Source organism: Amycolatopsis sp. TRM77291, assembly GCF_054166285.1.
Window position 1 is genome coordinate 4,166,883 of record NZ_JBSZHF010000001.1, and the last position, 56,471, is coordinate 4,223,353.

Here is a 56,471-nt window from a genome sequence, read left to right on the forward strand (position 1 = left end):
CGGACGACCTGGACCGTCCCTGGGTCCAGGTCAACTTCGTCAGCTCCGCCGACGGCGCGGCGGCGGTCGACGAGCTGTCCGAGGGGCTTTCCCACCCCGCCGACAAGCGGATCTTCCTGATGGGACGGCTGCTGTCCGACGTGGTCCTGGTCGGCGCGGGCACGGCGCGCGCCGAGGGCTACCGCGGCGCGCGCGTCTCTCCCGGACGCGCCGCCCGTCGGGCCGCGCTCGGACTTTCCGAGGTCCCGCCGATCGCGGTGGTGACCCGTTCCGGTGAACTCGATCCCGAGGGCCCGTTGTTCACCGACACCAAGGTCCCGCCGATCGTCATCACCACCGGGAAGGCGCCGCGCGCCGAGTTGGAGCGCGCGGGTGCCGAGGTGCTCGTCGCGGGGACCGACGACGTCGACCTCCACCGGGCGCTCGCGCTGCTGGACGAGCGCGGGCTGCGCCGGGTCGACTGCGAAGGCGGGCCGGCGCTCTTCGCCGACCTGATCGCCGCCGACCTCGTCGACCAGCTGTGCCTCACCGTCGCCCCGCTGCTGGCGGGAGCGGGCGAGAGCCGGATCGCCCGCGGCCACCCTGCCCCGCAACCGCGGCGGATGGAGCTCGCGTCCGTGCTCGTCGAAGACGGCTTCACCATGCTGCGCTACCGCCGCCGGGAGGGCGGGTGAGCGAGGCGGCCCCGGTTCCGGACGAGGAACTGGTGGCCAGGGCCGCCGCCGGGGACCACGGTGCCTTCGACACCCTGGTCCGGCGGCATACGGCCCGGATGTACCGGGTCGCCCTGCGGATCACCGGCAGCTCGTCCGAGGCCGAGGACGTCGTCCAGGAGGCCTGGCTCTCCGCGTGGCGCGCGCTGCCCGCCTTCCGGTTCGAAGCGGCGGTGTCGACCTGGCTCTACCGGGTGACGACGAACGGCGCGCTCGGCGTGGTCCGGCGCCGGAAACCGACCGTGCCCCTCGACGAGGGCGACGCGGGTGTCGTGCCTGGTCCGGAGGGTCATGTCGAGAGCGCCGAGCGGGTCGGCACGGTGCTGCGCGCGATCGCCGAACTGGACGTCGGCCAGCGGATCCCGCTGATTCTGCGAGAATTCGAAGGGTTGACCTACGACGAGGTGGCCGAGGTGCTCGAAGTCAGCGTGCCCGCTCTGCGTGCCCGCCTGCACCGCGCGAGGGTGGCGCTGCTGGCGAAGCTCGGCGACAACTTCCGACCCGGGGAACGGTGATGAGCGAGGATCCGCGCGACGACCCCCGGTGGCAGCAGGTGCGCGCCGCCGCGAGCCGTCCGGTGCCGACGCCGCCGGGACTGGTCGAGCGGGTGCTCCGCTCGGTCGGCGGCGTCCGCGGCGGGCATACCACCGCACCGCTCGACCTGCCCTCCTCGGGCGGCAAGACCCAGGTGTCGGAACGGGCGCTGGTCCTGATGACCAGGAGCCTCGCCGCCGAGATCGGCCGCGAGCTCGGCGGAGTGCACGTCGCCGCCGTCGCGCTCGAAGAGGACGTGCTCCAGGTGCTGGTGACGATCCGGTTCGGCGTCGAAGCGGCCGTCGCGGACCTGTTGCGCCACCGGGTCAGCGCGGCCCTGACCGGGCAGCTCGGCTCCGCCCCGCCCGCGATCAACATCCACGTCGTCGACGTCCATCCGGACTGATCGGCGGCAAGGTGTCGTGTCGCGAAAGCCACTTTCGGGACATCTGACGTCCCGAAAGTGGCTTTCGCGACACGACACCTTGCCGCCGATCAGTCCGGATGGACGTCGACGACGTGGATGTTGATCGCGGGCGGGGCGGAGCCGAGCTGCCCGGTCAGGGCCGCGCTGACCCGNGCCACTTTCGGGACATCTGACGTCCCGAAAGTGGCTTTCGCGACGTTGGCGCCACTGGATCCCGCCTCGACGGAGAACGCCGATCACGTCCGCCGGGACGCGGCCTCGCCCGACCTCCCGGACCGAATCCCGGAACTGATTACCCCATCCGGGGGACATCGCGTGACGGCTCGGCATGCGCGCGTGTCCTGGTCGGTGAGAGCGTAGGGAGCGTCGCGCGCGCAGGTCGCGCGGCACCGGCCGAGAAGGAGCGAACTTCATGGCGCAGCCGAGCGCGAGCAAGCCCGACACCCCCGTGGCGGGGGCGTCCCTCAACGAGGAAGGAGCCGCCGGCAAGACCACGATCTCGTCGGTGGTGGTGCAGAAGGTGGCCGGTCTCGCCACCCGCGAGGTGACCGGGATCCACGCGCTGGGCGGCGGGGTGTCCCGGGCCTTCGGCGCGATCCGCGAGCGCATCCCCGGTTCCGGCACGGTCACCACGTCCGGCGTCTCGGTGGAGGTCGGTGAGAAGCAGGCCGCCATCGACCTCGACGTGGTCGTCGAGTACGGCGCCCGCATCGTCGACGTCGCCCGCGCGGTGCGCCGCAACGTGATCGGCCAGGTCGAGCAGATCACCGGCCTCGAGGTGATCGAGGTCAACATCGCGGTCAACGACATCCACCTGCCCGACGAGAACGGCGGCGAGACCGAATCCTCGCGGGTCGAGTGATGAACGGGACCCAGACCGGCCTGCTCGCCGGCCTCATCCTCGGCCTCGCCGCGACCCAGGGCTTCACCGCGTTCCTGGTGACGCTGGCCGTCGGCGTCATCGGCCTCGTCCTCGGCCGCGTGCTCGACGGCGAACTCGACCTCGGCGACCTGTTCGGCCGGGGCCGCGACAAATGACCGTCCCGCCCGGTCCCGCCGACGCCGCCGATCGCGGCACCCTCACCATCTCGCCGTCCGTGGTCCGCAAGATCGCGCAGCACGCGGCGGACCAGGTCGACGGGACCACACGCGCCGAGCGGCGGATCGCCGGGCTCGGGCTCGGGACGCACGGCACGAGCGCGAAGGTCGGCGGCGAGGGCAACGACGTCGACCTCGTGCTCGACGTGGCGCTGCACTATCCGGCGCCGGTGCGGCGGATCGTCGGCGACCTGCGCGCCAGGGTCACCGAGGAGGTCGAACGGATCACGTCGTACCAGGTCCGGGACATCTCGGTGAAGGTCTCCGCGCTCCTGCCCGACATCGCGCCCCGCGTCCGCTAGAAGGAGCAAACGGCTATGCGTTTGATCGTCCGCCTGCTGTCGGCCCTGATCGGGCTGGCGCTGGCCGCCGCCGGGGTCCTGCTGGCGCTGGAGGTCGGCTGGGGCTGGTGGCGGCCGGGCCGGGGACCGCTGTTCCTGCCGTGGGACGACTGGCGTGACAGGCTCGCGGAGGAGTCCTGGAACGCTTCCACGGTCCGGTATCTCGCGATCGCCGTCGCGGTCCTGGGGCTGCTGCTGATCATCGCGGCGGCCTCGGCCGGGCGGCGCGCCATCCGGCTGACCGATCCGGCGAACGAGGTCAGCGTGACCACGTCGCCGCGTTCACTGGCGAGGCTCGTCGGGGTGACCGTGCGCGCGCAGGACAACGTCGCGGGCGCGAACGTCACGGCCACCGCCAAGAAGATCCGTGTCCGCGCGACGAGCAGGCTGGAAACCGAAGGCGAGCTGCGGCCGCGGCTGCTGGAGACGGTCTCCGGCCTGCTCGACGACGTCCCGTTGGCACGGCGGCCGAAGGTGTCGGTCGTCGTCGACTCCCCGAAGGACCGCCGATGACCCGTTCGGTCTCCGCCAAGGCACTCGGCCGGTCCACCGGCACGGAACGGGCCTTGACCGTCCTCATCGGACTCCTCGCGCTGCTCGGCGGGGCGGCGGTGGTCGTGGTCGGCGCGGGCTGGCTCGGCACGCACCGCGCCGGCCGTCCGCTCGTGGACCCGATCGCCCTCGACTGGCTGTCGCGGCACGCGCTCGCCTCCCGGATCGGCGCCATCGTGCTGGGCGTTCTCCTGCTGTGGCTGGGACTGTGGTGGTTCTTCCGGTCGCTGCGGCCGGAAGGCCGTCCGGACCTCGATCTCGGCGACGACCTCGTGGTGACCTCCTCGGCCATCTCCGAGGCCGTCCGCGCCGACGCCGAAACGGTCGACGGGGTCGGGCGCGCCCGGGTCCGCGCGGTCGGCGACAAGGAGAACCCCGCGCTGCGGATCACGCTGTGGCTCGTCGAGGGCACCGATCTGAAACGGGTCTGGGAGCAGCTCGACCACACCGTGCTGGCCCGCGCGCGGGAGTCGCTCGGGGTGGACGTCCTGCCGACCGCCGTCCGGATCGAGCTCGACACGAGCGCACCGCAACGGGTGCGCTGACCGCGCCGGTGCGGCAAGAATGGCCGTCATGTCGCTTCCCTTGACGCCGCCGATCAAACCGATGCTCGCCAAACCGGCGAAGGCGATCCCCGATTCCGGCGGGCTGCTGTTCGAGCCGAAATGGGACGGGTACCGCTGCCTGGTGTTCCGCGACGGCGACGAGCTGACCTTGCAGTCGCGGTCGGAGAAGCCGCTCAACCGGTACTTCCCCGAGGTCGTCGAGCGGTTGAAGGCGGCACTGCCAGAACGGATCGTGCTGGACGGCGAACTGGTGGTCGCCCGGGACGGCAAGCTGGACTTCGACGCGCTCACCGACCGGGTCCACCCGGCCGAAAGCCGTATCAAGCTGCTGGCGGAGCAGACGCCCGCGGAGTTCGTCGCCTTCGATCTGCTGGCGCTGGGCGACGAGTCCTTTCTGAACGAACCGACCTCGAAGCGGCGGGAGCGGCTGGAAGAACTGGCCTCCGACGGCGTCCATCTGACTCCGGCCACTTCGGATCCGGCGCTCGCGCGGCACTGGTTCGATCTGTTCGAGGGCGCGGGGCTCGACGGCGTCATCGGCAAACCGCTCGACGAGCCGTACACCCCCGGCAAACGTGTGCTGCTGAAGTACAAGCACTCGCGCACCGCCGACTGCGTGCTCGCCGGGCTGCGCTGGCACGTCGACGGCGAACCGGGCGAGATGGTCGGCTCGTTCCTGCTCGGGCTTTACGGCGAGGACGGCGTCTTGCACCATCCCGGCGTCGTCGGGTCGTTCCCGGTCACCCGGCGGCGTGAGCTGGCCGAGGAGCTGGCGCCGTTGATCACCGACGGGACCGATCACCCCTGGCTGGGTGACAACGTGCGGGAGAACCAGCGGATCCCCGGCGGGATCACCCGATGGAAGTCCAAGGAAGCCCCGTGGGTGCCGCTGAAGCTGGAAAAGGTGGTCGAGGTCGGCTACGAGCACACGGAGGCCGGATATCCGTCGCGCTTCCGGCACACCGCGCAGTTCAAACGCTGGCGCCCCGATCGCGAGCCGTCCTCCTGCACCTATGCCCAGCTCGAGGAGGTCGCCCGCTACGACCTGGACGCGGTGTTCCGCGGCGAGGTGAAACGCACCCGCTAACCGTGTCCTGAGCGCACGCTATCGGATCCTCGCTGCCGGGCCGTGGCGCCATGGAACACGCTTGCACGACAGGCGGCCCGCCATCGAGGATCCGAGCCTCCGGCGAAAAGACGCGTGCGTGCCGTTACCAACTCGATCAGCGTGCCAGACCGCACCTCCTAACTGCGGCCTGACATCCGACCTGCGAAGCTCTGTTCCGAGCTTTGTCATGCCTTGGAAGTGAGGACCAGCCCGTGAGCACCGCCCGCCGCACGCCACGGCTGTTCCTGACGACCACCGTGGTGACGGCCGTGCTCGCGGGCTGCACGGCCGGGCCGTCGGCGAGGCCGGCGGTGATCGACAACGACGGCAAACCGGATCCCGGCGGCCAGACGACGGCGCAGCAGGTCCCGCTGCCGCCGCTCGCCGAACCACGGTCGCCGTCGATCAAATGGGAAGACTGCGACGAAGCGACCCGCCAACGGCTGGGGCAGCCGTCCGTGCCGGACACGCTGAAGTTCTCCTGCGCCAGGGTGCCCACGACGCTCGACGCGCCGGATCTGCCCGGTCGCGGGCTCTCGCGGCTTTCGGTGGTCAAGACCGAGGGCGGGCCGATCCCGCTCGTCGTGGTCAACGACGTCGACGGGGAGCCGGGGTCGCTGTACGCCGCGCGGCTGGCCGCGACGCTGCCGCCCGAGTTCCTGCGGAAGTTCTCGCTGATCGGCGTCGACCGGCGCGGGACGGGGACGTCCATGCCGGTGCAGTGCATCCCGGCGGAGATCCGCACCGACCTGCTCGGCGCCGATCCGGCCGCCGCCGACCTCGAAGGCGTCGTCGACGCGGCGCGCCGGGCCGGCCAGCAGTGCGCCATCGAACTGGACGACGCGCAGGTCGCGATGGACAGCTGGCGGGCGGCGGGCGACCTCGAAGAACTCCGGGAGCAACTGGGGCTGGACAAGCTGCACGCGCTGGGCCGCGGCGACGGTTCGAAGGTGCTCGCCGAGTACGCCGTGCGGTTCCCTGCCCAGGTCGGCCGGGTCATGCTCGACGGGCTGCCCGACCCCGCCCCCGACGCGGCCGCCACCCAGGAAGCCGTCGCCGCGAGCGCGCAGGCGACCCTCGACGCGTTCGGCGCCGACTGCATCGCGAGGGGCTGCCCGATCGGCGACGCCCGCTCGGCCGTGACCGCCGTCGCGGACCGGCTCCGGTCGGCGTCCGCGACGACCACCGACGGCGAGGAGATCACTCCGGGGATCGCCCTGTACGCCATCTACTCCGGGCTCGCGCAGCGCTCACGCTGGGTGGAACTCGCCGAGGCGCTCAAGGCCGCGCAGGCAGGCGACGTCACGCCGCTGGCCGCGTTCGCCGAGCCGGTACTGAAGGACACCAAGGCACGGCCGTCGCGGCTGGACGGCACGCTGGCGACCAAATGCAACGACAGCGCGACCCGGCTCTCGGCCGAGGAACTCACGCGCGCGACCACGGCCCTGCGCGACAAGTACCCGCAGTTCGGTGTCTTCGCCGCGCAGCAGCTGGCCTGGTGCAGCCCGTGGCCCGTGCGGCGTGAACCGCTTCCGCCCGCGGGAGCGCCGGGCGCCCCGCCGATGCTGGTCGCGGGCACCGCGACCGACCCGGTCACGCCGGAGCAGGGCACCGGCCGGGCGGCCGACCAGATGCCGAGCGCGGTGACGATCACCTGGCAGGGCGCCGGGCACGGCGCGCTGAGCCTCTCGCCGTGTGTCACGGACGCGACGCGGGCCTTCCTGATCGACGGGAAGGTGCCCGTCGATGGGACCCTCTGCCCGGCCTGATCACTCACGTGAGCGAATCGGCCTACTGCCGGTAAGACTCCACCTCGGAGATCGGCCGAGCCGTGGCCTGGTCCGGGTCGTCGTCGAACTCCACCCGCGCCCGCCGCTGCCGTAGGAGGTCCCAGCACTGGTCAAGCTGCTGTTCCACACTCGCGAGCCGGGACCGGTCATCCGAGCTCAGCCCGGTACCGATCGCCCGCGAACGGAGCTCGTGCTCCTCGCTGACCAGCTCGTCGATCCGGCTGAGGATGTCTCCGTCGGCCATCTGCGCCTCCTGAGAAACGTGGGTTGCTCCATCCGAGACGCTACGCGCACTCGCGGGAATGCGCGTCCCGCCCGATTCGTTACGCCGGGCATGAGCACTGTGGAGCTGACCGCCGCCAACTTCGATCAGGTCGTGTCGGAGAACGACTTCGTGATCATCGACTTCTGGGCGGGCTGGTGCATGCCGTGCCGCCAGTTCGCGCCGACCTACGAGAAGGTGTCGGGCAACCACGAGGACATCGTCTTCGCGAGCGTCGACACCGAGGCCGAGCAGCAGCTGGCCGCGGCCTTCGACGTGCGTTCGATCCCCACCCTCGCGGTGATCCGCGACAAGACGGTCATCTACGCGCAGCCGGGCGCGCTCCCGGAGAAGACGCTGGAGGACCTCATCCAGCAGGCGCGCGACATCGACATGGACAAGCTCAAGGAAGAGGCGGCCAAGGAGGCCTGACGAGCATGGAGAAGGGGCCCTACCCGGCGGGTTTCGCCGGGTAGGGCCCCTTTGTCTTTCAGCGGAACGACGCCACCGGGGAGCGGGTCAGCCCCGGGTGGCGAGTCCGCGCAGGAAGAACGCCAGGTTCGCCGGGCGTTCCGCCAGCCTGCGCATGAAATAGCCGTACCATTCGTCGCCGTAGGGGACGTAGACGCGCATCGTCTTGCCGTCGCCCGCGATCCGGCGCTGCTCTTCGGGACGGATCCCGTACAGCATCTGGAATTCGTGGTCGTCCGCCTTGCGGCCCGCGTCGGCCGCGAGCTTCTCGGCGATCGCGATCATCCGCGGGTCGTGCGAGGCGACCATCGGATACCCCTTGCCCTGCATGAGGATCTTCAGGCAGCGCACGTAGGACCTGTCCACTTCGGACTTGTCCTGGAACGCGACCTCCTCGGGTTCGGCGTACGCGCCCTTGCACAGCCGGACGCGGGAACCCTCGGCCGCCAGGTCGCGGCAATCCTGCTCGGTACGCCGCAGGTAGGCCTGCAGCACCGCGCCGACCCACGGGTACTCGGTGCGCAGTTCCTTGAGGATGCCGAGCGTCGAGTCGGTGGTGGTGTGGTCCTCCATGTCGAGGGTCACCGTGGCACCGACCGCTTCGGCCGCCGCGCAGATCTTGCGGGCGTTCTCCAGCGCGACCTTCTCGCCGTCGACGGGGAGGAACTGCCCGACGGCGGACAGCTTCACCGAGACGTCCGCGCCGAACGCGAGGCCGTCGGCCGCCAGCGCGGTCAGCAGTTCCTCGTAGGCGCGGACCGTGGTCGCGGCCTGCTCGGCATCGGTGGTGTCCTCGCCGAGGTGGTCGAGGGTGACCCGGAGGCCCTGGTCGGCCAGTTCGCGGACCACCCGGGCGGCGTCGGGCGTCTTCGCGCCGGCGACGAACCGGCTGACCACCGATCGGGTGGCGGGGACGACCTCGACCAGCTTGCGCATCCGCTGGGATCGAGCGGCGGCGAGCAACGGGGCACGCAACATCACGGACTCCTGGAGAACTCAGCCCTGGTGGGGGTAGCGGACGCTGGTGGGCGGAACGAAGGTCTCCTTGACCGAGCGCGGGCTCGTCCAGCGGAGCAGGTTGAACACCGAACCGGCCTTGTCGTTGGTGCCGGACGCGCGGGCGCCGCCGAAGGGCTGCTGGCCGACGACCGCGCCGGTCGGCTTGTCGTTGACGTAGAAGTTGCCGGCGGCGAAGCGCAGCGCCTCGGACGCCTTGGCCACGGCCGTGCGGTCGTTCGCGATGACCGCGCCGGTGAGCGCGTAGTCGGCGGTCTCGTCGACCAGCTTCAGAACCTCGTCGAAGCCCGCGTCGGTGCTGTCGTCGTAGACGTGCAGCGCGAGGATCGGGCCGAAGTACTCGGTGCGGAAGATCTCGTGCTTCGGGTTGTCCGAAACCAGGATCGTCGGGCGCACGAAGTAGCCGACGCTGTCGTCGGCGGTACCACCGGCGATGACGTCGATCTCGGGGTCTTCGGCCGCGCTCTTCAGCACGGCGGCGTGCTTGTCGAAGGCGCGGCGGTCGATCACGGCGCCACCGAAGTTGTCCAGGTCGGTGACGTCGCCGTAGGTGATGGCCTCGGTCTCGGAGACCAGTTCGTCCTTCAGGCTCGCCCAGAGCGAACGCGGGACGTAGGCGCGGGACGCGGCCGAGCACTTCTGGCCCTGGTACTCGAAGGCGCCGCGGATCAGCGCGGTGCGCAGGATGTCGACGTCGGCGGAGGCATGCGCGAGCACGAAGTCCTTGCCGCCGGTCTCGCCGACCAGCCGCGGGTACGTGCGGTAGCCGGAGATGTTGGCGCCGACGGTGGCCCACAGGTGCTGGAAGGTCGCGGTGGAACCGGTGAAGTGGATGCCGGCCAGGTCGCGGTGGGTCAGGGCGACCTCGGAGACGGCCTTGCCGTCACCCGGGACCAGGTTGATGACGCCCGGCGGCATGCCCGCCTCTTCGAGCAGCCGCATCAGCATGTGCGCGGCGTAGCTCTGCGTCGGCGACGGCTTCCACAGCACGACGTTGCCCATCAGCGCGGGCGCGGTCGGCAGGTTGCCGGAGATCGCGGTGAAGTTGAACGGGGTGATGGCGTAGACGAAGCCCTCGAGCGGACGGTGCTCCATCCGGTTCCAGATACCGGGCGAGCTGACCGGCTGCTCGGCGAGGATCTGACGGCCGAACGCGACGTTGAAGCGCCAGAAGTCGATCAGCTCGCAGGCGGAGTCGATCTCGGCCTGGAACGCGGTCTTCGACTGGCCGAGCATGGTGGCGGCGTTCAGCTTGGCGCGCCACGGGCCGGCCAGCAGGTCGGCGGCGCGCAGGATGATCGCGGCGCGATCGTCGAAGGAGAGCGCGCGCCAGCCGGGGGCGGCGGCCTTGGCGGCGGCGATCGCGTCGTGGGTGTCCTGCGCGGTCGCGCTGTGGATGACGCCCAGCACGGCCTTGTGGTTGTGCGGCTGGACGACCTCGATCTTCTCGCCGCCGCCCTTGCGCTGCTCACCACCGATCGTCGCGGTGATGTCGATGGGGTCGGCGTTGCCCAGCAACTTGAGCGCGCCCTCGAGTTCAGCGCGCTCAGCGCTGCCCGGTGCGTAGTTCAGCACCGGCTCGTTCTTCGGGGCGGGGGTCTGGGTCACGGCGTCCACTGACTGCTCCTGACTGCACTTCGCCGGGTAGAGGTCTCATCCCGAACGGTAGACCTGACGGCTCTCTGAAGGATTGTCCGACTGGCTAGAATCAGGGTGACCATCTTGTCCGATCGGCTTAATCGGTGATCGCAGTGTCCTCCCTGAGTACTCAGACGACCCCCGGCGCCTCCCTGCGGCATGTCCTCGCGACGCTCGGGGAACCGCTGGTCAGGGTGCTCGCGGCCCCGGGCGGGCTCGGCGTCGGCGTGGAGGACGTCGTCATCCACGATCCGGAGGATCCGCCCGACGCCCATCCGGGTGATCTCGTTCTGGTGATCGGGGCCCGTGGGCGGTCGGCCGCGGGCGCGATCCGGGCGGCGGCGCGGTCCGGCGCGGCCGCTGTCGCGGTGAAGAACGGCATGGCCGTCGTGAACGTCGCGACCGACGCGGGGGTCGCGCTGATCGAGGTCGGCCACGAGGCGCGGTGGGAGCAGGTCGAAGCGCTGGCCAGGGGCGTCGTCGACGCGGCCCGTGCCGGTGGCGAAGCGGATCACGGAGAGGTGCTGGGCGACCTGTTCTCGCTCGCGCAGACCGTCGCGACACTGACCGGCGGCCTGGTCAGCATCGAGGACACCGCGAGCCGCGTACTGGCCTATTCGCGGGCGGGCGACGAGGTGGACGAGCTGCGCAGGCTTTCGATCCTCGGCCGCGAAGGGCCGGAACGCTATCTCGCGATGCTGCGCGAATGGGGCGTCTACCAGCGTCTTCGCGCCGGCGAGGGCATCGTCCGCATCGACGAGCGGCCCGATCTCGGCATCCGGCGGCGGATCGCGGCCGGGATCCACGCCGGATCGCAGCCGCTGGGCACGATCTGGGTGCAGGAGGGCGCGCATCCGCTCACCGAAAGCGCGGAGGTCGCCTTGCTCGGCGCCAGCCGCGCGCTCGCGCCGCAGCTGATCCGGCACCGGACGCTGCCCAGCCCGGAGCTCCGGTTGCGCGAGGATCTGCTGGCCGGGCTGCTCGACGGCCGCCTCGACGCCGAATCCGTCGCCGACGACATCGGCGCGGACCCCGGGAAACCGGCCATGGTGCTGGCGTTCTCGCTCCCCCGCGACCGGGCCGCGACCGACCGGCAGCTCCGGCGCGCGGAGCTGGTGCACCTGATCACCGTGCACACGGCGGCGTACCGGCGGAGCGCGCTGGTGAGCGTGATCGGCGGCCGCGTCTACGCGCTGCTGCCCGACCTCCCCGAGCACGCCGAACCGCGGATCCTGGCGCTGGCCAAGGAAATCGCCGGCACGGCACAACGGCATCTCGACGTCCGGGTGCGCGCCGCGCTGGGCGGTGTGGTCCCCAGCCTGTCCGACGCGGCGGCCTCGCGCGGCGACGCGGACCGTGTGCTGGCGACGATGGCGCGCGGGCACGGGACCGCGGACGTCGCCTCGCTGGCCGACGTCCGTGCCGAGGTCCTGCTCTCGGAGGTGCTCGCGTTCCTCGGCGACCAGCCGAGGATCCGCGATCCTCGGCTGGCCGGACTGATCGCCCACGACGCCGAACACGGCGGCATCCTGGTGCCCGCCGTGCTCGCGTACCTCGACGCTTTCGGTGACGTCCGGAAGGCGGCGCGCGAGCTGAACATCCACCCGAACACGGTCCGCTACCGGGTGCGCCGCGCCGGCGAGGTGTCCGGGATCGACCTGGACGACCCCGCGCAACGCGTCCTCACCCAGCTCTTGTTGCGCCTCTAAGGTTTCCGCTCCCCCGCGTTTAGTCCTCTGGATGCGGTCGTTGCACACGCAAGGACCGCATCCAGAGGACTAAACGCGGGCAGGGCAGGGCAGGGCAGGGTCAGGAAGCCGCGGCCAGGCTCCGAAGTCCGGCGACCTCGGCCAGCGCGCGATAGGAATCGAGCCGCTCCGCCTGGTCGAAAGTACTGGTGGTCACCAGGATCTCGTCCGCGCCGGTCTTCGCGACGAGGTCGGCCAGCCGGTCGCCCACCTCGTCCGAGGCGCCGGCGATCTGACCGTCGAGCGCCCTGTCCAGCCGTTCCCGGTCTCGGTCCGACAGCGGCCCGGCGAGGATCTCGTCCACCGGCGACAACGGCGGGAAGACCCCGTGCGTCCGCGAGTAGACGGTCGACCAAGCTTCCGGAATCAGCAGCCGCCGGGCCCGTTCGGCCGTCTCGGCGACCGCGATCGCCGTCGACACCACGACATACGGCCGCGAAGCCGGTGCGGACGGGCGGAATCCGGAGCGATATCCCTCAATGGCTTCGAGCATCGGCTCCACACCACGGATCGGCGCGATCACCAGCGGCAGCCCCAGTTCCGCGGCCAGGCGCGCCCCGGCACCGGTCGCCAGCAGGAACGCGGGCACGCGCAGGCCTTCCGCGGGAATGGCGTGCACACCCGGATAGGTCGTCTGGTCACCCGCGAGGAAACCCAGCAGTTCGCGGACCTGGTCGCCGAAGCGATCGGCGTCGTCCTTCTCGTGCCCGAGCGCCTGCCGGACCCCGCCGGTGAACCCGACCGACCGGCCCAGCCCCATGTCGATCCGGCCGGGGAAAAGGGATTCGAGCACGCCGAACTGTTCCGCGACCACGAGCGGCCGGTGGTTCGGCAGCATCACGCCGCCGGTGCCGACCCGGATCCGCTCGGTCGCCGAAGCGACGGCGGCCGCCAGCACCGTGGGCGCCGAACCCGCGACACCGGGCACGCTGTGATGTTCCGACACCCAGAACCGGTGATAGCCGAGCGCTTCGATGTCCCGCGCGAAGGCGACCGTGTCCCGCAGGGCGCGGGGCGCGTCGCCACCGCGGCGGGTCGGGGACCGGTCCAGTACCGAAAGCGTGATCACCCCCGGGTCAACGCGTCCGGACCCGGCGGGCATTCCCCGCTCAGGGGCGCCAGCGCTCGCTGTAGTCCGGGTGGTCGGCGTGCGGCAGGGCCAGCAACCGGAGAGTCAGGCACCAGTTCGTCCCGGCCTCATCGGCGGGCACATGACAGGTCTCGCACCAGTACTCGTTGCCGTACAAGGGGAATCCGGGCACCTTCTCCGAGACCGTGGTGCGGTGCGCCTGCAGGAGCCGCCGGGTCGCCTCGATCTCGTTGATCATCTGATTGACCGTGTCGAGTTCGAGGTCGTTGAGCGAACGGATCTTCTTTTCGATGACGACCTTGGTCTCACCGCGGGTGAGCGATTCGTTGATCTCGGTTTTCTTGACCGCCTGCATGATCAACGCCTGGCGTTGCCCCACACGCGCGGCGAGAAAGGCGATCAGGTCGTCCACGGATACTCCTTCGTCCTCCCCCAGCCTAGTGTTCGGTGGGAAATGTCGCTGGCAGGAAGCCCGGCGTTACGGCCGGGTCCCGTGCGTCACACAGTCTCGTATCGATCCACCGCGCGACGGTGACTGGTTTCTGGATCGACACGAAAGCGCAATCACTCCGGGAGCAAGAACGAAGGAAAAACGGGAATTCGTCACCGACGCCGCACGCGTCGTCACTTGATGCGTGCTAAGTGTCGTCCCGCGCCTTGCTCGGCTGGACGCGCTTCGGCTCGCCGGGCATCTTCGGGTAGTCCGGCGGATACGGCATCTCGCCGAGGCCGTGGTCACGCTCGTCCCGCGCGTACCACTCCAGCAGCGTCTCGATGCCGAACGCCTCCTCGTCCATCGGCGCGTGGAGGTCACCGCGCTCGGCGAAGAACGCGCCGGCGGTGAGGACGTCGAAGTCGTCCGGGTCCACTTCGGTCAGCAGATCCCAGGTCAGCGGCGTCGACACGGTCGCCCGCGGGGTACCGCGGACCGACCAGGACGACGCCACCGTGCGGTCGCGGGCGGCCTGGTTGTAGTCGATGAAGACCCGGCCGCCGCGTTCTTCCTTCCACCACGCGATGGTCGCCTTGTCCGGGATCCGGCGCTCGACCTCGCGGCCCAGCGCGATCACCGCGTGCCGGACGTCGATGAAATCCCACTCGGGCCGGATCCGCACCAGGACGTGCACGCCGCGGCCGCCCGAGGTCTTCGGGTAGCCGACCAGCCCCGCCGAGTCGAGCACCTCACGCACCACGCCCGCGACCTCGACCGCGTCGGCGAAGCCCGCCTCGTCCGGCGGGTCCACGTCGATGCGGAGTTCGTCGGGGTGGTCGACGTCGGACCGCCGCACCGGCCACGGATGGAAGTCGAAGGTGCCCAGGTTCGCCGCCCAGGCGAACACGGCGGGCTCGGTCGGGCAGACCTCCTCGGCCGTCCGGCCGGACGGGAAGGTGATCTTCGCGGTCTCCACCCACTCCGGGGCGCCCTTCGGCACGCGCTTGGCGTAGAACCACTCGCCCTCGACGCCGTCGACGTACCGCTTCAGGGTCGTCGGCCGCTCCCCGATCGCACGCAGCAACGGCTCACCGACGGCGACGTAGTGCTCCACGACCTGGCGCTTCGTGATCCCCCTGGCCGGGAAGTACACCTTGTCCGGGCTGGACACGCGGACCTTGCGCCCGCCCGCTTCGACCTCGATCGGCTCACCGTTCTTGGGCATGCGGACACCGTATCGCCGATCAGGGCCGGGGATCGGTCTTCAGGATTGCCATCGTGACGACGTCATGCCACTCGCCGTCCCACCACAGCGCCTGTCGCTGAAGCCCCTCGCGGACGAACCCGGCCTTCTCGTAGGCGCGCTGGGCCCGCGGGTTGTGGTCGAAGACCTCCAGGGAGACGCGATGCAGGCCGACGGCGCCGAACGCGTAGTCCAGCAGCAGCCCGGTCGCCTCGGTGCCATAGCCCTTGCCGAAGAACTCCGGCCCGTTCAGCGCGATGCGGAACGACGCGGAACGGTTGTCCTTGTCGACGTCGGTGAGCGCGAGATCGCCGACGTGCGCGCGATCCTCTTTGCGCACGATCGCGTAGTCCGCCCTGTCGTCGAGCCCCGTCCGCCCGGCGAGCCAAGTCCGGATCTGCTCGAGGGTGAACCGGGTGTGCGTCCCGGTCAGCCGGATGGTTTCAGGCTCTTGCAGGGCCTTCCACGCGGTCTCGAAGTAGGTTTCGTCGAGCTGCGTGAGCACGACGTGCTCGCCGGGGAGTTCGGGCTGCGTCCGCAGCGCCTCGGTGTCGATCACAGCGGACACGGTACGGTTGAGGCGGTGTCCGGCCGTACCAAATTAATCCTCGCGCTCACCGTGCTCGCCGTCTTCGTGGCGGCCGCGGTCCTGCTGCCGATCCCGGGCCCGGCCGGGCTGCGGGCCTGGGCGGCCGAGACCGGCCCGGCCACTCCCCTGGTCTTCTTCCTGGCCTATTCGGTGCTGACGGTGGCGCCGATCCCGCGCACCGTGTTCAACCTGGCGGGCGGGCTGCTGCTCGGCGCCACGACGGGCATCCTCGTCGGCATCCTGGCGACCACGGTCGCGTCCGCGCTCTCGTTCGCTCTTTCGAGGGCACTCGGCCGCGATCTGGTCACCCGGCACCTGCACCGGGCGAAGGTCCGCGCGGTCAACGAGCGGCTTTCGGACGGCGGCGTCCTGGCGATCACCTCCCTACGGCTGATCCCGATGGTGCCGTTCGCTCCGTTCAGTTACCTGTGCGGAGTGTCATCGGTCCGTTTCGCCCCGTATCTGATCGGGACCGCGCTCGGCAGCCTGCCGGGGACGGTCGCGGTCGTCGTCCTCGGCGACGCGCTGACCGGGGAAACACCGCCCGCCCTGCTGATCTGTTACGCCGTGTTCGCCGCGGCGGGGGCCGTCGGGCTGGTCAAGGTCTTCCGGCGCAAAGCCCTGCCGGTGCCCGATCCGAGCGAGGAAGAAGAATCGCCCGCCTCCGCACCGGCGAGCTGACGGGGAGCCGAAACCGCCGCCCGCTACACTCGATCGGGTGCGCGGGACCTGTCAGGCCGCGTAGCGCCACCATCACCCGGAGAATGTGTCAGGAGCAGTCGCCATCGACACCGGTCAGCTGATCGCTGGGCACTATCGCCTGGTCGAGCAAATTGGTAGCGGTGCCATGGGGGTGGTCTGGCGTGCCATCGATGTCCGCCTCGAGCGCTCGGTGGCGGTCAAGCAGATCCTCCCGCAGCCGGGTGTCTCCGAGGCCGAACGCGACAACATGCGCCAGCGCGCCATGCGCGAGGCGAAGAACGCGGCCCGTTTCCAGCACCCGAACGCGATCGTGGTGTTCGACATCGCCGAGCACGGCGGCGACCCCTGCCTGGTGATGGAGTACCTGAACGGCCCGAGCCTCTCGGCGATCATCTCCGAGGAGGGCACGCTGCCGCTCGGGCGCGTCGCGAAGATCGGCGAGCAGGTCGCGTCGGCGCTGGTCGCCGCGCACCGCGCCGGGATCGTGCACCGCGACGTCAAACCGGGCAACATCCTGATCGACGAATCCGGTACCGCGAAGATCACCGACTTCGGTATCTCCCGCGCCGCCGGCGACATGACGCTCACCCAGACCGGCCTGATCGGCGGCACCCCGGCGTACCTCGCGCCCGAGCTGGCACGCGGCTCGGACCCGGTGCCCAGCTCCGACGTCTTCGCGCTCGGCGCGACGCTCTACCAGGCGATCGAGGGCCAGACCCCGTACGGGAACAGCTCGAACCAGCTTGCGCTGCTGTACGCCGCCGCGAACGGCCAGATCAACCCGCCGCAGCAGGCGGGCCCCGCGACGGCGCTGCTGATGAGCCTCCTGCGCACCGAGCCGACCGAGCGCCCCAGCATGGCCGAGGCCAGGGAACGCCTCGCCGCGCTGGCGGCGAACGAATCCGCCGCGGGCACGGCGGCGTCGCCCCGGCTCTTCGGGGCGGGTGGCGGCAGACAGCCGGCCGTGCCCGACACCCCGGGCCACGGCCTTCCCGGCGGAGACCGGCCACCGTGGCAGCGGACCGACAAGCCGGCCCAGTCCGCCGCGGCGGCTCCGCCGCAGCCCACCAAGACCCACTCGCCGACGGCCGCCTTCATCCCGATGCGCTCGCCGTCCGCCCCGCCGAACACGCCGCCGCGTCCGGTCGCCGCGATGAGCCCGCCGCCGTCCGCGGCCGCCCCGATGCGGCCGTCCCCGGCCAAGCCCGCCGACGCCAAGCGCAAGGCCGTCCTGTTCGCGGGCGCCGGTGCCGCCGTCGTGGTGATCGCCGTGATCGTGTTCCTGGTGCTGAATTCGGGCAACGGGGGCAACACCCAGGGCGGCAACAACGCCGGGGCGAACCCGCAGCCTAGTACCTCCGCGCCGCCGAAGAGCGGCTCGTCTTCGTCGCGTCCCGCGCCCGCGGGCCTGGGGAAGACCCCGAGCGAGAAGGTCACGAGCTACTCCAGCGTGGGCACCTTCCTCCTGGACTTCTTCGACACGGGCAAGATCGGCACGTCCGCGAGCTGGAACAAGCTCACTGACGCCGCGAAGGCCGTCTACGGTTCGGAGCAGGCCTTCGCCGATTACTGGGCCGCGCACAAAGTCACCGGCTCCGAAAAGGCGCGGGCCGACAGCGGCGGCGGAAACCCCGACGGGTCGATCGACATGAACATCACGATCAACGGCGGCCCGCGGCCGGCGCTGCGCGTGGTCCAGGTCGGCGGGCAGTACTACATCGACGCCGACACGCGAGTACTCGGCAACTGACGCAGCGTGGCGGTGGTGAGACCCGCCTCGCTGGTGGTAGGCCAATCGCCGCTCGTGGCTTACTGTTGCCGGTATGGCCGATAGCGGACCTTTCGGACCTGGCCAGAATCCTCGCTTCCAGGAGGATCTGGTAGGCCTCGACCCGTACGATCCCGAAGCCCGTGCCTTCGCCGAGCATCTGGACCGCATCGAACGCTGCGGCCCGAATTTCACCGTGGAGGCCTGCCTCGACGGTGTCTCCGATTTCGCCGACTCCAGCAACCGGATCGGCGGTCTGCGCTGGTGGGTTTCGGCACTCGTCGTGGTCCTCATCGTGCTCGGCGTGATGGTCACCGCATGGGACATCATCGGCCGGGCCATCGCGTGGCTCGCGGGGTAACGTGGAACCGGTGAAAGGCATGAAACCCGTTGTCGGAGCCACGCCGCGCGTGGTCAAGTCCGAGCAGGAATGGCGGGAGCAGCTCAGCCCCGACGAGTACGCCGTCCTTCGCCAGGCGGGCACCGAGCGTCCCTTCACCGGTGAGTACACCGATGAGAAGACCACCGGCGTCTACCAGTGCCGAGCCTGTGGTGCCGAACTGTTCCGCAGCGACACGAAATTCGAAAGCCATTGCGGCTGGCCGTCGTTCTACGACCCGGCCGACAGCGACGCCGTCCTCTTGCGCGAGGACACCACCATGGGGATGCGCCGGATCGAGGTGCTGTGCAAGTCGTGTCACAGCCACCTCGGGCACGTCTTCGAAGGCGAGGGTTACGCCACGCCGACGGATCAGCGGTACTGCATCAACTCGATCTCGCTGAAGCTCGTTCCCGAGTCGTAACCAACCGAAGCGAACCACCGCCCTCCCCGACGCGTTCATGGTGAACAACGTCAGGGAGGGCGGTGTCGTATGAACGAACCCTGGGGGATCTCGGGACCGGCTTTCGCGTGGCTGTACGGCTGCCTCGTCGTCCTGCCGTTCCTCTTCGCCGGAGTGTGGGCCCAGTCGCTGCGGCGTCGTCCCGCCGACGAGTTGACGCCGCCGGGCCCGTACCACCTCGCCGCGCTGGACGGTGGCACCGAACGGGTCGCCGATGTCGTGGTGGCCACCATGGTCGCCGGTGAGCAGCTACGGCTGGACAGCCGAGGGCGGATCAGCGTCCTCCGGGCCGCATCGGGGGATCCGCTCACGCGCGCCGCCACCGAACTCATCCCGCAAGCGGGTGCCGGCGGGCTCTACCGGTTGAAGAAGCTGCTGAGCCGGAGCGCCGCCGTTCAGGAAGTGCGCAACGAACTTCAGCTGAGCGGCCTGCAAGTGTACGAACGCCGCCGTCGCGCCGGGTGGCTGGCGGCCTTAATCCTCTACGTCCCCGTGCTCGCGCTCGGGCTGGCGAGGTTCGGCACCGCCATGCCGCTGGGTCGCCAGGCCGGGATACTGGCGGGGCTTCTCGCCGCAGTGGTCGCGGCCATCGCCGGGACCGTCCTTCTCCTGCGTCCGAGCCGCGCAGTCCTGCCGACCGCGGCAGGACTGCGCGTCCTCGGCGCGGCCCGGCGGAATCCTGCTCTGCTCGCCGGCGTGGCGGGCGCGGTGGCGCTCGGCGGCTTGGCGGCGTATCCCGATCCGGTCATGGCGGACATACTGGTCAGGATGGGCGATGCCAACGCCAAGGGATCGGCGGGGTCGTCCAGCGGGGGAAGCGGCTGCGCGAGCGGTTCTTCCTGCGGTGGTGGGTGCGGTGGCTGACTTCGGGTGGCTCTACGCACTGGCGATCGCGCTCCCCGTCACGGTCGCGGCGCTTCACGTGCTTCGGCTCGGGCGCGGCTTTCACGACGGCGGCGGGTTGCCGAGCGTGCGGCATGTGGCGGCCTTGGCGGGTGGCGCCTCGCGGGTCACCGAAACGGTGGTCGCCTCGATGCTCGAGCGGGACCAGGCCCGGCTCGGCGGTTCGGGCAGGATCTACCGCACTCCACTGGTTCCGGTCGACCCGCTGGGGCTGGAGCTCGCCGGTCACCTGTCGTCCTTCCCCGACCACGAGTTGCGAAGGACGATGAGCCACGGCCCGGCGATGCGAGCGCTGTGGGCCGAGCTGGGCCGCCGGGGCCTGGTCGTCGCCGAAGGACGCCGACGGCTCACGTGGAGGATCGCCGCCGCCGTCTACGCCGTCCTTCTGGGGGTCGGGACGGTCCGGTGGATCGCCACCGACGGCACCGTGGTCCTGATCGTGCTTCTCGTCGTCGCGCTGGCGCTGCTGATCGTCTCCCTCCGGCTCGGCCGGACCGATTACGAGGGCAGGACGACGGCCGCGGGCCGCGCGGTGCTGGCCGAGGCGGAGTCGGATCGAAGCCTCGTTTCGGGCGCGGCGGGCGCGGTGGCCATCGGCGGCTTCGCCGCGTATCCCGATCGAGAGGTCGCCGCCATCCTGAGCCGCTACGGCGGACGCCCGGGCAAGGACACCCGCACCTTCGCCTGGGGCGACGGGACAGGCTCCGACTCCTATGGGAACGCCGGCGGCGGCTTCTGACACCCGGCGAATCACGGAACCACGACCGGGCGGAAAAGCGTCCGACTACGGTAAGTGCACCTGCTCGCGAAAGGCCCGTGCGATGGAAGACACCTGGGGCATCCCCGGACCGACGTTCCTGGCGATCTATGGCGCCCTGATCGTGTTCCCGGTGGTCGTCGGTCTCTTGTGGACGATCGCGGTCAAGCTGGGCGCCAAGGCGCCCCGCGGCACCGTGAGCGGCCCGGAGCCGACCGTGTACGAGCTCGCCTATCTCGCCGGCGGCCCGGACCGGGTGGTCGACACGGCCATCGCGGCGCTGGTCGACCGCGGGACGCTGCGGGTCAGCAGCACGAAGCAGCTCCAGCTCACCGGCCCCCTGCCCGCCGACCCGATCGAGAAGGCCGTCGCCAAGGGCGCGCGGCCGGGCTACAACGCCACGACCCGCGGCATTCGCGACCGGTTGCGGATGTCGGGCCCGATGCAGGCCCTCGCCAAAGGACTCCAGGAGCGGGGACTCGTCGTCGCGGACCGGTCGCCGCGGATCCGGCAGGTCGTGTACTTCCTGTACTTCGCCGTGCTCGTGCTCGGCGTCGTCCGCCTGATCGCCGGGATCGCCGGTGACCGTCCCGTCGGTTTCCTCATCCCGCTGCTGATCTCGGCCGTGTTCGCGACGCTGATCTCCCGGGCGCTCAAGAACAAGCGGTCCGGTCCGCGCCCGACCAGCGAGGGCGGCCGGATCCTCCACCGGGCCAGGTCCGCCCATGGCCGGGAGCGCAAACGCGGCATCCCGAACGGACCGGGTTACGCCGGTGCGGCCGGGGGCGCCTTGCTGGGTGGCGCCGCGGCGGCGGTCGCGTTCGGCGGCCTCGCCTACTACCCGGACGAAGAACTGAGCGCGGCCCTGATCCCGCCTCCGGTCTCCGGGGGTTTCGGTGGCGGTTCGTCCGGCGGCGGCTCCTCGTGCAGTAGCGGCGGAAGCTCGTGCAGCAGCGGCGGCAGTTCCTGCGGAGGGGGCGGCGGCTGTGGCGGCTGACGGGCCGGGCACGCTCGGGATCGGCATCGGCTGGCGGCACGAGCTGGACCTGTCGATCGCGCGGCTGCCCGGCGTCGACTGGGTCGAGGTCGTCGCCGAGAACCTGCACGCCGGACATCTTCCCGAAACCCTGATCGCGCTGCGCGACAAGGGAATGCCGGTCCTGCCGCACGCGGTGTCGCTGTCGCTGGGCGGGGCGGAGCCGCTGGACACCGCGCGCGTCGAGCATCTCGCGGTCCTCACCCGCGAGCTCGGCGCGCCGATGGCCAGCGACCACGTGTGCTTCGTCCGCGCGGGCGGCCTCGACTCGGGGCATCTGATGCCGCTCCCCCGCACCCGGGAAGCGCTCGACGTCTTGGTGGACAACGTCAAACTGGCTCAGTCCATCGTGGAGGTCCCGTTCGCGCTGGAGAACATCGCGGCGGTGCTGGACTGGCCGGACGCGGAGTTCACCGAGTCGGAGTTCCTGCGGGAGCTCACCGACCGGACCGGCTGCCTGCTGATCATCGACGTCGCCAACCTGTACGCCAACGCCCGCAACCTCGGCACCGATCCCGAACGGTTCCTCGACGAGATCCCGTGGGAACGGCTGGCGTACACGCATATGGCCGGCGGTGTCGAACGCGACGGCGTCTACCACGACACGCACGCCCATCCTGTGGTGCCGGAGGTGCTGGACCTGCTGCGCGAACTGCGGCGCCGCACCGAGCCGCCGGGTGTCCTGCTGGAACGCGACGACGACTACCCGTCCGACACGGAACTGGCGGCCGAGCTGGCCGCGTTGCGAGAAGCGGTCTCGCCGTGACGTCCCCCCGGGAGCGGCTCGCCGCCCAGCAGGCCGAGCTGCTCAAGGCTCTCCTCGCGGGAGGTGACGCCCCGGCGGGCTTCGACGCGGACAGGCTCCGTATCGAGGCGAACGTCCTGCGGAACAAGCAAAGCAGGCTGGTCGCCTACCTCCGCCCGGATCTCGCCGAGGCCCTCGGCGACCGGTTCGCCGCGCTGTTCCGCGAGTACGCGACGAGTCATCCGAAGTCCGACGCGATCCGCGCGCGGGCCTACGCGGACGCTTTCGGCGCGTGGCTGGTGGAGCGCGGTGAGGTCCCGAAGCCCCGAGGCCGGTTCGCGACCTGGCTCCGCCAACGCCGCATTTAGTCCTCTGAATGCGGGCGGGATTCGGCACACTCCCGCATTCAGAGGACTAAATGCGGGTCGGTCACCAGACCGGGCGGTCGCTCCCCGCCACGTGCGTCGCTTCCGTCCACTGTGGATTCGATCCCGGCAGCGTACCCGCCATCTTGACCCGGGTGACCCGGCCGAGCTGGCCGTCGACGTCTTCGAGCCACTCGGTGCCGTCGAAGCCGGTGGGCCCGGCTTCCTTGCGCCCCAAGGAGTTCAGCCATTCCCCGGTCCCGGCGAGCGAGGTCCGGACGTGCCGGCTGCCGCCTTCGGTGGCCGCCTGGCGGACGGCGGTCATGATCGCCGCCGCGGTGAGCCAGCCGGTCGCGTGGTCGAGCGCCTGCACCGGGAGCGGTCCCGGGCCGTCGAGCCCGGCCGCCTTGCCGCCCTCGTCGGCGATCCCCGACGTCATCTGCACCAGGCTGTCGAACCCGCGCCTGCGCGCCCACGGCCCTTCCCAGCCGTAGGCGGACAGGTCCGCGACGACGATGCCCGGCCGGAGCCCGGCGATCGCTTCGGGCGAGAAACCCTTGGCCACCAACGATCCCGGCCGGAAACCCTGCAGGACGACGTCGGCGCGGGCGATCAGCTTGCGCAGCCGCGAGCGTCCGGCTTCGGTCTCCAGGTCGACGTACGCCGAGAGCTTGCCCATCCCGGTGTCGACGGCCAGCGGCGGCACGGTCGGCAGCTGGGCCGACCCGATGTGCATGACGGTCGCCCCGTGCGCGGCGAGCACGCGGCCCGCCACCGGTCCGGCGATGACGTGGGTCAGGTCCAGGATCCGCACCCCGCCCAGCGGCCGGTCGGACTCGAACAACCGCACGGGTTCCGACGTCCCGAGCGGCCGGATCTCGGCGACCGGCAACGCCGACGACGCCTGTCCTTGCTTGTGCGCCAGCCACTCCTCGCGCGAGCGCAGCACGGCGGCGGCACCGCCGGCGCCGACGACCGCCGACTCGACCTCGTACTTCGACTTGGCCGCGACGACCTTCTCGAACGCAGCCCGGGTCGCGGGCACGCCCAGACCCCAGCACACCGCGGAGACGTGACGCGGGTAGTTGCAGTGCAGCCGCACCCAGCCGTCGTTCGCGCGGTAGTCGCCGGACAGCGGCGCGCTGAACGGCACCGGCTCGCCGTCGACCCGGATGTACTGCTCGCTGTGGAACGACGCGGCGGCGTGCCGGGTGTCGACCGAGACCTTGCCCGGCTCGATTCCCCGCAGCCGCAACAGTTCCCCGGCCGCGAGCGTCGCCGCGGCGATACTCGTCGTGGCCGCTTCCTCGACCCGGAAGGTCCCGGGCAGCACCGACTCGGGACCGGTGACTTCGACGGCGTCTTCGGCGAGCGTGTCGCCGGTGAGCGTGGTCCAGACGCTGGCGTCCACGGAGGCCTTCACTAGGGCAGGAGCGCGATCAGCTCGGCCGGTTCCACCTTGGTCCCGGTGTAGAACGGGATCTCCTCGCGCACGTGGAGCCGGGCCTCGGTGCCGCGCAGATGACGCATCAGGTCGACGATGCGGTGCAGCTCGTCGGCCTCGAAGGCCAGGATCCACTCGTAGTCGCCCAGCGCGAACGACGCGACCGTGTTGGCGCGGACGTCCGGGTAGTCGCGGGCCTCCTTGCCGTGGTCGGCGAGCATCTTGCGGCGCTCGTCGTCCGGCAGCAGGTACCACTCGTAGGAACGCACGAACGGGTAGACGCAGATGAACTTGCGGGCCTCTTCACCGGCGAGGAACGCCGGGATGTGGCTCTTGTTGAACTCCGCCGGGCGGTGCAGCGCGACCTGGCTCCACACCGGTGCCGACGCGCGGCCGAGCGGGGTGTGCCGGAAACCGCTGTAGGCCGCCTGGACCTGCTCGATCTCCTCGGCGTGCCACCAGATCATGTAGTCGGCGTCGGCACGCAGCCCCGAGAGGTCGTAGACACCGCGGACGACGACGCCCTTGGCCTCCAGCGCGTCGAGGTACCCGGTGGTCTCCGCGGTCGCCTTCTCGCGGTCCTCGCCGAGCTTGCCCTGCTCGGCCCGGAAGACCGACCAGGCGGTGTAGCGGATGGTGTCATTGAGCTCGTTGTAGTTCAGCCGCGCCATACCGCCATCTTGGCACTGCCGGTGCTCAGGAGCCCTCGTGGGTCGGTGTGATCCCGGCGATGCGGCGGGCGGCGGCGTCGGCGGTGGCGATGCAGGCCGGGATCCCGACGCCGTGCAGCGTCGCGCCCGCCACGGCGAGGCCAGGGACGGCGGCGACGGCCCGTTCGATCCGCTCGACCCGGATGAGGTGCCCGATGCCGTACTGCGGGAGCCCACCGCCCCAGCGGGTCACCAGGGTGTCGATCGGCTCGGCGGTGACCCCGGTCAGCCGGGCCAGGTCGTCGCGGACCACGCGCACGAGTTCGTCGTCGGCGGCGTGCAGTGCTCCCGGTTCACCGAAGCGGCCGACCGAGCCACGCACCAGCACCGGTCCTTCGCCGTACTGCGCCCACTTGCGGGAGGAGAAGGTGAACGCCTTGGCGGCGAACGGCTTCCCGGCCGCGTCCCGCTCCCCCGCGCCGATCAGCACGCCGGACGACGCCGGCAACGGGGTCCCCGGCGGAAGCGCGAGCGCGACCACCGCCATCGACGCGAGTTCGATCTTGCCGAACACCGTCGAGGCCACTCCCGCGACACCGTCGAGCAGCCGTCGTGCCGAAGGCGCGGGGACGGCGAGAAGAACGGAGTCGGCGTCGAGGTCGTCGACCTTCCAGCCGTCGGCGGTGCGTTCGAGCGCCGTCACCGTGGTCCCGGTCCGGATCTCGGCGCGGGACAGCTCCGCGAGCCGGGCGATCAGGGTTCCGAGGCCGCCCAGCAGGGTGCCGAAGACCGGCGCCGTACTCGGCGAGGCGGGCATGAGCGAGGCGGCGCCTTCGGTGAGCGAGCGTGCGCCGCGATCGAGCGCGGACGCGAGACCGGGCATGGTCGCGCGCAGCCCGAGCCCGTCCGCTCCCCCGGCGTAGACCCCGCCGAGCAGTGGGTCGACGAGCCGGTCGACCAGTTCGTCGCCGAACCGATCACGCAGCAGCTCGCCGAGCGGCACGTCCCCCGGGGGCAGCTTCAGCGGAGGCAGCGACGCCTCGGCCTCGACCAGGGCGCGGCCCTTCTCCGACAGCACCCCCGCGACCGCGTCGGCCGAGGCGGGAACACCCATGACCGTGCCCGGCGGCAGGCCGAGCACGGAACCACCGGCGTGGATCTTGGCGCGGGCCTTGGTGGGGTGGACGAGGCTTTCGCCGAGCCCGACCTCGCGGACCAGGGCGACCGCCTCGGGACGGCGGGCGAGGAAGGCCTCCGCGCCGACGTCGTAGCGCTCTCCGGCGAGTTCGACCGTGCGGAGCTTCCCGCCGAGCGAGTCCGTCGCCTCGAAGACGACGATCCGGGCGTCTTCGCCGAGCAGCGTCCGCAGCCGGTACGCCGCGGTCAGTCCCGAGATACCGCCACCGACGACGGCGATCGTGCTCACGGCTGGAGCTCGTGCACCAGCCCGACCACGCGCGTCAGAACGTCCGGGTCGACGCCCGGCAGCACGCCGTGGCCGAGGTTGAAGATGTGGCCGTCGGCCGCGCGGCCCTCGGCGTGGATGCGCCGGACCTCGGCCTCGATGACCGGCCAGGACGCGTGCAGCAGCGCCGGGTCGAGGTTGCCCTGGACCACACCGCCGCCGAGCCGCCGGACGGCTTCGTCGAGCGGGATGCGCCAGTCGACGCCGACCACGTCCGCGCCCGCGTCGCGCATGGCCACCAGCAGCTCGCCGGTGCCGACGCCGAAGTGGATCCGGGGCACGCCGTAACGCGCGACCGCGGACAGGACCTTCGCCGAATGCGGCAGGACGAACTCGCGGTAGTCCCGCTCCGAGAGCGCGCCCGCCCACGAGTCGAACAGCTGGATCGCGTCGGCACCGGCGTCGAGCTGCGCGGACAGGAAGGTGATCGCCATATCGGCGAGACGCCCGGCCAGGTCGTGCCACAGCTGGGGCTCGGAGTGCATGAGCGCCTTGGTGTGCTCGTGGTTGCGGCTCGGCCCGCCCTCGATGAGATACGAGGCCAGGGTGAACGGCGCGCCCGCGAAGCCGATCAGCGGCGTCTCGCCCAGCGACCCGACCAGCAGCCGGACCCCTTCGGCGACCCGCTCCACCTGCTCCGGCTCCAGCACCGGCAGCGCGCGCACGCCCTCGGCGTCGCGGATCGGCTCGGCGACCACCGGGCCGGTGCCCGCGACGATGTCGATGTCGAGACCCGCCGCCTTGAGCGGGACGACGATGTCACTGAAGAGGATGGCCGCGTCGACGCCGTGACGGCGGATCGGCTGGAGCGTGATCTCGGCGAGCATCTCGGGGTCGAAGCAGGCCTCGAACATCGAGGTGCCCTCGCGCAGCGCCCGGTACTCGGGCAGCGATCGGCCCGCCTGGCGCATGAACCACACGGGGGTGTGAGCCGGGCGTTCGCCGCGCGCGGCGGCCAGGAACGGCGCACCGGGCAGGGCGCGACGGGCCGGAACGGTCTGCGCGGGAGAAGCAACTGAAGGAGACATCACGGTTCATGGTGCCATGTGCGCTCGGAGGCCTTACTCTCGGCGCGCCTGCGCCCCGAACCGGACGATCGCGTCTTACAGTCGGTTGGTGACCGCGATGACGTCAGTACCCGATCTCTTCCGTGAAGCCGTCGCGGCGTTGCAATCGGTCCGGCCCCGTCCGGAGGTGCGGCTGGAGACGATGCGCCCGCCGCAGCGCCTCGCCCCGTGGTCCTACGCGGTGAGCTGCGAGGTGGAGGGGCCGGCGGACGTGCTGGCGTCGGGACGGCTCGTGCTGCTGCACGACCCCGAGGGGCAGGAGGGCTGGGACGGAGTCCTGCGGCTGGTCATGTACGTCCGCGCGGAACTCGACCGGGAACTGGCGACCGATCCCTTCCTGCCCGCCGTGGGCTGGTCGTGGCTGACCGACGCGCTGGAGAGCTCCGGCGCGGAGTGGACGGCGCTGGGCGGCACGGTCACCGAGACGTCTTCGGCCCGCTTCGGCGACATCTCCGGGCCCGCGCGCACCGACGATCTGGAACTCCGGGCGTCCTGGACGCCGACGGACGCCGCGCTGCGGCCGCACGGGCAGGCGTTCTGCCAGGTGATGGCGAGTGTCGTGGGGCTGCCGCCGGTCGGTGTGACGCTGTTCGAGCAGCGCCAGTCGTCCTGAACCGCGTCGGTCGTCACCGCCTCAGTAGCACCACCAGCCACAACGACCGCGCGTGAAGGCCCCCTTCCCTCGGCTCAGCCGAGCAAACTCGACCTTCACACCTTCCCGAGTACATGAAGGCCCCCTTTCTTGCGTCTAGGTACAGGAAGGGGGCCTTCATGTACGTCGCTCGAGCGCCTCACGTGCAGCGCGCGCCAGGCCTCCTGAGCCGCTTCGACCCCGTGAGAGCGTCGGCCACGGTCCCGACACGCCGGATTCCCATCAATCGAGACATAGCATTCGGGTTATATTGCGATCGGCGGCCATCTAGCGTCGCTAGGAAAGCTAGCGGTACTAAAGGTCCCTTGCTCCCGCCCCCAGATCCGTGAAGGACCCCCTCCCTACCCTCAAGGTAAGCAAGGAGGCCTTCACGGATAGCCGCAATGCTCGCGAAGGGCCCCAGAACGCCTCGATTGCTCCGTCTGCGAGGCCCCTCAGAGCGTCCGTACGCCTCCGAAGGTCGCTTCGCGGCAATCTGGACTAGACCAGCTCCCACCTGCGCGGAGCCGGTCGCTCAGAGGTCTGGACCACCCCGTTCGTGCTAACCGGGCTGTCACCGTCCGCAACAAGATCGAATCCGCCCGCGAGCACCCCGAGACGCTTCCGGAGCGTCACCGTCATTGTCACTGAACGGAGCGATCATGACGCTCCGCGAAGTTGATCAAGCCCCATGCCGGAGCCGCTTTCCGGCTCTCGCCGCACTGCCCGCGGAGGCTCCCGGGCAGAGGCACCGGCAGGTGCACGCCCCATCTGCACAGTCGGTCGCGCCCCGGTAACTCAAGTCCATCGCGTTCTTTCGGCCATGTGTTAGCCACCGGCTGTGTACTAGCCCGATCGTGTTACTACGAACTCCCTGAGTGACCACTGGTTTGAGATAGATACCCATTCGATCCCCCCGCGAAGGCCTCAGGGCAGCTACAGTGCCATCGACGACACCACTTTCGGTCTAAAGCTGGCGCGGCTAAACGGCCGAAAGTCCCGGTGCCGGTCGGGGGGCACGACCGACTCCAGGGAGGTAGTGACGTGGCTACCGTCGGCATTTCTCAGGCCGTCCGATCCACGCCAGCCGGTTCATTGCCGGCGAGCATGGTTCCGCACCCGCGGGAAGAGCTTTTTTCCGTGTTGGTGGTCGATGACCACCCGCTGTTGAGGGAGGCAATCTCAGCAAGACTCGCACAGATGGGTGCGGGCACCGTCCACGAGGCCGCCACGGTGGCCGAGGCGAGGGCGCGAGCACAGGCCACCGGGCCTTGTGACCTGGCGATCCTCGATCTCGGACTGCCGGATGGCAGCGGCATCGAGCTGGTTACGGAACTCCGTAGCCACGGCTGGCCTCGAGTAGTGGTGCTCGCTTCATCAGACGACCCGTACGCGGTCAGGTCGGCGTTCCAGGCCGGCGCCCAGGCATACCTGCTCAAGTCGGCTTCGCCGGTCGTAGTGACCGACGGCGTCCGCAGGGTGCTCGAGGGCGGCGTCTACGCGGACCCGAGCGTCGCACCGGTCCTGGCCACCGGCACCCGGGTCGCGGGCACCGACAACACCCCGCGCGAGCTTTCGGCGCGCGAGGTCGAGGTGCTGCAGCTCGTGGCCGACGGCCAGAGCAACAAGGAGATCGGCGAGGAACTCAGCCTCTCCGCTCTCACGGTGAAGTCTCACCTCTCCCGCATCGGGCGCAAGCTCGGCACGGGTGACCGGGCTCAGATGGTGGCGCTGGCCATGCGTGCCGGCGTGATCCGCTGACAAAGGCGAACAGCCCTGCGGGGCGGGCGGACCAGGCGCGGCCCGCTCGTCCCGTAGGGTCTTCACCTATGGAAGGCGACCGACCCGGAGAACCGCAGACGGACCCGAAGACCGGCACCGACGACACCGGTGGACCGGTCCTGCTGCGTGAGCCTGCCGAGGGCACTCCACCGGTGATCGCCGACGCGACCGCCCTCGCCGAAGCCTGCGCGAAGATCGCGGGCGGCAGCGGGGCCATCGCCGTGGACACCGAACGCGCGTCCGGCTACCGATACTGGCCCAAGGCCTATCTCGTGCAGCTGCGCCGTGAAGGTGCCGGCTCCTTCCTCATCGACCCCATTCCGCTCGAAGGGCAGCTCGAACCCCTCGCGGAAGTGCTCAACGACGCCGAATGGGTGCTGCACGCGGCCTCTCAGGACCTGCCGTGCCTCGCCGAACTCGACCTGCGTCCGAAGAGCCTCTTCGACACCGAACTCGCCGGACGGCTCGCCGGGTACGAACGGGTCGCCCTCGGCACCCTCGTCGAGCTCCTTCTCGGCTACCAGCTGGAGAAGGGCCACAGCGCCGCCGACTGGTCGAAGCGCCCGCTTCCCGTCGACTGGCTGAACTACGCCGCCCTCGACGTCGAGCTGCTCATCGAGCTGCGCGAGAAACTCGAAGCCGACCTCGCCGCCCAGGGCAAGCTCGAATGGGCCCAGCAGGAGTTCGAGGCCGTCCGCACCGCGCCGCCGCCCGCCCCGCGGGCCGAGCCGTGGCGCCGGACGTCCGGCGTGCACAAGATCCGCAGCGCCCGCGGCCTCGCCGCGGTGCGCGAACTGTGGCAGGCGCGCGACGAGCTCGCCCGCAAACGCGACCGCGCGCCGAGCCGGATCCTGCCCGACAGCGCGATCATCAACGCCGTCACCGCGGACCCGAAGACCGTCGAGCAGTTGCAGGCACTGCCGGTGTTCAGCGGCCGGGTCCAGCGCAAGTACACCGCGAGCTGGCTGCGGCATCTGCAGGCCGCCCGCGCGCTCCCCGCCGACGAACTCCCGACCCCCGCGCAGCAGACCGACGGACCGCCGCCGGTGAACCGGTGGTCGGACAAGGATCCCGACGCCGCCGCCCGGCTTTCGGCCGCCCGCGCGTCGCTGTCCGCGATCGCGGAGGACCGGCGGCTGCCGGTGGAGAACCTGCTGCTGCCGGAGCTGGTGCGCCGCACCTGCTGGCGTCCGCCCGCGGACCTGAGCGAGGATTCGGTCGCCCAGGTCCTGCGCGACGGTGGCGCCCGGCCTTGGCAGGTCGAGCTGGCGGTGGCCGTGCTGAGCAAGGCGCTGCAGGCCACCGCCGCCTGACCCGGCTTCAGCCCTCCAGTAACGCCCGCGCGGCCCCGCGCAGCGCGGCGTCCGGTTCCCCGAGACCGGCGAGCCTCAGCACGCCGTCGGCCCCTTCGACGGCGTGCGCCTCGACGTCCAGTTCCGGCTGGTCCCGCCGGACGATCGCGATGCTCTCGACCAGCCCGAACACGAGGTCGGTCCGGATGCCGCGAAGGTCTCCGGGCACGCCGGCCGCCGCGACGAGCGAGCCGTAGACGCGTTTGAGCTCCGCCCGCTCGGCCCGGAATCGCGCCAGCCGCGGCGACGAGATCTCCGGCAGCAGGTACAGGGCGCCGAGGTTGTGCCGCGCGCTGCCGAGCAGGTGGATGTCCGCGTAGGCCAGCGCCCACAGCCGCGTGCCGACCGGCGCGAGCTTGGCCGACAGGCCGCCCGCGACGTCCAGTGACGGCCGGACGGTGTCCTCCAGCAGCGCCGCGAGAATGTCCTCTTTGGACGGAAAGTGGTAGTAGAGCGACGCCTGGCGCAGCCCGGCGCGTTCGGCGATGGCCCGGGTGGTCGTCGCCGCGTACCCGGCACCGGTGAACAGCTCGCCCGCCGCGTCCAAGACGGCGACCCGCGCCTCCTGTTTGCTCGCGGCGGCGCCGCTGGCTCTCGGCCTGCCCACCCCGGTCGTTTTCGTCATCTATCCGATCCTGCCATTTCTCCGCGAAGATCTTTGTTACGTCCGGCGGTCGGCCCAGGTTACCGAATCCGGTATCTGTTAACACCGCGCTTACCCGGCGGAGATCGGAAGGATCCCGCACGCGCTTAATTTCGGTCAGCCGATCGAAATCCGGCCCTTGAGACAGGAGCCTCCGCAATGCCCTCCGAGGACCTTTCCGCCTTCGGGTACCGCCAAGAACTTCGCCGTACACTGGGCGGTTTCTCCGCCTTCGCCGCCGGTTTCTCCTTCGTTTCCATCCTTACGACGGTGTTCCAGCTGTTCGCCTTCGGCTATTCCTTCGGCGACACGCTCTTCTTCTGGACATGGCCGCTGGTGATCGCCGGGCAATTGCTCGTCGCGCTCAACTTCGCCGAACTCGCCGCCCGATTTCCGCTGGCCGGATCGGTTTACCAGTGGGCGAAACACCTCTCCCCCGGATTCGCGGGGTGGCTCGCCGGCTGGATGATGCTGGTGGGCTGCGTCGTGGCCCTCGCCGGCGCCGCCATCGCGCTGCAGGTCGTCCTCCCGTCGGTCTGGAGCGGGTTCCAGCTCGTCGGCGGGGATCCGGCGATCACCTCCCCGACCGGCGCCAGCAACGCGGTCCTGCTCGGCACCCTGCTGATCGTCCTCACCACCGCGATCAACGCGGGCGGCGTGCGGCTCATGGCGCGGATCAACGACATCGGGGTCGGGGCCGAACTCGTCGGGGTCCTGGTGCTGATCATCGGTCTCGCGCTGTTCGCCGTCCGCGGCCCGCAGGTCGTGCTCCAGCCCGCCGGCGAAAGCCCGGGAGCCGGTGGCGTTCTCGCTTCGGCGCTGATGGCGGCCTACGTTCTGTACGGCTTCGACACCGCCGCCTCCGTCGCCGAAGAGACGAAGGACGCGCGCCGCATCGCCCCGCGTGCCGTGCTTCGCGCACTGCTGATCTCGGGGGTCGGCGGCCTCGCCGTCGTCATCACCGCGCTGATGGCGGCACCGAGCCTGACCGACGGGCAACTCGCCGGGAAGGGCCTGCCGTACGTGATCACGGCCGTCTTCGGCGACACCCTCGGCCGGGTCTTCCTCGCCGACGTCGCGATCGCGGTCGTCGTCTGCACCCTGACCATCCAGACCGGCACCGTCCGCCTGATCTACTCGATGGCCCGCGACGGCGCGCTCCCCGGCGCCAGGCGGCTTTCCGCGGTCAACGCCCGCACCGGTACGCCGATCGCGCCGGCGGTCCTTTCCGGGCTGCTCGCCATCGGGCTTCTGCTGCTGAATCTGGGGAATCCGACCATCTTCAGCACCATCACCGGAACTTCGGTGGTCGTGGTCTACCTCGCCTATCTCCTGGTGACCGGACCGCTGCTGATCCGGCGCCGTCAAGGCCGGTTCAGCGCCGAACCCGGCCATTTCTCCTTGGGACGATGGGCTATTCCGGTCAACATCGCGGCAGTAGGGTACGGCGCGATGATGATCGTCAACATCGCTTGGCCACGAGCCGAGATCTACGACCTGGCGGGCACCGGTTCCGTCTGGGTCCGGTTGTTCCCGATCGAGTTCGTCGGCGCCGCGCTGCTCACCGGCTATCTCTGCTGGCGCCGCCGCTCCGCGCTCACCACGGTTCCCGTCCCCGCGACCTGAAGGAAGGTTCCATGAGCACGACATCGACCACGTACGGCGCTCGCGACCACGCCCGCGCCCAAGCGGGCACGGTGGCCGAAGCGATGCCCGCCATCCCCGCGTCCACCTGGCCGGATCCGCCGCCCGGGATCGACCCGGCGAAGCTGGTCTGGGCCGAGACCGTCGCCGGTGGCGGCTACACCCACAAGGTCCTCGCCCGCGGCACCGAGCTGCGGCTGACCGACGTCGAGGGCGACGCCTGCGCGCATCTGCTGCTGTTCAACGCGGACCAGCCCTGGGAGCGGCTGAACGTCGCGGACACGGTGAAGGTCCAGTGGAACGCCTATCTCGGCGAGGCGATCGCGCTGCTTTCGGACCAGGCGCGGGTGCTCGCGACCGTCGTCACCGACGAGAGCGGCAAACACGACGCCCTCTGCGGAACGTCCACTGTGGACGGCAACGCCGAGCGCTACGGGGACGGGAGCCCGCAGGGCGGTTCGCCGTCGGGGAACGCGCTGTTCAACCTCGCCGCCGCCAAACACGGCCTCACCCCGCGCGATCTGCCGCCGAGCCTGTCCTTCTTCCAGGGCGTTCACGTGGAGGCCGACGGCGGGCTGACCTTCACCGGTTCGGCGGGCGCCGGCAAATCCGTGGTGCTGCGCACGGAACTGCCAGTGATCGTCCTCATCGCCAACGTCGCGCATCCGCTCGACCCGCGCCCCGACTACACGGTGACCCCGCTGCGCGTGCTCGCCCAGCAGTCCGCGCCGTCCACTCCGGACAGTCCCGAATGGACTGCGTCACCCGAGGCACAGCGCGCCTTCGAGAACACCGCCGACTACCTCACCGCAAGGGGACTGGCATGACGATCATCTCCGACACCGAGGTCGCCGCGCGGGCGCCGTACTCCACCGTGCTGCGGAAGGGCGAGACGCTCGCGATCATCGATCTCGGCGGCAACCAGGCCGTCGACTTCCTTTGCTACGACGCCGCCGACACGGCGAAGAGATACAGCGCGGCCGCCACGATCGCCGCACAGCGCAACATCTTTCTGACCACCGGCAGTGTGCTGCGCACCGGCGAGGGCGTGCCGCTGCTGACCGTCGTCGAAGACACCTGCGGACGGCACGACACGATCGGCGGCGCCTGCAGCAAGGAATCGAACAGCCTCCGCTACGGCCAGCACACGCGGTACCAGCACGCCTGCGTCGAGAACTTCCTGACCGAGGGCGCCAAATGGGGTCTCGGCAAACGGGATCTGGTCAGCAACGTCAACTGGTACATGAACGTGCCGGTGGAACAGGACGGCACGCTGGGCATCGTCGACGGCATCTCCGCGCCCGGCCTGGAGGTCAAGCTGCGCGCCGAGACCGACGTGCTGGTACTGGTGTCGAACTGCCCGCAGATCAACAACCCGTGCAACGGCTTCGACCCGACACCGGTCCGGATGATCGTCACCGGCGGTGACGCGTGAAGCTGCTCGTCGCCAACCGGGGGGAAATCGCGGTCCGGATCATCCGCACCGCAAAGGAGATGGGCATTCCGACGGTCGCCGTCCACTCCGACGTCGACCGTACGGCCGCGCACGTACGGCTCGCCGACGAAGCCGTCCGGCTCGGCCCGGCGCCGGCGAGGGAGAGCTACCTCCTCGCCGACGCCATCATCGAAGCCGCGTTGAAGACCGGGGCGGACACGATCCACCCCGGTTACGGTTTCCTGTCCGAGGACGCCGCTTTCGCCAGGGCCGTGGAAGCGGCCGGGATCCGGTTCGCCGGTCCCGCGGCGGACCATCTGGAGGTCTTCGGCAGCAAGCACACCGCACGGGAGAAGGCCGTCGAGGCTGGCGTCCCGCTGCTGCCGGGCACCGGACTGCTGGACACCCTGGCCGACGCCGAAGCGGCCGCGGCCGGGATCGGCTACCCCGTGATGCTCAAGGCCACCGGCGGTGGCGGCGGGATCGGCATGCGCGCCTGCGCGTCCGCCGCCGAACTGCGCGACGCCTGGGAAGCGGTGCAGAGTATCGCGGCCAAGAGCTTTTCGACCTCGGGCGTGTTCCTCGAACGGCTCGTGACCCGCGCGCGGCACGTCGAGGTCCAGGTATTCGGCGACGGCACAGGTGAGGTGATGGCACTGGGCACGCGGGACTGCACCCTGCAGCGGCGCAATCAGAAGGTGCTCGAAGAGTGCCCCGCGCCGGGTCTGCCCGAAGCGGTGCGGGAGAAACTGGTCTCGGCGGCCGTCGGCCTCTGTGCTTCGGTGCGCTACCGGTCTGCGGGGACGGTCGAGTTCATCTACGACCCGGTCCGCGAAGAAGCCGCGTTCCTCGAAGTCAACACGAGGCTTCAGGTCGAGCATCCGGTGACCGAGGCGGTGTACGGGGTCGACCTGGTCGCGTGGATGCTCCGGCTCGCCGACGGCGACACCGGGATGTTCGCCACCACGCCGTCGCCGCGCGGGCACGCCGTCGAAGCGCGGGTCTACGCCGAGGATCCGGCCGCCGGGCACCGGCCGAGCGCGGGCCTGCTGACCCGCGCCGACTTCCCCGAAGACGTCCGGGTCGACACCTGGGTCGAGGCCGGGGCGAACGTGACGACGCATTACGACCCGTTGCTCGCCAAGGTGATCACCGTCGGCGCGGACCGGGCCGAGGCGCTGTCCGGGCTGGGTGAGGCGCTCGGCGAAAGCCGGGTGGACGGCGTCCGGACGAACCTCGGTCAGCTGCGCGCGGCCGCCGCGGATCGGCGGCTGCACGAGGTCACCCACGACACCGCGACCCTCGACACGATCGCCGACCCCGAACCGCGGATCGAGGTTCTGCGCGGCGGCACGATGACCACCGTCCAGGACTGGCCGGGCAGGCTGGGATTCTGGCACGTGGGCGTCCCGCCGAACGGGCCGATGGACGAGCTGTCCCTGCGGCTGGGCAACCGCGCGCTGGGCAATCCCGAAGGCGCGGCGGGCCTGGAGTGCACCGTGGACGGTGTCTCACTGAAGTTCACCGACGACGCAATCGTTTGCGTCACGGGATCGCCATCGCCGGTGACCGTCGACGGCTCCCCTGTTCCACAGTGGACACCGGTCGAGATCCCCGCTGGCGGAGTGCTCGACGTCGGCACCGGGACCGCCGGGCTCCGCGCGTACGTGCTCGTCCGCGGCGGGATCGCCGTGCCGGACTTCCTGGGCAGCGCGGCGACGTTCACGCTCGGCGGTTTCGGCGGGCACGGCGGGCGCGCGCTGGCGACCGGGGACGTCCTCTACCCCGGTCCTCTTCCGGAGCAGGATGTCACCGGCCCTGTTCCCGAGGCCGAACGCCCGGTCTTCGCCACACACTGGGAGATCGGCGCGGCGGAGGGACCGCACGCGGCGCCGGAGTTCTTCACCCCGGACGACGTCGAGACGTTCTACGCCACCGACTGGGAGGTGCATTTCAACTCCGCGCGGACCGGTGTCCGGCTGGTGGGGCCCCGGCCACGCTGGGCCCGGGAGGACGGCGGCGAGGCGGGTCTCCACCCGTCGAACATCCACGACACGCCGTACGCGATCGGCGCCGTCGACTACACCGGTGACCTGCCGATCCTGCTGGGCCCGGACGGGCCGAGCCTCGGCGGCTTCGTCTGCCCGGCGACCGTGGTGACCGGGCAGCGGTGGAAACTCGGCCAGCTGCGGCCGGGCGACACCGTGCGGTTCGTGCCGATCACGACCGAGCACGCGGGCTCTTTGCGTATCGCGCCGGGCTCGGCGGTCAAGGCGAGCCGTAAGCCGATCGACGACGGCGGCATCCTCGGTCGTCTGTCCACATCGGACGAGAACCCCGAGGTCACCTACCGGCGCAGCGGCGACGACAACCTGCTGATCGAGTACGGGCCGATGAAACTGGACCTGGCCCTGCGGATGCGGGTCCATGCCCTGGCCGACAGGCTGGCAACGGAAGGGCTCGACGGCGTCGTCGACTTGACCCCGGGCATCCGCTCGCTGCAGGTCCACGTCGACCCGGACGTGCTGCCGGTGCCGAAGCTGCTCGGTCTCGTGCGGGAGGTGGAGCACGACCTGCCGCGCACCGCCGATCTCGCGGTGCCGAGCCGGACCGTACGGTTGCCGTTGTCGTGGGACGACCCGGCGACGCGCGAGGCGATCGAGCGGTACATGGCGGGCGTGCGCGACGACGCGCCGTGGTGCCCGTGGAACATCGAGTTCATCCGGCGGGTCAACGGTCTGTCCAGTGTGGACGACGTCTACCGCACGGTGTTCGACGCGGAGTACCTGGTGCTCGGCCTCGGCGACGTCTACCTCGGCGCGCCGGTGGCCACCCCGCTGGACCCGCGGCACCGGCTGGTCACCACGAAGTACAACCCGGCGCGGACCTGGACCGCGGAGAACTCCGTGGGCATCGGTGGCTCGTACCTGTGCATCTACGGGATGGAAGGCCCCGGCGGGTACCAGTTCGTCGGGCGGACCGTGCAGGTGTGGAGCGGCTGGCGGCAACGCGGGTCGTTCGAACCGGGTTCGCCGTGGCTGCTGCGCTTCTTCGACCGGATCTCGTGGTACCCGGTGACCGCCGAGGAACTGCTCGACCTGCGGGCACAGAGTTCGGCGGGGGAACTGGAACTCGACATCACCGACGGCGAGTTCACGCTGGCCGACCACGAGCGGTTCCTGGCCGACAACGCCGACGACATCGCCTCCTTCCGGGCGAAGCAGAGCGCGGCGTTCGAAGCGGAACGGCAGGCCTGGGCGGCGGCGGGCGAATTCGACCCGCGACCGGAACCCGTCGGGGCCAAGGTCCCGACCACGAAGGTCGAGGCGCCGCCCGGTGGGCACGTCGTCGAGGCACCGTTCGCCGCGACCGTGTGGCGGGTGGACGTCGAGCCCGGCAAGAAGGTCGACGCGGCGGAGACGCTGGTGATCCTCGAAGCGATGAAGACCGAGGCGCGGATCCCCGCGCCCGCCGCCGGGGAGGTCGTCGAGGTGCTCGTCTCCCCCGGCGATCAGGTCGCCCCCGGCACGCCGCTGGCGGTACTGGGAAGGAGCGCGGGATGAGCGTGCCGGAGCGGGTGCGCGCCGCGTACCACCGGATCGCCCGGGTCGACCGGCCCGAGATCTGGATCGGCCTGCGCCCGGAGGAAGACGTCCTCGCCGACGCGGAGAAGCTGGCAGCCCGTCGCGCGGCGGGGGAATCCTTGCCGCTGTACGGGAAACTCGCCGCGGTGAAGGGCAACATCGACGTCGCCGGGCTGCCGACGACGGCGGCTTGCCCCGAGTACGCCTACTCGCCCGCCGAGGACGCGCCGGTGGTGGCGCGGCTGCGCGCGGCCGGAGCGCTGATCCTGGGCACGACCAATCTGGACCAGTTCGCGACCGGGCTGGTCGGCACGCGAAGCCCGCACGGCGCGGTCCGGAACGCGATCGATCCCGTGTACGTGTCGGGCGGGTCGAGTTCGGGGTCGGCGGTCGCGGTGGCGCTCGGGATCGCGGATCTCGCGCTGGGCACCGACACCGCCGGATCCGGCCGGGTCCCGGCGGCGTTCAACGGGATCGTGGGGCTGAAGCCGACGCGCGGACTGCTGCCGACGACCGGAGTCGTGCCCGCGTGCGCGAGCATCGACTGCGTTACCGTGTTCGCGCGGACGGTCGACGAGGCTTGCGCGGCGTTCGCCTGCCTGAGCGAGCCGCGGGACCTTCCCGTGCTGAACCGCCCATTCCGGATCGGCGTGCCGTCCGAGCTGGGGCCGCTCCAGGAGGGATGGGCCGAGGCGTTCTCCGCGGCGGCTCAAGAATTCCGCGACGCGGGCGCCGAACTGGTCTCTGTCGACATATCGGCGTTCCTGGCCGCGGCGCGTCTGCTGTACGAGGGCGCGTTCGTGGCCGAGCGGTACTCGGCGGTCGGCGAGTTCATCGACGCCCACCCGGACGCCGTCGATCCAGCCGTGCGGCGGATCATCGGCGCGGCCAAGGACATCCCGGCGCACCGGTTGTTCTCCGACCTCGCGACGCTCGGGGATCTTTCGCGGGAAGCGTCGGCTGTTTTGTCCACTGTGGACTGCCTGCTGTTGCCCACGACGACGGAACACCCGACGATCGCCGACGTCGAGGCCGATCCGCTGGGCGTGAACGCCCGGCTGGGCCGGTTCACGAACTCGACGAACCTGCTGGGCCTGTCGTCACTGGCCGTGCCCGCCGGGACCGTGGGCGGACTGCCGTTCGGGGTGATGCTGGTCGGTGCCGCCTACGCCGACCGGATCCTCGCCGACGTCGCCCGCTCGGTGCCGCGGCGGACGCGGATCGCCGTCGTCGGCGCGCATCTGCGCGGGCAGCCGCTGAACCACGAACTGACCTCGCGGGGCGGCCGGTTCGTGGCGGCGGGGCCGACCGCGGCGGAGTACCGGCTGTACGCGCTGGACACCGTGCCGCCGAAACCCGGTCTCGTCCGGGTCGCTTCGGGCGGCGCGGCGATCGAGGCCGAGGTGTGGGACCTGCCGCTCGCGGGCTTCGGGGAGTTCGTCGCCGGCGTTCCGGCGCCGCTGGCGATCGGGAAGGTGCGGCTGGCCGACGGGAGCGAGGTGTCCGGGTTCGTGTGTGAACCCGGCGCGGTGGAGGGCGCCGAGGACATCACGTCGTACGGCGGGTGGCTCGGCTACTTGAGCCGCTGAGCGTCTCGTAACCCCAGCGTCGGTCTGGATTGGAACCCGGCTTGTGTCGCGAAAGCCACTTCGAGACGTCTGATGTCCCGAAAGTGGCTTTCGCGACGTCGCCCTGCCCTCGGACCGCACCGAACGGCTCACGACCATCCACCAGGCGTTTTCCGATTTGGTTGGCCTCCCGGGCGGTTCTGGGAACAACCTCACAAACCNTCGCGAAAGCCACTTCGAGACGTCTGATGTCCCGAAAGTGGCTTTCGCGACGTCGCCCTGCCCTCGGACCGCACCGAACGGCTCACGACCATCCACCAGGCGTTTTCCGATTTGGTTGGCCTCCCGGGCGGTTCTGGGAACAACCTCACAAACCCTGGCGCCCCGCCGGGTGCTGGGTAGCTTCGAGGTGGTGCCGACCACATCCATCTCCAGCCGCCGGACCGTGATCAGCGTGTTCGCGGCGCTGGGACTCGTCGTGGCCGCGATGGTGACGCTGGGCGCCACCGGCTTCGCCGTCAAGCAGGTGACCGGGCAGGCGCTCGCGGTGCTCGAAGAGGTCCCCGGACCCGAGTCCGGCCCGACCTGCGCAGTCGACAAGCGCTATGTCGACGAAGAGACCTTCGGCATGCGCCCGGACGTGATCGACGCGTGGAACGCCCTGCGTGCCAAGGCCAAAGAGCAGAACATCACGCTCTGCGTGAACGACGGCAAACGCAGCCGGGCCCAGCAGCAGCGCGAATTCGACAAGGCCGTCGAGCGGTTCGGCTCCGTGGAGCAGGCCAAGAAATGGGCACTGCAGCCGGAGACGTCCATGCACGTCAAGGGAATCGCCGTCGACATCCAGCCACTGAACTCGGCCACCTGGGTGGACAAGAACGGCGGCGCGCTCGGCTGGTGCCGCCGCTACGACAACGAGAAGTGGCACTTCGAGTACGACCCGGCCTACAAGACCGCCGGCTGCCCCGCCCTGCTCCCCAGCGCCACCGGCAACTAGCGCGTAACTCGCGTGCTTGGAGGCGTAACTCGCGTGATCAGAGACGTAACTCGTCCAGACACGCGAGTTACGCCTCGAGACACGCGAGTTACGCCTTCAATCACGCGAGTTACGCCTTGACCAGGGTTTCGGCGCCGTACTTCGCGGCCTCGGCGAGAAGCGCCTGGTCGTACGGAGCGTCCTTGGCCGCCTTGCTGGACATGATCGCGACGACGATCGGCGCCTTGTCCGGTGGCCACACGACGGCGATGTCGTTCAGCGTGCCGTACTCGCCGGTCCCGGTCTTGTCGGCGACGGTCCAGCCGGACGGCAAGCCGGCGCGGATCCGCTGGGCGCCGGTGGTGTTGCGCTGGAAGAGGTCGCGCAGGAAGTCCCGTTTGTCGGCCGTCAGCGTGTCGCCCAGCACGATCTCCCGGTAGTCGGCGGCGAAGGCCCGTGGTGTCGTGGTGTCGCGAAGGTCGCCCGGCGTCGCTTCGGTGATGGCCGGTTCGACCCGGTCCATCCGCGTGACGGTGTCGCCGAGGCTGCGCGTGAACGCCGTCAGTTCGGCGGGACCGCCGAGGTCCCGCAGGAGCAGGTTGCCCGCGGTGCCGTCGCTGAACCGGATGGCGGCGTCGCACAGCTGGCGGATCGTCATGCCGGTGGCCACGTGCCGCCCGGTGACCGGGGCATGCTTCATCAGGTCTTCCCGCGAGTATTCGACCCGGGTTTCCAGATGCGACAACGGATTGCGCTGCAGGACCGCGGCCGCGGCCACCCCTTTGAACGTCGAGCAGAACGCGAAACGCTCGTCGGCGCGGTGCTCGACCGTGGCGCCGCTTCCGGTGTCGACCGCATACACGCCGAGCCTGGCGTCGAACTTCTTCTCCAGTTCCATCAGCCGGTCGTGGAACTGACGCGTAGTGGGTGGTGGCGGAGGAGCGGGCGTCGGCGGCGCGGGCGGATTCCCCCGGGTGCAGGCGGCCAGCGAGGCGAGGACCGCCATCCCCAGCAGCGCGCGGCGGGTGACGGCCGGCCCCGGCGAGTTCATCGTGATCCCTCCCCCTGATCACTTCGAACATAGCAACTTCCCCACGGCCCCCGGATCGGCCAAGCGGCCGAGGCGGGTGACCCCGGGAGTGTGCCTTCGCCCACTCGACCGGGCCACCATCCTGGTTACCGACCGGTAACCGGGGCTAGGGTGCGGTCAGGACTACCTCAACTTCAGGAGCATTCGTGGCCGCAGGAGCAACACCGCTCGCGCCGAACGCGCGGTCGGTACGCAATGTCGCCTTCGTCGAAGGGGTGCGAACGCCCTTCGGCAAGGCAGGCGAAAAGGGTATGTACGCCGGCACCCGTGCCGACGATCTCGTCGTCAACGCCATCCGTGAACTGCTGCGGCGGCATCCCGGGCTGCCGCCCGAGCGCGTCGACGAGGTGGCGATCGCCGCCACCACCCAGATCGGTGACCAGGGCCTGACCATCGGCCGCACCGCGGCCCTGCTGGCCGGTCTGCCGAAGTCGGTGCCCGGGTTCGCGCTGGACCGGATGTGCGCGGGCGCGATGACCGCGGTCACCACCACCGCGAGCGGGATCGGCATCGGCGCGTACGACATCGCCATCGCCGGCGGCGTCGAGCACATGGGCCGCCACCCGATGGGCGAGGGCGTCGACCCGAACCCGCGCATCATCGCCGACAAGCTCGTCGACCCGACGGCGCTCGTGATGGGCCAGACCGCGGAGAACCTGCACGACCGGTTCCCGGCGATCACCAAGCAGCGCACCGACGCCTTCGCCGCGCGCAGCCAGGAGAAGTACGCCGAGGCCGTGAAGACCGGCAAGATCGGCCCCGAGCTGGTCCCGGTCGCCACCCGGTCCAAGGAACTCGGCTGGGGTCTCGCGACCGAGGACGAGCCGCCCCGTCCCGGCACCACCGTCGAGCAGCTCGCCGGTTTGAAGACGCCGTTCCGCCCGCACGGCCGGATCACCGCGGGCAACGCGGCCGGCCTCAACGACGGCGCCACCGCGGCCCTGCTCGCCGACGAGGACACCGCCCGCGAACTCGGCCTGCCGATCGGCATGCGCCTGGTGGGCTACTCCTTCGCCGGCGTCGAGCCGGAGGTCATGGGCATCGGTCCGGTCCCGGCCACCGAGAAGCTGTTCAAGCGCACGGGCCTGTCGATCGACGACATCGGCCTGTTCGAGATCAACGAGGCGTTCGCCGTCCAGGTGCTCGCGTTCCTCGACCACTTCGGCATCGCCGACGACGACCCCCGCGTCAACCAGTGGGGTGGCGCGATCGCCTGCGGTCACCCGCTCGCCTCGTCCGGCGTCCGGCTGATGACGCAGCTCTCGCGTCAGTTCGCCGAGCGCCCCGACGTGCGCTACGGCCTGACCACCATGTGCATCGGCATCGGCATGGGCGGCACCGTTATTTGGGAGAACCCGGCCTTTGAGGGGGCGAAGTAATGACTTTCACCGCTGAGCAGGCGAAAGCCGCCTTCCCCGACGAGGTCGTCACGAACGCGGTCACGCGTCTGGTGAAGGTGCCCGGGCTCGACAAGCCGGTCGCCCTGATCACCCTGGACAACGGCCACGACCACACCCGGCCGAACACCTTCGGCCCGCAGGGCCTGGTGAGCCTCAACGCCGCGATCGACGCCGCCTTCGCCGCGGAACCCGCCGCGATCGCGGTCACCGGCAAGCCGTTCATCTTCGCCGTCGGCGCCGACCTTTCCGGTGTCGAAGCGGTCGCGGACCCGGCGCTCGCGCGCGAGATCGCGCAGACCGGGCACGACGTGTTCCGGCGCCTCACCGAATCCGAGATCCCGACGTTCGGGTTCGTCAACGGCGCGGTGATGGGCGGCGGGCTCGAACTCGCGCTCTCCTGCCACTACCGCACGCTTTCGGAGAACACCGCCGCGATCGCGTTCCCCGAGGTCTTCCTCGGCCTGTTCCCGGGCTGGGGCGGCACGCAGCTGCTGCCGAACCTGATCGGGCCGGACGCCGCGGTCACCGTGATCATCGAGAACGCGCTGGCGCAGAACAAGATGCTCAAGGTCGCGCAGGCGGCGGAGCTCGGCATCGTCGACGAGGTCTTCGGCTCGGCCGACTACCTGGAGCAGTCCCTGCTGTGGCTGGCGAAGGTCGTCAACGGCGAGATCACCCCCGCCCGCCGCGAGATCGACCGCGGCGCGGGCTGGGACGCCGCGATCGCCCGCGCCAAGGCCATTGTGGACGGACGCACCAAGGGCGCGTCCCCCGGTGCGACCAAGGCCGTCGAGCTGCTGGAGCTGGCCCGCGAGAACGATCTCGACCGCGGTTACGCGGCCGAGACCGACGGGCTCGCCGAACTGCTGATGGACGACACCCTGCGCGCCGGGCTGTACTCGTTCAATCTGGTCAACAAGCGCGCCAAGCGGCCGGCGGGCGCGCCGGACAAGTCGCTGGCGCGCAAGGTGAACAAGGTCGGCATCGTCGGCGCGGGCCTGATGGCCAGCCAGATGGCGCTGCTGTTCGTCCGCCGCCTCAAGGTGCCGGTGGTGCTCACCGACGTCGACCAGGAACGCGTCGACAAGGGTGTGTCCTATGTGCACGGTGAGATCGACAAGCTGCTGGCCAAGAAGCGGGTCTCGCCGGACGGCGCGAACCGGCTGAAGGCGCTCGTCACCGGCTCGCTCGACAAGTCCGCCTTCGCCGACGCCGACTTCGTGATCGAGGCGGTGTTCGAGGAGCTGGGCGTCAAGCAGAAGGTCTTCGCCGACCTGGAGCAGTACGTCTCGCCCGAGGCGATCCTGGCGACGAACACCTCGTCGCTGTCGATCACCGCGATGGCGTCGCAGCTGAAGCACCCGGAGCGCGTGGTCGGGTTCCACTTCTTCAACCCGGTCGCGGTGATGCCGCTGCTGGAGATCGTCCGCGCGGAGAAGACCGACGACGCCGCGCTGGCGACGGCGTTCGCGCTCGGCAAGCAGCTCAAGAAGTCGAGCGTGCTGGTCAAGGACGCGTCCGCGTTCGTGGTCAACCGGCTGCTGCTGCGGTTCCTCGGCGAGGTGCTGGTGACCGTCGACGAGGGCACGCCGTTCGACGTCGCCGACAAGGCGCTCGAGCCGCTGGGCCTGCCGATGACGCCGCTGACGCTGATGCAGCTCGTCGGCCCGGCGATCGCCCTGCACGTCGGGGAGACCCTGCACGGGGCGTTCCCGGACCGGTTCACCGTCAGCGAAAACCTGGACCGCTTCGTCAAGGCGGGCAAGAAGGGCGTCTGGCAGTGGGACGACAAGGGCAACGCCACCGTCGACCCCGAGGTGGCCGAGCTCTGGCAGCAGGGCGACTCGCCGTCGACGTCCGAGCAGGTGCGTGACCGCGCGCTCGCCGCGATCGCCGAAGAGATCCGGATCATGCTCGACGAGGGCGTGGTCGCGGAGGCGCAGGACATCGACCTGTGCCTGATCCTCGGTGCGGGCTGGCCGTTCTGGCTCGGCGGCATCACGCCGTACCTGGACCGGGCGGGTGTGTCCGAGAAGGTCAACGGCAAGCCGTTCCTGGCCCCGGGCGTGGCGAGCGTGCCGCTCTCCTGAGCCTCGACGAAAGGCCACCGTCGGCGATCCCTTGATCGCAGGCGGTGGCCTTTCACGTTTTCCGCTGATTTGATGGCGAGCCGCTACGTTTTCGTGAAAGTCTTGGGCCCGTACGGGAAAGTTCGTCTCCCCGGCCATCCCCCGGGGAGACGGGCCGTCAGCGTTCCCCGGAGGGCGGGCAGTGCGGCGGCGTGGTCGTCAGCTGAGCGGCGATCCGCGCGGGATCGAGTACTTCGACCTTTTCCGCCGTGGGGAACCGCTGTCGCAACTCGTTCGCCCACCCTTCGACGTCGGTCCCGGCGACGGGCACGAGATGGACGGCCGCGGGAAGATTGTGCGGTGTCACCAGCTTCAGCAGCTCCGGCCGGTCCGCGAAGAGCTTCTTGAAGCGCTCGTACGCCTGCACCTTGGTTTCGGTGAGCACCCGGCGGGCCTTCGGATCGTCCTGGAGTGCCTGTGCGGCGGTGGCCATGTCCGCGTCGGCACCGACGGCCACGAGCAACCGGAGCCCGCAGAGTTCCCGCTCCCCCAAGGGGACGGGCACGGGGTCCCGTGGCAACGCCGCCGGGACGGGCTTCCCGGTGACCTGGTTCAGGACGACGACGGCCGTCGTCGCGACGGCCGCGAGGACCAGGACCGCGACCGCGGCGACCACCCAGAGCAACCGCCGTGACGCCTTCGGTGTCCGTTCCGGTTCTTCCACAGGGACGATCATCACACGGCGCGGTTCATTCGCCGTCCGGTCATCACCCGTTCAGCCGGGCTCTTTACCGTGCCGCCGGTGAACAGCGAAAAGCCCGGCGTCGACCGCCGCGGATTCCTCAAGCGCGCGGGCCTCGTGTCCGCGGCGGCCGCGGGCGCCCCGCTCGCCGCCACCGCCCCGGCGGAAGCCCTCGACCTGAACCTCGACATCGATGTCGACCTGCTCTTCGGCCGGGACCGCTACCGGTGGCTGGTGGGCGATCACCACATCCACACGCAGTACTCCTACGACGCTATGTACACAGTGGACGGAATCGCCGTCGACGCGCGCCGCCACGGGGCGGACTGGGCGGTGATCACCGATCACGGCCACGCCGCGCACGAGAAGTCGTCGGTGGAGCGCACGGACGCCGCGATCCGAGCGGCGCAGCGCGAGCACCCCGACCTCCTGCTGTGGCAGGGCATGGAGTGGAACGTGCCGGGCGCCGAGCACGCCACGCTGTTCTTCCAGGCGGGGGCGAACCAGGCCGCGAAGCTGCGGGAGTTCGAGCGCACCTTCGACTGGCGGCTGACCGGGACCGAGCCGGGCACGCCGGACAACGAGGCGCTGGCCGTCGCAGCGATCCGCTGGCTCGCCGCCGAAGAGCGGGCCCGCCGGATCCACGCGCCGGTGGTGGTCGTCAACCATCCGCTGCGCAACGGCCGGATCGCCCCGCACGAGATCCGCGCGCTGCGCGACGCCGCGCCCGGGATCGTCATCGGCATGGAAGGCGCGCCGGGCGCCCAGGCCGACGGCTTCCCGAAACCGCTCGGAAGCGGCGGCGGCGCGCGTGGCGGGTACGGCAACTCCCCCGGTTCGAACTCGTGGCCGGGTTTCCCCGCGTCGGCGTACCGCACCTACGGCGGCTTCGATTGGAGCACCGCGACCGTCGGCGGGCTCTGGGATTCGCTGCTGGCCGAAGGAAAGCCGTGGTGGATCACGAGCAACTCCGACTCGCACTACAACCGCGGCGACACCCACGTCCGGCCCGGTGTCCCGGACGGCTACTACGACGAGCACGGCGCCTACCCGGACCCGATCGACACCGGCGTCCCGCAGACTCTGCCCCCGTACGCGGACTTCGCGCCCGCCGAGTTCAGCCGGACCGTCGTCGGTGTGTCGCGCCGAAGCCACGAAGGCGTGTTGGAGGGCCTGCGCGCGGGACGCGTCTGGGTGGTCCACGGCGGGCTCGCGCAGGAACTGGAGTTCGGCGCGTACAGCGGGTGGAGCTCGGCGACGATGGGCGGCAGGCTGCGGGTGCGGCGCGGATCCGACGTCACGGTCGTCGTCTCGGCGAAGCTGGCCGCCCGGCCGAACGGCGGCGGCACGATCCCCCGGCTCGCGCGGCTCGACCTCGTTTCGGGACCGGTGACCGGCCCGTCCGCCGACCGGGACACGCAGACCGCCCCGGGCACGCGGGTCGTGCGGTCCTTCGAACCGCGCTGGGCGCCGGGCCGGCGGGTGGCCTTCCGGCACACGTTCCGCAACGTGCGCGAGCCGTTCTTCGTGCGCACGCGCGGCACGGACGGCAAGAAGCACGTGGCCGGCGGGATCGAACCGAGCGCCGACGTGGTCGGGCAGTCGAACCCGTTCGAAGACCTGTGGCTCTACGGCAACCCGATCTTCGTGGACGTGCGTTAAGCCCTGCCGCATTCAGGGGACTGAATGCGGCAGGGCAACGTGCCCGCCGGATGCCCTTACCGCATTTAGAGGACTAAATGCGGTAAGGGCATCACTCACGAGCCGAGGGTGTCCGGGTCCGGTCCCAGCCGCTTCCCCTGCTCCAACGTCGCGATCGCGGCGCCGTCGTGCGCGTCGAGCGCGAAGTCGAAGACGTCGATGTTCTCCTTGATCCGTTCCGGCGTGACGGACTTCGGGATCACCAGATGGTTCATCTCCACATGCCAGCGCAGCACGACCTGCGCCGGTGTCTTGCCGTGCTTCTCCGCGATCGTGGTGATCTTCTCGTCGGCGAGCAGTTCCCCGCCGCGCGCCAGCGGACCCCAGGCCTCGGTGACGATCTCGTGCTTCTCGTGGAAGTTCCGCAGCAACGGCTGCTGCAGCCACGGGTGGCATTCGATCTGGTTCACCGCCGGGACGATCCCGGTCTCCTCGATCAGCCGCTCCAGATGCGGGATCTGGAAGTTCGAGACGCCGATCGCCTTCGCCCGGCCGTCGGAGGCGATCTTTTCCAGCGCCCGCCACGTTTCCACGTACTTGTCCTGCGCGGGCAGCGGCCAGTGGATCAGGTACAGGTCGACGTACTCGAGGCCGAGCTCGCCGAGGCTGGTGTCGAAGGCGCGCAACGCCGAGTCGTAGCCGTGCTCGGTGTTCCACAGTTTCGTGGTGACGAACAGTTCCTCGCGGGGCAGCCCGCTGGTGCGGACGGCCTCGCCGACTCCGCGTTCGTTGGCGTACAGCGTGGCGGTGTCGATGGCCCGGTAACCCGCCTCGATGGCGGTGCGGACCGCGTCCACGACCTCGTCGTCGCCGATCTTGTACACCCCGAACCCGAGTTGCGGGAGGGACGTTCCGTTGTTCAGCCGAATACTGGGGACCATGGTCGAACAGTAACCCCAGGCGGGGGTCAGGGCAGAGCGGGCAGGTGCACGGTCACCGAAAGACCGCCGCCCACAACGGGTTCCGCGGACACCGTGCCGCCGTGCGCCTGGACCGCGGCCCGCACGATCGAAAGCCCCAGCCCGGCGCCGGTGCGGGCGGTCCTGGCGACACCGGCGCGGCGGAACGGTTCGAACAGTTCGGGGACCGCGGCCGGGTCGAGCAGGCCGCCGGACGACCGCACCCGCAGCACCGACCACTGTGGACCCGCCTGCGTGACGACGTCCAGCCACCCGCCGTCGACGTTGTGCCGCACGGCGTTCTCCAGCAGGTTTCCCGCGATCCGCTCCAGCAGCGCCGGATCGCCGAACGTCGGCGCGCCCTGGGTCGCGAATTCGACGCGGAGACCGCGTTTCTCCGCGTCCGGCCGCGCCGCGCGCCACGCGGTCGCGACGATCACCGCGAGATCGACCGGTTCCCTGGCCACCAGTCCCGCGCCGTCGGTGCGCGCGAGCAGCAGCAGCGAACCGACCAGCCGCTCGGCCCGCTCGGTCGCGTCGCGGACCACACCCGCCATCCGGCGTAATTCGGCTTCGTCCGCGTGCTCGTCGGCGAGGGTGACGTCGAGTTCGGTGCGGATGACCGCGAGTGGCGTCCGCAGTTCGTGGCTGGCGTTCGCGACGAAATGCCGCTGCGCGTCGAACGCGGCCTGCAGCCGGTCCAGCATGTCGTCGAAGGTCTCGGCCAGTTCGGCGAGTTCGTCCTTCGTGCGGACCTCGCCGATCCGCTCGCCCATCGATTCGATCGACAGGCGCCGCGCGGTGCCGGTGATCTCGCGCAGCGGTTGCAGGACCCGCGCGGTGAACGTCCACGCGAGGATCCCGGCCGCCAGCACGACGAAACAGAACGCGACCGCGCCGAAGAGGAGCACCCGGTTCCTGGCGTACACCCGCAGATGCTCGGTGACCGCGGATGCGTCGACGTCGACGCCGTCGACCCGCACCGTGGTGCCCGGCGGCAGCCGCGGGACGGCGGAAACCGCGTCACCGACCAGGTTCCAGGTCAGCCAGAGCAACAGGAGGCTGACCAGTGCCACCAGCCCGGTCGCGAGCAGCGTGACCCGCGCGCGCAGGCTGCGGGCACCGGACAGGTTCACCCGCGTGCGGTCCCCTGCTCCGGCACCCGGTAGCCGGAGCCGACGACGGTCTCGATGATGCCCGGCTCACCGAGCTTCTTGCGCAGGGTCATCACGGTGACCCGGACGGTGGTGGTGAACGGGTCGGCGTTCTCGTCCCACACGCGTTCGAGCAGTTCCTCGCTGCTGACCACCGAGCCGGCGGCCGACAGCAGCACCTCGAGTACGCCGAACTCTTTGCGGGTCAGCTCGATCGGACCGCTCGCGCGGCGGACGGTCCGCCTCGCCGGGTCCAGTTCGACGTCGCCCGAAGTCAGCAGCGGCGGCGCGGCCGGGGTCGCGCGGCGGCCGAGCGCCCGCACACGCGCGACGAGTTCGGGGAAGGCGAACGGTTTGGCGAGATAGTCGTCGGCGCCGAGGGAAAGCCCGTCGACGCGGTCCGAAACGGAACTGCTCGCGGTGAGCATCAGGACGCGGGTCAGCTCGCCGGACGCGACTATCTCGCGGCACAGGTCGTCGCCGGACATGCCGGGCAGGTCGCGGTCGAGCAGCACGACGTCGTACCGGGTGACGGCCGCCTTCTCGTGCCCGTCGTCACCGGTGAGCGCGATGTCCACCGCCATGCCCTCGCGCCGCAGGCCGCGTGCGATCGCGTCGGCGAGGGGTTCTTCGTCTTCGACTACCAGAATTCGCACGACCCTACGTTGCCACACATTCCTGAGAGTGACCTTATTGGACCGACCGACCGTGACCAGCGGTCTCGGATGTCGCGAAAGCCACTTTCGAGACGTCTGGTGTCCCGAAAGTGGCTTTCGCGACGCCCGGCCCCAAGGGCACCCGAGCCCTTCACGCCCAGCGCAAAGCGAACCACAGCCGCATCCGGATCTCCGGATCCGACAGATCCACCCCCAGCGCCCGTTCGATCTGCCCGATCCGGTGCCGGACGCTGTTGCGGTGCACGCCGAGTTCGGCGGCCGTCCGGTCCCAGCCGCCGTGATGCGCGAGCCAGGTCCGCAGCGTCCCGACCAGTTCGCGGTCACCCTTCCGGTCGAGTTCGCGCAGTGGCGCCAGCGCCTGGGCGGCGAACCCGGCGGCGGCGCCCGGATCGATCAGCGCGTCCAGCCCCGCGGTGCCTTCGGCCACGACCGGCCGTTCCAGTGCGGCGGCCCGCGTCAGCAGCAGCTCGATCTCGCCCGCCGCTTCGGGAAGCCGTGCGGGCGGGACTGGCGAACCCACGACCGCGAGCCAGCCGTCGGCGCGGAGCCGGTCGAGGTCGCCGATCTCCGGCGCCTCGCGGACGATCGCGGTGAACCGCGGCCCCGGCCGCAACCGCACGAGCGGGGTGTCGAGCCGGGCGCGCAGCCAGTCGTAGCGGACGGCGACCTCGTTCGGCCCCCGGCGGTACGCGATCCCCGCGACCACACGGCGTTCGTCCCCGCCGATCACGCCGGTCTCCCCCAGCAGCAACGCCGTGGCGGTGGCGCCCAGCCCGGCCGCGTCCGAACCCGCGCGGCCCGCCAGCCCGAGCAGCGCCGCCCCGACCGACAGGATCGAGCGGTCCGCGCCGTCGAACCGGGCGACGCGGCCGACCACGACCAGATGCGACGCCGTCGCCTGCGGGTACACCGGCTGCGCGACGACGTGGGTGCCGTCGGCCAGTTCCGTGGTCGCGCTGCGGATCCCCCGGCCCGTCCGGAGCGTGGCGAGGAGCTCGCGGACCTCCGCGGGCAGCGGCGACGGCGCCCCGTGGTCCGCGGCGAGGACGTCGTCGACGCCGACCAGCGCCACCCAGGCCCCCAGCCGCCCGGCCAGCGCGCCGGCCAGTTCGCCGAGCCCTTCACCGGCCGCCCTGGTCAGCGCCTCGCGCGCGATCGCGATCCGCCGCTGCTCCCGCTGCCCCGCCTCGGCGAGGGCGACCGACACCGCGCGGCTGATCGCCAGGAACGGCGTGCGCGGCTGGACGACCAGCAGCGGGAGCCCGTGCCGGGCGCACGCCGTCCGCAACGGCGGCGGCAGCGTCTCGTAGGCCCCCGGCGTGAGCCCGAACCCCAGCGCGGAGATCCCGCTTTCGGCCAGCCTCCGGACGTAGCGGTCGATCTCGGCGGGCTCGACCGGCAGGTTCACCCCGGCGGTGAGCAGCAGTTCCGCCCCGAGCAGGTACGGCGCGGGATCCAGCAGCTCGCTGACGTGGGCCCAGCGCACCGGGGCGTCGAGCGAGCCCGGCCGCAGGGTCTCCACGACCGGGTCGAGTGCCAGCTCCGGGTTGCCGACCACGGCCCGTAACGGGACATTCACATCCGCGTCGAACGGATCGTGGCTTCGGGTCATTTCATCCTCACTCCCGCCAGAGTTCGGATGGATCATCCCATGTCGTTCAAGCCGCGAACGAACCTACGGTGACCCGAACGAAGCGAACAGCCCAAGTCAAGGAGGACACCGTGGCCGGTGACTACGCGGTGATCGCGCTCTACATAGCGGGCATGATCGGGGTCGGCTGGTTCGGGCTGCGGCTCGCCAAGACCAAATCCGACTACCTCGTCGCGGGCCGCCGCCTCGGCTGGTTCATGTACTCGGGCACGATGTCCGCGGTCGTCCTCGGCGGCGCCTCGACGGTCGGCGGGGTGAAGCTCGGCTACACCTACGGCATCTCCGGCGCCTGGCTCGTGATCGCGATCGGCGTCGGCATCCTGGTCCTCCACACGCTGTTCGCGCGGCGGCTGGTGAAACTGCGGGTCTACACCGTCGGCGAGATGCTCGACCTGCGCTACGGCGGTTCCACCAGCACCATCTCCGGCGTGGTCATGTGGGGTTACACGCTGATGCTGACCGTCACCTCGACGCTGGCGTTCGCCACCATCTTCAAGGTCCTGTTCAACGTGCCGAGCTGGGCGGGAATCGCCATCGGCGGGTCGATCGTGGTGCTCTACTCGGTCCTCGGCGGCATGTGGTCGATCACGCTGACCGACATCGTCCAGTTCGTCATCAAGACCATCGGCATCCTGCTGATCCTGCTGCCGGTCTCGATCGTCTCCGCGGGCGGTTTCGACGGGATGGCCGCGCGGCTGGACGAGAGCTACTTCGAACTGACCGCCATCGGCGGCGACACGATCTTCACCTACTTCCTCATCTACAGCTTCGGCCTCTTGATCGGCCAGGACATCTGGCAGCGCGTGTTCACCGCGCGGACGCCGGGCATCGCGACCGGCGGCGGCGTCATCTCCGGCGTCTACTGCCTGGTCTACGGTCTCGCCGGCGCGCTCATCGGCACCGCGGCCAAGACGCTGTACCCGAACCTCGCCAGCGCGCAGGACGCGTTCGCGACCATCGTCGAGGACCAGTTGCCCTCCGGGGTCCGCGGGCTGGTGCTCGCGGCGGCGCTCTCGGCGATGATGTCGACCGCGAGCGGTGCGCTCATCGCGTGCTCGACGGTCAGCACCTCGGACCTGCTTTCCAAGCTGGGCCTGAAGAAGGCCGTCAACGAGGTCACGAGGAACCGGGTCACCACGCTGGTACTCGGCATCGCGGCGATCGGTATCGCGATGGTGGTGGACGACGTCGTCAACGCGCTGACCATCGCCTACGACATCCTCGTCGGCGGCCTGCTGGTCGCGATCATCGGCGGGCTTGCCTGGAAACGCGGCACCCGCCAGGGCGCGCTCGCGTCGATGGTCGTCGGCACCGTCGTGGTCATCACGTTCATGTTCGTCGACGGCGTCGAGGCCAACAGCCCGATCTACTGGGGCCTCGGGTCCAGCCTCGCGGTGTACCTGCTGGTCAGCTTCCTCACCCCGCGGACCTCGGACGAGATCCTCACCGTGTGGACCCGCCGCCTGAACGGCAGCGCGGCCGCCGAAGAAGAAGAGGCGAAACTCGCCGCTTCGCAGTCCTGACAACCATTCGAAGGAGACACAGTGCCTGAGCAGACCCCGATCGGACCCGTCGACTCTTCGAGGGTGCCCCGGTTCGCCGGTTTCGCGACCTTCGCGAGGCTGCCGCGGATCGATCAGGTCGAGCACGCCGACGTCGCCGTCGTCGGGGTGCCGTTCGACGCCGGGGTGTCCTACCGCCCCGGCGCGCGGTTCGGCCCCGCGGCGCTGCGTGAGGCCAGCCGCCTCCTTCGCCCGTACCACCCGGAACTCGACGTTTCCCCGTTCGCCGAAACGCAGGTGGTCGACGCCGGTGACATCGCGCTCAACCCGTTCAACATCGGCGAGGCGATCGAAACGCTGCAGAGCGAGGCCGAGGCGCTGACCGCGAACGGGACGCGCCTGGTGACCGTCGGCGGCGACCACACGATCGCGCTGCCGCTGCTGCGGGCGGCGGCGAAGAAGCACGGACCGGTGGCACTGCTGCACTTCGACGCGCACCTCGACACCTGGGACACCTACTTCGGCGAGCCGTACACCCACGGCACCCCGTTCCGGCGGGCGTCCGAGGAAGGCCTCCTCGACACCGAAGCGCTGTCCCACGTCGGCACGCGCGGCCCGCTGTACGGCAAGCGGGATCTGGAAGAGGACCGCCGCCTCGGATTCGGCATCGTCACCTCCGGCGACGTCATGCGCCGCGGGGTCGCCGAGACCGTCGACGCGCTGCGCCAGCGCATCGGCGGCCGCCCGCTCTACATCTCGGTCGACATCGACGTGCTCGACCCCGCGCACGCGCCGGGCACCGGGACCCCCGAAGCGGGCGGGATGACCAGCCGCGAACTGCTGGAGATCCTGCGCGGGCTGCGGGACTGCAACCTCGTCGGAGCCGATGTGGTGGAGCTGGCCCCGGCTTACGATCATGCCGAGATCACCGCCATCGCGGCTTCCCACGTCGCCTACGACCTGGTGAGCCTGCTCAGTTTGGGGAAGGGCGCATGACCAGCACTGAACGGATAGGCGGCGACGTAGTCGTCGAAACCCTCCACGCGCTCGGCGCGGACACCGTCTTCGGCCTGCCGGGCCAGCACGCGCTCGGCCTGTTCGAAGCGCTGCGGCGCACGGACGACCTGCGCGTCGTCAGCTCGCGGGTGGAGAACAACCTGGCGTTCGCGGCCGACGGGCACGCCCGCGCCCGGCTCGCGGCGAATCCCGAGGGCCCGGTCCCGGTGACGCCGATGATCGTGTCGACCGGCCCCGGCGCGTTGCTGACTTTGGCTTCGTTGCAGGAATCCCGGGCAGCATCGGTGCCGGTGCTCGGGATTTCCAGCCAGATCCCGGTGGCCGGGCTCGGCGGTGGACGGCACGGGTACCTGCACGAACTGCCCGATCAGCAGGCCAGTTTCCGCGACGTGGTGAAGTCGGTGCACGTGGTGCGCACCGTCAGCCAGATCCCGACGGCGTTACGCGAGGCGTGGGAGTCGGCGGCGACCGCGCCGTACGGCCCGGTGTGGGTCGAGATCCCGCAGGACATCCTGCTGGCACCCGCCGATCTGCCGCGGATCACGTCGGTGACGGCACGGCCCGCACCGCTGGAGCCCTTGCCGGAGCTGATCACCGAAGCCGCGGATCTCCTTGGCGCGGCGAAGAATCCGGTGATCCTCGCGGGCGGCGGCGCGCTGCGCTCCGGCGCGCAGGCGGAACTCAAGGCGCTCGCGGAGGCGCTGCGCGCGCCGGTGCTGTCGACGTTCGGCGGCAAGGGCGTCTTCGGCTGGGACCACGAGCTGTCCGGCCGGTCGTGGCTCGAAGACTGGCACAGCACCGAGTTCCTGTCGGCCGCGGACGTGCTGCTGGTGCTGGGTTCCGGGCTCGGCGAGCTGTCCAGCAACTATCGCGAATTCGCCCCGCGCGGCCGGCTGATCCAGATCGAGGCCGATCTCGGGAAGCTGGAGTCGAACTACCCGGCCCTGGGCATCCACGCCGACGTCCGGCTTGCCCTGCAAGGGCTTCTGGAGCAGGTTCCGTTCCGGCAGAGCGACGGCGTCGCCGAGAAGGCGGTCGCGGATCTGCTGGCCAAGGTGGGCGAACGTCTCGACGGCCAGGCACTCGAAGCCGAGCGCAAGCTGATCGACGACATCCGTGCGGCGATCCCGGCGGGCACACAGACGTTCTGGGACATGACGATCGCGGCCTATTGGGCCTGGTCGGCGTGGAACCCCGAGGGCGCGCCGATCCACACCGCGCAGGGCGCGGGCGGGCTCGGTTACGGCCTGCCCGGCGCGCTCGGCGGCGCGGCGGCGACCGGCGGCCCCACACTGGCGGTGTCCGGCGACGGCGGCGCGATGTACGGCATCGCTGAGCTGGCCACGGCGGTCCAGCACGGGCTGGACGTCACGTGGCTCGTCATCGACGACGGCGGCTACGGCATCCTGCGCGAGTACCTGACCGGCGCGTTCGGCCAGTCCACGGCCACCGAGCTCGCGCGGCCCGATTTCGCCGCGTTGGCGCGGTCCTTCGGCGTCCCGGCCACGCTGTCCTCTTTGGACACCGTCGGGAAGGACCTCGCCGAAGCCCTCGGCACACCCGGTCCGTCGCTGGTCGTCCTCCCCGCCC

Annotated in this window: 54 protein-coding genes (2 of these 54 cut by a window edge); 36 read left to right on the top strand and 18 right to left on the bottom strand. The window is 70.6% G+C overall.

Annotation, left to right across the window (positions count from 1 at the left end):
- The 10 genes from ACXIZN_RS19085 to ACXIZN_RS19130 form a co-directional block, all read left to right on the top strand.
- A protein-coding gene (locus ACXIZN_RS19085) for a pyrimidine reductase family protein (RefSeq protein WP_457955991.1) crosses the window boundary here: on the top strand, window positions 1-674 show its 3' portion. The gene continues 73 nt to the left of window position 1, outside the view; 674 of the gene's 747 nt are visible here — the last part of the coding sequence; its start codon lies beyond the left edge, outside the window; it ends in the stop codon at window positions 672-674.
- Entirely contained in the window at window positions 671-1,228 is a 558-nt protein-coding gene (locus ACXIZN_RS19090; protein WP_457955992.1) for an RNA polymerase sigma factor, read from the top strand. The genes ACXIZN_RS19085 and ACXIZN_RS19090 overlap by 4 nt, the downstream gene beginning before the upstream one ends.
- Complete coding sequence (locus ACXIZN_RS19095) at window positions 1,228-1,653, top strand: hypothetical protein (RefSeq protein WP_457955993.1); 426 nt, start codon at window positions 1,228-1,230, stop codon at window positions 1,651-1,653. The genes ACXIZN_RS19090 and ACXIZN_RS19095 overlap by 1 nt, the downstream gene beginning before the upstream one ends.
- A gap of 433 nt (window positions 1,654-2,086) precedes the next feature.
- Window positions 2,087-2,536, top strand: a complete 450-nt coding sequence (locus tag ACXIZN_RS19100) for an Asp23/Gls24 family envelope stress response protein (protein WP_457955994.1) — start codon at window positions 2,087-2,089, stop codon at window positions 2,534-2,536.
- Window positions 2,536-2,712, top strand: coding sequence for a hypothetical protein (locus ACXIZN_RS19105; protein WP_005157087.1), 177 nt, complete (start codon window positions 2,536-2,538; stop codon window positions 2,710-2,712). The genes ACXIZN_RS19100 and ACXIZN_RS19105 overlap by 1 nt, the downstream gene beginning before the upstream one ends.
- Complete coding sequence (locus tag ACXIZN_RS19110; protein ID WP_457955995.1) at window positions 2,709-3,074, top strand: Asp23/Gls24 family envelope stress response protein; 366 nt, start codon at window positions 2,709-2,711, stop codon at window positions 3,072-3,074. The genes ACXIZN_RS19105 and ACXIZN_RS19110 overlap by 4 nt, the downstream gene beginning before the upstream one ends.
- Before the next feature lie 15 nt (window positions 3,075-3,089).
- Window positions 3,090-3,626: a DUF6286 domain-containing protein gene (locus tag ACXIZN_RS19115; RefSeq protein ID WP_457955996.1), complete on the top strand. Its 537-nt coding sequence runs from the start codon at window positions 3,090-3,092 to the stop codon at window positions 3,624-3,626.
- Entirely contained in the window at window positions 3,623-4,210 is a 588-nt protein-coding gene (locus ACXIZN_RS19120) for an alkaline shock response membrane anchor protein AmaP (RefSeq protein WP_457955997.1), read from the top strand. The genes ACXIZN_RS19115 and ACXIZN_RS19120 overlap by 4 nt, the downstream gene beginning before the upstream one ends.
- 28 nt (window positions 4,211-4,238) lie before the next feature.
- A complete protein-coding gene (locus tag ACXIZN_RS19125; RefSeq protein ID WP_457955998.1) occupies window positions 4,239-5,318 on the top strand; it encodes an ATP-dependent DNA ligase in 1,080 nt (359 codons plus the stop codon).
- A gap of 233 nt (window positions 5,319-5,551) precedes the next feature.
- On the top strand, window positions 5,552-7,108 hold the full coding sequence (locus tag ACXIZN_RS19130; RefSeq protein WP_457955999.1) for an alpha/beta hydrolase: 1,557 nt from the start codon (window positions 5,552-5,554) through the stop codon (window positions 7,106-7,108).
- A 22-nt stretch (window positions 7,109-7,130) separates the two neighbouring features.
- On the opposite strand, the gene ACXIZN_RS19135 is transcribed toward ACXIZN_RS19130, so the two are convergent.
- On the bottom strand, window positions 7,131-7,373 hold the full coding sequence (locus ACXIZN_RS19135; protein ID WP_192745337.1) for a DUF2630 family protein: 243 nt from the start codon (window positions 7,371-7,373) through the stop codon (window positions 7,131-7,133).
- 90 nt (window positions 7,374-7,463) lie between these two features.
- Between ACXIZN_RS19135 and ACXIZN_RS19140 the strand changes: the two genes are divergently transcribed.
- On the top strand, window positions 7,464-7,823 hold the full coding sequence (locus tag ACXIZN_RS19140; protein ID WP_457956000.1) for a thioredoxin family protein: 360 nt from the start codon (window positions 7,464-7,466) through the stop codon (window positions 7,821-7,823).
- Between the two features lie 87 nt (window positions 7,824-7,910).
- Here the strand turns inward: ACXIZN_RS19140 and ACXIZN_RS19145 are convergent, their stop codons facing one another.
- Window positions 7,911-8,840, bottom strand: a complete 930-nt coding sequence (locus ACXIZN_RS19145) for a proline dehydrogenase family protein (protein WP_192745339.1) — start codon at window positions 8,838-8,840, stop codon at window positions 7,911-7,913.
- 18 nt (window positions 8,841-8,858) lie between these two features.
- Window positions 8,859-10,496 (bottom strand): L-glutamate gamma-semialdehyde dehydrogenase, encoded by a 1,638-nt coding sequence (pruA, locus tag ACXIZN_RS19150; protein ID WP_457956001.1) that lies wholly within the window; start codon window positions 10,494-10,496, stop codon window positions 8,859-8,861.
- Window positions 10,497-10,621: 125 nt separating this feature from the next.
- Between pruA and ACXIZN_RS19155 the strand changes: the two genes are divergently transcribed.
- Entirely contained in the window at window positions 10,622-12,226 is a 1,605-nt protein-coding gene (locus tag ACXIZN_RS19155) for a PucR family transcriptional regulator (RefSeq protein ID WP_457956002.1), read from the top strand.
- A gap of 100 nt (window positions 12,227-12,326) precedes the next feature.
- Here ACXIZN_RS19155 and ACXIZN_RS19160 read toward each other — a convergent pair whose 3' ends face one another.
- The 4 genes from ACXIZN_RS19160 to ACXIZN_RS19175 form a co-directional block, all read right to left on the bottom strand.
- Window positions 12,327-13,367 (bottom strand): LLM class flavin-dependent oxidoreductase, encoded by a 1,041-nt coding sequence (locus ACXIZN_RS19160; RefSeq protein ID WP_457956003.1) that lies wholly within the window; start codon window positions 13,365-13,367, stop codon window positions 12,327-12,329.
- A gap of 7 nt (window positions 13,368-13,374) precedes the next feature.
- A complete protein-coding gene (locus ACXIZN_RS19165) occupies window positions 13,375-13,767 on the bottom strand; it encodes a DUF6221 family protein (protein ID WP_034318123.1) in 393 nt (130 codons plus the stop codon).
- Between the two features lie 226 nt (window positions 13,768-13,993).
- A complete protein-coding gene (locus ACXIZN_RS19170; protein WP_457956004.1) occupies window positions 13,994-15,013 on the bottom strand; it encodes a DNA polymerase domain-containing protein in 1,020 nt (339 codons plus the stop codon).
- 19 nt (window positions 15,014-15,032) lie between these two features.
- Window positions 15,033-15,590, bottom strand: a complete 558-nt coding sequence (locus ACXIZN_RS19175; RefSeq protein WP_457956005.1) for a GNAT family N-acetyltransferase — start codon at window positions 15,588-15,590, stop codon at window positions 15,033-15,035.
- Between the two features lie 24 nt (window positions 15,591-15,614).
- On the opposite strand from ACXIZN_RS19175, the gene ACXIZN_RS19180 reads away from it, so the two are divergent.
- From ACXIZN_RS19180 to ACXIZN_RS19220, 9 genes are all read left to right on the top strand, one after another.
- Window positions 15,615-16,301: a TVP38/TMEM64 family protein gene (locus ACXIZN_RS19180; protein ID WP_457956007.1), complete on the top strand. Its 687-nt coding sequence runs from the start codon at window positions 15,615-15,617 to the stop codon at window positions 16,299-16,301.
- A 166-nt stretch (window positions 16,302-16,467) separates the two neighbouring features.
- Window positions 16,468-18,072, top strand: a complete 1,605-nt coding sequence (locus ACXIZN_RS19185; protein ID WP_457960555.1) for a protein kinase domain-containing protein — start codon at window positions 16,468-16,470, stop codon at window positions 18,070-18,072.
- A 73-nt stretch (window positions 18,073-18,145) separates the two neighbouring features.
- Window positions 18,146-18,451 (top strand): hypothetical protein, encoded by a 306-nt coding sequence (locus tag ACXIZN_RS19190; RefSeq protein WP_457956008.1) that lies wholly within the window; start codon window positions 18,146-18,148, stop codon window positions 18,449-18,451.
- Window positions 18,452-18,470: 19 nt separating this feature from the next.
- On the top strand, window positions 18,471-18,893 hold the full coding sequence (gene msrB / locus ACXIZN_RS19195; RefSeq protein ID WP_037304420.1) for a peptide-methionine (R)-S-oxide reductase MsrB: 423 nt from the start codon (window positions 18,471-18,473) through the stop codon (window positions 18,891-18,893).
- 69 nt (window positions 18,894-18,962) lie between these two features.
- Entirely contained in the window at window positions 18,963-19,796 is an 834-nt protein-coding gene (locus ACXIZN_RS19200) for a TIGR04222 domain-containing membrane protein (RefSeq protein ID WP_457956010.1), read from the top strand.
- On the top strand, window positions 19,789-20,574 hold the full coding sequence (locus ACXIZN_RS19205; protein WP_457956011.1) for a TIGR04222 domain-containing membrane protein: 786 nt from the start codon (window positions 19,789-19,791) through the stop codon (window positions 20,572-20,574). The genes ACXIZN_RS19200 and ACXIZN_RS19205 overlap by 8 nt, the downstream gene beginning before the upstream one ends.
- Window positions 20,575-20,656: 82 nt before the next feature.
- Window positions 20,657-21,589: a TIGR04222 domain-containing membrane protein gene (locus tag ACXIZN_RS19210; RefSeq protein WP_457956012.1), complete on the top strand. Its 933-nt coding sequence runs from the start codon at window positions 20,657-20,659 to the stop codon at window positions 21,587-21,589.
- Window positions 21,579-22,394 carry a DUF692 domain-containing protein gene (locus ACXIZN_RS19215; RefSeq protein ID WP_457956014.1) on the top strand — a complete coding sequence of 272 codons (816 nt, stop codon included), beginning with the start codon at window positions 21,579-21,581 and terminating at the stop codon, window positions 22,392-22,394. Before ACXIZN_RS19210 ends, ACXIZN_RS19215 begins: the two co-directional genes overlap by 11 nt.
- On the top strand, window positions 22,391-22,741 hold the full coding sequence (locus ACXIZN_RS19220) for a hypothetical protein (protein ID WP_457956016.1): 351 nt from the start codon (window positions 22,391-22,393) through the stop codon (window positions 22,739-22,741). Before ACXIZN_RS19215 ends, ACXIZN_RS19220 begins: the two co-directional genes overlap by 4 nt.
- Before the next feature lie 61 nt (window positions 22,742-22,802).
- Here the strand turns inward: ACXIZN_RS19220 and ACXIZN_RS19225 are convergent, their stop codons facing one another.
- The 4 genes from ACXIZN_RS19225 to hemE are packed head-to-tail and all read right to left on the bottom strand — an operon-like array spanning window position 22,803 to window position 27,325.
- Window positions 22,803-24,149 carry a CoA transferase gene (locus ACXIZN_RS19225; protein ID WP_457956017.1) on the bottom strand — a complete coding sequence of 449 codons (1,347 nt, stop codon included), beginning with the start codon at window positions 24,147-24,149 and terminating at the stop codon, window positions 22,803-22,805.
- Between the two features lie 11 nt (window positions 24,150-24,160).
- Entirely contained in the window at window positions 24,161-24,853 is a 693-nt protein-coding gene (hemQ, locus tag ACXIZN_RS19230) for a hydrogen peroxide-dependent heme synthase (RefSeq protein WP_457956018.1), read from the bottom strand.
- A 25-nt stretch (window positions 24,854-24,878) separates the two neighbouring features.
- Window positions 24,879-26,258, bottom strand: coding sequence for a protoporphyrinogen oxidase (hemG, locus tag ACXIZN_RS19235; RefSeq protein WP_457956019.1), 1,380 nt, complete (start codon window positions 26,256-26,258; stop codon window positions 24,879-24,881).
- A complete protein-coding gene (hemE, locus tag ACXIZN_RS19240) occupies window positions 26,255-27,325 on the bottom strand; it encodes a uroporphyrinogen decarboxylase (RefSeq protein WP_457956020.1) in 1,071 nt (356 codons plus the stop codon). Before hemE ends, hemG begins: the two co-directional genes overlap by 4 nt.
- Before the next feature lie 88 nt (window positions 27,326-27,413).
- Between hemE and ACXIZN_RS19245 the strand changes: the two genes are divergently transcribed.
- The 3 genes from ACXIZN_RS19245 to ACXIZN_RS19255 all read left to right on the top strand — a co-directional run bounded on the left by ACXIZN_RS19245 (window position 27,414) and on the right by ACXIZN_RS19255 (window position 31,090).
- Window positions 27,414-27,977: a DUF3000 domain-containing protein gene (locus tag ACXIZN_RS19245; protein WP_457956022.1), complete on the top strand. Its 564-nt coding sequence runs from the start codon at window positions 27,414-27,416 to the stop codon at window positions 27,975-27,977.
- Between the two features lie 1,062 nt (window positions 27,978-29,039).
- A complete protein-coding gene (locus tag ACXIZN_RS19250) occupies window positions 29,040-29,756 on the top strand; it encodes a response regulator transcription factor (protein ID WP_034318331.1) in 717 nt (238 codons plus the stop codon).
- Between the two features lie 68 nt (window positions 29,757-29,824).
- Complete coding sequence (locus ACXIZN_RS19255; RefSeq protein WP_457956024.1) at window positions 29,825-31,090, top strand: HRDC domain-containing protein; 1,266 nt, start codon at window positions 29,825-29,827, stop codon at window positions 31,088-31,090.
- Between the two features lie 7 nt (window positions 31,091-31,097).
- Here ACXIZN_RS19255 and ACXIZN_RS19260 read toward each other — a convergent pair whose 3' ends face one another.
- A complete protein-coding gene (locus ACXIZN_RS19260; protein ID WP_457956025.1) occupies window positions 31,098-31,754 on the bottom strand; it encodes a TetR/AcrR family transcriptional regulator in 657 nt (218 codons plus the stop codon).
- Window positions 31,755-31,931: 177 nt separating this feature from the next.
- On the opposite strand from ACXIZN_RS19260, the gene ACXIZN_RS19265 reads away from it, so the two are divergent.
- The 6 genes from ACXIZN_RS19265 to ACXIZN_RS19290 all read left to right on the top strand — a co-directional run bounded on the left by ACXIZN_RS19265 (window position 31,932) and on the right by ACXIZN_RS19290 (window position 41,000).
- Window positions 31,932-33,398: an amino acid permease gene (locus tag ACXIZN_RS19265; RefSeq protein ID WP_457956026.1), complete on the top strand. Its 1,467-nt coding sequence runs from the start codon at window positions 31,932-31,934 to the stop codon at window positions 33,396-33,398.
- An 11-nt stretch (window positions 33,399-33,409) separates the two neighbouring features.
- Entirely contained in the window at window positions 33,410-34,243 is an 834-nt protein-coding gene (locus tag ACXIZN_RS19270; protein WP_457956027.1) for an urea amidolyase associated protein UAAP1, read from the top strand.
- Window positions 34,240-34,851, top strand: a complete 612-nt coding sequence (locus ACXIZN_RS19275) for an urea amidolyase associated protein UAAP2 (protein WP_126731570.1) — start codon at window positions 34,240-34,242, stop codon at window positions 34,849-34,851. Before ACXIZN_RS19270 ends, ACXIZN_RS19275 begins: the two co-directional genes overlap by 4 nt.
- Window positions 34,848-38,414 carry an urea carboxylase gene (gene uca / locus ACXIZN_RS19280; RefSeq protein ID WP_457956028.1) on the top strand — a complete coding sequence of 1,189 codons (3,567 nt, stop codon included), beginning with the start codon at window positions 34,848-34,850 and terminating at the stop codon, window positions 38,412-38,414. The genes ACXIZN_RS19275 and uca overlap by 4 nt, the downstream gene beginning before the upstream one ends.
- Window positions 38,411-40,024 (top strand): allophanate hydrolase, encoded by a 1,614-nt coding sequence (locus tag ACXIZN_RS19285; RefSeq protein ID WP_457956030.1) that lies wholly within the window; start codon window positions 38,411-38,413, stop codon window positions 40,022-40,024. The genes uca and ACXIZN_RS19285 overlap by 4 nt, the downstream gene beginning before the upstream one ends.
- Before the next feature lie 388 nt (window positions 40,025-40,412).
- Window positions 40,413-41,000: a D-alanyl-D-alanine carboxypeptidase family protein gene (locus ACXIZN_RS19290; protein ID WP_457956032.1), complete on the top strand. Its 588-nt coding sequence runs from the start codon at window positions 40,413-40,415 to the stop codon at window positions 40,998-41,000.
- Window positions 41,001-41,109: 109 nt separating this feature from the next.
- Here ACXIZN_RS19290 and bla read toward each other — a convergent pair whose 3' ends face one another.
- Window positions 41,110-42,030, bottom strand: a complete 921-nt coding sequence (gene bla / locus ACXIZN_RS19295; RefSeq protein ID WP_457956033.1) for a class A beta-lactamase — start codon at window positions 42,028-42,030, stop codon at window positions 41,110-41,112.
- Window positions 42,031-42,215: 185 nt separating this feature from the next.
- Between bla and ACXIZN_RS19300 the strand changes: the two genes are divergently transcribed.
- Both ACXIZN_RS19300 and ACXIZN_RS19305 read left to right on the top strand, forming a co-directional pair.
- Window positions 42,216-43,448: a thiolase family protein gene (locus tag ACXIZN_RS19300; RefSeq protein ID WP_192745365.1), complete on the top strand. Its 1,233-nt coding sequence runs from the start codon at window positions 42,216-42,218 to the stop codon at window positions 43,446-43,448.
- Window positions 43,448-45,559 carry a 3-hydroxyacyl-CoA dehydrogenase NAD-binding domain-containing protein gene (locus ACXIZN_RS19305; protein WP_457956034.1) on the top strand — a complete coding sequence of 704 codons (2,112 nt, stop codon included), beginning with the start codon at window positions 43,448-43,450 and terminating at the stop codon, window positions 45,557-45,559. The genes ACXIZN_RS19300 and ACXIZN_RS19305 overlap by 1 nt, the downstream gene beginning before the upstream one ends.
- 157 nt (window positions 45,560-45,716) lie before the next feature.
- Here ACXIZN_RS19305 and ACXIZN_RS19310 read toward each other — a convergent pair whose 3' ends face one another.
- Window positions 45,717-46,262, bottom strand: a complete 546-nt coding sequence (locus tag ACXIZN_RS19310) for a permease-like cell division protein FtsX (RefSeq protein ID WP_457956036.1) — start codon at window positions 46,260-46,262, stop codon at window positions 45,717-45,719.
- Window positions 46,263-46,340: 78 nt separating this feature from the next.
- Here ACXIZN_RS19310 and ACXIZN_RS19315 point away from each other — a divergent pair, with 78 nt between their 5' ends.
- Entirely contained in the window at window positions 46,341-47,942 is a 1,602-nt protein-coding gene (locus tag ACXIZN_RS19315) for a histidinol-phosphatase (protein ID WP_457956038.1), read from the top strand.
- A gap of 95 nt (window positions 47,943-48,037) precedes the next feature.
- On the opposite strand, the gene ACXIZN_RS19320 is transcribed toward ACXIZN_RS19315, so the two are convergent.
- From ACXIZN_RS19320 to ACXIZN_RS19335, 4 genes are all read right to left on the bottom strand, one after another.
- Window positions 48,038-48,862 (bottom strand): aldo/keto reductase, encoded by an 825-nt coding sequence (locus ACXIZN_RS19320; RefSeq protein WP_457956039.1) that lies wholly within the window; start codon window positions 48,860-48,862, stop codon window positions 48,038-48,040.
- A 26-nt stretch (window positions 48,863-48,888) separates the two neighbouring features.
- Entirely contained in the window at window positions 48,889-50,016 is a 1,128-nt protein-coding gene (locus tag ACXIZN_RS19325; RefSeq protein ID WP_457956040.1) for a sensor histidine kinase, read from the bottom strand.
- Window positions 50,013-50,690 (bottom strand): response regulator transcription factor, encoded by a 678-nt coding sequence (locus ACXIZN_RS19330; RefSeq protein ID WP_185927010.1) that lies wholly within the window; start codon window positions 50,688-50,690, stop codon window positions 50,013-50,015. Before ACXIZN_RS19330 ends, ACXIZN_RS19325 begins: the two co-directional genes overlap by 4 nt.
- 151 nt (window positions 50,691-50,841) lie before the next feature.
- Entirely contained in the window at window positions 50,842-52,323 is a 1,482-nt protein-coding gene (locus ACXIZN_RS19335; protein ID WP_457956041.1) for a PucR family transcriptional regulator, read from the bottom strand.
- A 110-nt stretch (window positions 52,324-52,433) separates the two neighbouring features.
- On the opposite strand from ACXIZN_RS19335, the gene ACXIZN_RS19340 reads away from it, so the two are divergent.
- The 3 genes in view from ACXIZN_RS19340 to ACXIZN_RS19350 are tightly spaced (at most 21 nt apart) and all read left to right on the top strand, a layout consistent with a single transcriptional unit that may run on beyond the window.
- Window positions 52,434-53,885 (top strand): sodium:solute symporter, encoded by a 1,452-nt coding sequence (locus tag ACXIZN_RS19340; RefSeq protein WP_457956043.1) that lies wholly within the window; start codon window positions 52,434-52,436, stop codon window positions 53,883-53,885.
- A 21-nt stretch (window positions 53,886-53,906) separates the two neighbouring features.
- Complete coding sequence (speB, locus tag ACXIZN_RS19345) at window positions 53,907-54,860, top strand: agmatinase (RefSeq protein ID WP_034318045.1); 954 nt, start codon at window positions 53,907-53,909, stop codon at window positions 54,858-54,860.
- On the top strand, window positions 54,857-56,471 hold the 5' portion of the coding sequence (locus tag ACXIZN_RS19350) for a thiamine pyrophosphate-binding protein (protein ID WP_457956045.1). It continues 41 nt past the right edge of the window; only the first 1,615 of its 1,656 coding nucleotides appear in the window; the start codon lies at window positions 54,857-54,859; its stop codon lies off the right edge, out of view. The genes speB and ACXIZN_RS19350 overlap by 4 nt, the downstream gene beginning before the upstream one ends.

Bases quoted from the DNA above. Each gene is read 5' to 3' on its own strand.
- ACXIZN_RS19095 (WP_457955993.1), top strand. From the start codon at position 1,228: ATGAGCGAGGATCCGCGCGACGACCCCCGGTGGCAGCAGGTGCGCGCC.
- ACXIZN_RS19100 (WP_457955994.1), top strand. From the start codon at position 2,087: ATGGCGCAGCCGAGCGCGAGCAAGCCCGACACCCCCGTGGCGGGGGCG.
- ACXIZN_RS19105 (WP_005157087.1), top strand. From the start codon at position 2,536: ATGAACGGGACCCAGACCGGCCTGCTCGCCGGCCTCATCCTCGGCCTC.
- ACXIZN_RS19110 (WP_457955995.1), top strand. From the start codon at position 2,709: ATGACCGTCCCGCCCGGTCCCGCCGACGCCGCCGATCGCGGCACCCTC.
- ACXIZN_RS19115 (WP_457955996.1), top strand. From the start codon at position 3,090: ATGCGTTTGATCGTCCGCCTGCTGTCGGCCCTGATCGGGCTGGCGCTG.
- ACXIZN_RS19120 (WP_457955997.1), top strand. From the start codon at position 3,623: ATGACCCGTTCGGTCTCCGCCAAGGCACTCGGCCGGTCCACCGGCACG.
- ACXIZN_RS19125 (WP_457955998.1), top strand. From the start codon at position 4,239: ATGTCGCTTCCCTTGACGCCGCCGATCAAACCGATGCTCGCCAAACCG.
- ACXIZN_RS19135 (WP_192745337.1), bottom strand. From the start codon at position 7,373: ATGGCCGACGGAGACATCCTCAGCCGGATCGACGAGCTGGTCAGCGAG.
- ACXIZN_RS19140 (WP_457956000.1), top strand. From the start codon at position 7,464: ATGAGCACTGTGGAGCTGACCGCCGCCAACTTCGATCAGGTCGTGTCG.
- ACXIZN_RS19145 (WP_192745339.1), bottom strand. From the start codon at position 8,840: ATGTTGCGTGCCCCGTTGCTCGCCGCCGCTCGATCCCAGCGGATGCGC.
- ACXIZN_RS19160 (WP_457956003.1), bottom strand. From the start codon at position 13,367: ATGCCCGCCGGGTCCGGACGCGTTGACCCGGGGGTGATCACGCTTTCG.
- ACXIZN_RS19170 (WP_457956004.1), bottom strand. From the start codon at position 15,013: ATGCCCAAGAACGGTGAGCCGATCGAGGTCGAAGCGGGCGGGCGCAAG.
- ACXIZN_RS19185 (WP_457960555.1), top strand. From the start codon at position 16,468: ATGGGGGTGGTCTGGCGTGCCATCGATGTCCGCCTCGAGCGCTCGGTG.
- ACXIZN_RS19190 (WP_457956008.1), top strand. From the start codon at position 18,146: ATGGCCGATAGCGGACCTTTCGGACCTGGCCAGAATCCTCGCTTCCAG.
- msrB (WP_037304420.1), top strand. From the start codon at position 18,471: ATGAAACCCGTTGTCGGAGCCACGCCGCGCGTGGTCAAGTCCGAGCAG.
- ACXIZN_RS19200 (WP_457956010.1), top strand. From the start codon at position 18,963: ATGAACGAACCCTGGGGGATCTCGGGACCGGCTTTCGCGTGGCTGTAC.
- ACXIZN_RS19210 (WP_457956012.1), top strand. From the start codon at position 20,657: ATGGAAGACACCTGGGGCATCCCCGGACCGACGTTCCTGGCGATCTAT.
- hemQ (WP_457956018.1), bottom strand. From the start codon at position 24,853: ATGGCGCGGCTGAACTACAACGAGCTCAATGACACCATCCGCTACACC.
- hemE (WP_457956020.1), bottom strand. From the start codon at position 27,325: ATGTCTCCTTCAGTTGCTTCTCCCGCGCAGACCGTTCCGGCCCGTCGC.
- ACXIZN_RS19255 (WP_457956024.1), top strand. From the start codon at position 29,825: ATGGAAGGCGACCGACCCGGAGAACCGCAGACGGACCCGAAGACCGGC.
- ACXIZN_RS19260 (WP_457956025.1), bottom strand. From the start codon at position 31,754: ATGACGAAAACGACCGGGGTGGGCAGGCCGAGAGCCAGCGGCGCCGCC.
- ACXIZN_RS19265 (WP_457956026.1), top strand. From the start codon at position 31,932: ATGCCCTCCGAGGACCTTTCCGCCTTCGGGTACCGCCAAGAACTTCGC.
- ACXIZN_RS19270 (WP_457956027.1), top strand. From the start codon at position 33,410: ATGAGCACGACATCGACCACGTACGGCGCTCGCGACCACGCCCGCGCC.
- ACXIZN_RS19275 (WP_126731570.1), top strand. From the start codon at position 34,240: ATGACGATCATCTCCGACACCGAGGTCGCCGCGCGGGCGCCGTACTCC.
- ACXIZN_RS19285 (WP_457956030.1), top strand. From the start codon at position 38,411: ATGAGCGTGCCGGAGCGGGTGCGCGCCGCGTACCACCGGATCGCCCGG.
- bla (WP_457956033.1), bottom strand. From the start codon at position 42,030: ATGAACTCGCCGGGGCCGGCCGTCACCCGCCGCGCGCTGCTGGGGATG.
- ACXIZN_RS19305 (WP_457956034.1), top strand. From the start codon at position 43,448: ATGACTTTCACCGCTGAGCAGGCGAAAGCCGCCTTCCCCGACGAGGTC.
- ACXIZN_RS19320 (WP_457956039.1), bottom strand. From the start codon at position 48,862: ATGGTCCCCAGTATTCGGCTGAACAACGGAACGTCCCTCCCGCAACTC.
- ACXIZN_RS19335 (WP_457956041.1), bottom strand. From the start codon at position 52,323: ATGACCCGAAGCCACGATCCGTTCGACGCGGATGTGAATGTCCCGTTA.